51 protein-coding genes and 1 pseudogene (2 of these 52 only partly in view) are annotated in these 57,087 nt (G+C 60.3%); 22 read left to right on the top strand and 30 right to left on the bottom strand.

What is annotated here, in order from left to right:
• Positions 1 to 571, top strand: partial view of a bifunctional nicotinamidase/pyrazinamidase gene (gene pncA, locus ACF0H7_RS10320; protein ID WP_397452660.1) — the 3' portion only. 83 nt of this gene lie to the left of the window's left edge; only the last 571 of its 654 coding nucleotides appear in the window; the start codon falls outside the window, past its left edge; the stop codon is at positions 569 to 571.
• A 39-nt stretch (positions 572 to 610) separates the two neighbouring features.
• On the opposite strand, the gene ACF0H7_RS10315 is transcribed toward pncA, so the two are convergent.
• The 4 genes and pseudogenes from ACF0H7_RS10315 to ACF0H7_RS10300 all read right to left on the bottom strand — a co-directional run bounded on the left by ACF0H7_RS10315 (position 611) and on the right by ACF0H7_RS10300 (position 3,935).
• Positions 611 to 1,972 (bottom strand): ATP-binding protein, encoded by a 1,362-nt coding sequence (locus ACF0H7_RS10315; protein ID WP_397452659.1) that lies wholly within the window; start codon positions 1,970 to 1,972, stop codon positions 611 to 613.
• Positions 1,948 to 2,614 (bottom strand): annotated as a pseudogene (locus ACF0H7_RS10310) (response regulator transcription factor). Before ACF0H7_RS10310 ends, ACF0H7_RS10315 begins: the two are co-directional and overlap by 25 nt.
• An 83-nt stretch (positions 2,615 to 2,697) precedes the next feature.
• Positions 2,698 to 3,138 (bottom strand): hypothetical protein, encoded by a 441-nt coding sequence (locus ACF0H7_RS10305; protein ID WP_397452658.1) that lies wholly within the window; start codon positions 3,136 to 3,138, stop codon positions 2,698 to 2,700.
• A 29-nt stretch (positions 3,139 to 3,167) separates the two neighbouring features.
• A complete protein-coding gene (locus ACF0H7_RS10300; protein WP_397452657.1) occupies positions 3,168 to 3,935 on the bottom strand; it encodes a hypothetical protein in 768 nt (255 codons plus the stop codon).
• A 242-nt stretch (positions 3,936 to 4,177) separates the two neighbouring features.
• On the opposite strand from ACF0H7_RS10300, the gene ACF0H7_RS10295 reads away from it, so the two are divergent.
• The gene (locus ACF0H7_RS10295) at positions 4,178 to 4,402 is read left to right on the top strand and encodes a hypothetical protein (protein WP_397452656.1); all 225 of its coding nucleotides are present in this window, start codon (positions 4,178 to 4,180) and stop codon (positions 4,400 to 4,402) included.
• 201 nt (positions 4,403 to 4,603) lie between these two features.
• A complete protein-coding gene (locus ACF0H7_RS10290; RefSeq protein WP_397452655.1) occupies positions 4,604 to 5,959 on the top strand; it encodes an OprD family porin in 1,356 nt (451 codons plus the stop codon).
• A gap of 248 nt (positions 5,960 to 6,207) precedes the next feature.
• On the opposite strand, the gene ACF0H7_RS10285 is transcribed toward ACF0H7_RS10290, so the two are convergent.
• Entirely contained in the window at positions 6,208 to 6,693 is a 486-nt protein-coding gene (locus ACF0H7_RS10285; protein WP_397452654.1) for a GNAT family N-acetyltransferase, read from the bottom strand.
• A gap of 144 nt (positions 6,694 to 6,837) precedes the next feature.
• Here ACF0H7_RS10285 and ACF0H7_RS10280 point away from each other — a divergent pair, with 144 nt between their 5' ends.
• From ACF0H7_RS10280 to ACF0H7_RS10270, 3 genes are all read left to right on the top strand, one after another.
• On the top strand, positions 6,838 to 7,743 hold the full coding sequence (locus tag ACF0H7_RS10280; protein WP_397452653.1) for a formate/nitrite transporter family protein: 906 nt from the start codon (positions 6,838 to 6,840) through the stop codon (positions 7,741 to 7,743).
• Positions 7,744 to 7,833: 90 nt separating this feature from the next.
• Positions 7,834 to 8,517 carry a response regulator transcription factor gene (locus tag ACF0H7_RS10275; RefSeq protein WP_397452652.1) on the top strand — a complete coding sequence of 228 codons (684 nt, stop codon included), beginning with the start codon at positions 7,834 to 7,836 and terminating at the stop codon, positions 8,515 to 8,517.
• Positions 8,495 to 9,886 (top strand): sensor histidine kinase, encoded by a 1,392-nt coding sequence (locus ACF0H7_RS10270; RefSeq protein ID WP_397452651.1) that lies wholly within the window; start codon positions 8,495 to 8,497, stop codon positions 9,884 to 9,886. Before ACF0H7_RS10275 ends, ACF0H7_RS10270 begins: the two co-directional genes overlap by 23 nt.
• Positions 9,887 to 10,150: 264 nt before the next feature.
• Here ACF0H7_RS10270 and ACF0H7_RS10265 read toward each other — a convergent pair whose 3' ends face one another.
• Positions 10,151 to 10,564: a hypothetical protein gene (locus ACF0H7_RS10265; protein WP_397452650.1), complete on the bottom strand. Its 414-nt coding sequence runs from the start codon at positions 10,562 to 10,564 to the stop codon at positions 10,151 to 10,153.
• A gap of 208 nt (positions 10,565 to 10,772) precedes the next feature.
• Here ACF0H7_RS10265 and ACF0H7_RS10260 point away from each other — a divergent pair, with 208 nt between their 5' ends.
• The 7 genes from ACF0H7_RS10260 to ACF0H7_RS10230 all read left to right on the top strand — a co-directional run bounded on the left by ACF0H7_RS10260 (position 10,773) and on the right by ACF0H7_RS10230 (position 22,794).
• Positions 10,773 to 13,994, top strand: coding sequence for an efflux RND transporter permease subunit (locus tag ACF0H7_RS10260; RefSeq protein WP_397452649.1), 3,222 nt, complete (start codon positions 10,773 to 10,775; stop codon positions 13,992 to 13,994).
• Positions 13,984 to 15,150 (top strand): efflux RND transporter periplasmic adaptor subunit, encoded by a 1,167-nt coding sequence (locus ACF0H7_RS10255; protein WP_397452648.1) that lies wholly within the window; start codon positions 13,984 to 13,986, stop codon positions 15,148 to 15,150. The genes ACF0H7_RS10260 and ACF0H7_RS10255 overlap by 11 nt, the downstream gene beginning before the upstream one ends.
• On the top strand, positions 15,134 to 16,567 hold the full coding sequence (locus ACF0H7_RS10250; protein WP_397452647.1) for an efflux transporter outer membrane subunit: 1,434 nt from the start codon (positions 15,134 to 15,136) through the stop codon (positions 16,565 to 16,567). Before ACF0H7_RS10255 ends, ACF0H7_RS10250 begins: the two co-directional genes overlap by 17 nt.
• Positions 16,568 to 16,774: 207 nt before the next feature.
• Positions 16,775 to 17,092: a hypothetical protein gene (locus ACF0H7_RS10245; RefSeq protein ID WP_397452646.1), complete on the top strand. Its 318-nt coding sequence runs from the start codon at positions 16,775 to 16,777 to the stop codon at positions 17,090 to 17,092.
• Between the two features lie 106 nt (positions 17,093 to 17,198).
• Entirely contained in the window at positions 17,199 to 18,461 is a 1,263-nt protein-coding gene (locus ACF0H7_RS10240) for a TolC family protein (protein WP_397452645.1), read from the top strand.
• Positions 18,458 to 19,678 (top strand): efflux RND transporter periplasmic adaptor subunit, encoded by a 1,221-nt coding sequence (locus tag ACF0H7_RS10235; protein ID WP_397452644.1) that lies wholly within the window; start codon positions 18,458 to 18,460, stop codon positions 19,676 to 19,678. The genes ACF0H7_RS10240 and ACF0H7_RS10235 overlap by 4 nt, the downstream gene beginning before the upstream one ends.
• Positions 19,675 to 22,794, top strand: a complete 3,120-nt coding sequence (locus ACF0H7_RS10230) for an efflux RND transporter permease subunit (protein ID WP_397452643.1) — start codon at positions 19,675 to 19,677, stop codon at positions 22,792 to 22,794. Before ACF0H7_RS10235 ends, ACF0H7_RS10230 begins: the two co-directional genes overlap by 4 nt.
• A gap of 164 nt (positions 22,795 to 22,958) precedes the next feature.
• On the opposite strand, the gene ACF0H7_RS10225 is transcribed toward ACF0H7_RS10230, so the two are convergent.
• The gene (locus tag ACF0H7_RS10225) at positions 22,959 to 23,234 is read right to left on the bottom strand and encodes a metal/formaldehyde-sensitive transcriptional repressor (protein ID WP_397452642.1); all 276 of its coding nucleotides are present in this window, start codon (positions 23,232 to 23,234) and stop codon (positions 22,959 to 22,961) included.
• Positions 23,235 to 23,349: 115 nt separating this feature from the next.
• On the opposite strand from ACF0H7_RS10225, the gene ACF0H7_RS10220 reads away from it, so the two are divergent.
• A complete protein-coding gene (locus tag ACF0H7_RS10220; protein ID WP_397452641.1) occupies positions 23,350 to 24,240 on the top strand; it encodes a nickel/cobalt efflux transporter in 891 nt (296 codons plus the stop codon).
• Positions 24,241 to 24,250: 10 nt separating this feature from the next.
• On the opposite strand, the gene ACF0H7_RS10215 is transcribed toward ACF0H7_RS10220, so the two are convergent.
• The 10 genes from ACF0H7_RS10215 to ACF0H7_RS10170 all read right to left on the bottom strand — a co-directional run bounded on the left by ACF0H7_RS10215 (position 24,251) and on the right by ACF0H7_RS10170 (position 33,425).
• Positions 24,251 to 25,093: an amidohydrolase family protein gene (locus ACF0H7_RS10215; protein WP_397452640.1), complete on the bottom strand. Its 843-nt coding sequence runs from the start codon at positions 25,091 to 25,093 to the stop codon at positions 24,251 to 24,253.
• A gap of 56 nt (positions 25,094 to 25,149) precedes the next feature.
• Complete coding sequence (locus tag ACF0H7_RS10210; protein WP_397452639.1) at positions 25,150 to 26,436, bottom strand: MFS transporter; 1,287 nt, start codon at positions 26,434 to 26,436, stop codon at positions 25,150 to 25,152.
• A 49-nt stretch (positions 26,437 to 26,485) separates the two neighbouring features.
• On the bottom strand, positions 26,486 to 27,217 hold the full coding sequence (locus ACF0H7_RS10205; RefSeq protein ID WP_397452638.1) for a GntR family transcriptional regulator: 732 nt from the start codon (positions 27,215 to 27,217) through the stop codon (positions 26,486 to 26,488).
• 282 nt (positions 27,218 to 27,499) lie between these two features.
• Complete coding sequence (locus tag ACF0H7_RS10200) at positions 27,500 to 28,786, bottom strand: MSMEG_0569 family flavin-dependent oxidoreductase (RefSeq protein WP_397453869.1); 1,287 nt, start codon at positions 28,784 to 28,786, stop codon at positions 27,500 to 27,502.
• A gap of 41 nt (positions 28,787 to 28,827) precedes the next feature.
• On the bottom strand, positions 28,828 to 29,157 hold the full coding sequence (locus ACF0H7_RS10195) for an MSMEG_0570 family nitrogen starvation response protein (RefSeq protein WP_397452637.1): 330 nt from the start codon (positions 29,155 to 29,157) through the stop codon (positions 28,828 to 28,830).
• 1 nt (position 29,158) lies between these two features.
• Positions 29,159 to 30,193 (bottom strand): sll0787 family AIR synthase-like protein, encoded by a 1,035-nt coding sequence (locus tag ACF0H7_RS10190; protein ID WP_397452636.1) that lies wholly within the window; start codon positions 30,191 to 30,193, stop codon positions 29,159 to 29,161.
• Complete coding sequence (locus ACF0H7_RS10185; protein WP_397452635.1) at positions 30,186 to 30,746, bottom strand: MSMEG_0567/Sll0786 family nitrogen starvation N-acetyltransferase; 561 nt, start codon at positions 30,744 to 30,746, stop codon at positions 30,186 to 30,188. Before ACF0H7_RS10185 ends, ACF0H7_RS10190 begins: the two co-directional genes overlap by 8 nt.
• 27 nt (positions 30,747 to 30,773) lie before the next feature.
• Positions 30,774 to 31,856, bottom strand: coding sequence for an MSMEG_0568 family radical SAM protein (locus ACF0H7_RS10180; RefSeq protein WP_397452634.1), 1,083 nt, complete (start codon positions 31,854 to 31,856; stop codon positions 30,774 to 30,776).
• On the bottom strand, positions 31,843 to 32,823 hold the full coding sequence (locus ACF0H7_RS10175) for a Nit6803 family nitrilase (RefSeq protein ID WP_397452633.1): 981 nt from the start codon (positions 32,821 to 32,823) through the stop codon (positions 31,843 to 31,845). Before ACF0H7_RS10175 ends, ACF0H7_RS10180 begins: the two co-directional genes overlap by 14 nt.
• Before the next feature lie 119 nt (positions 32,824 to 32,942).
• Positions 32,943 to 33,425 (bottom strand): MSMEG_0572/Sll0783 family nitrogen starvation response protein, encoded by a 483-nt coding sequence (locus ACF0H7_RS10170; protein WP_397452632.1) that lies wholly within the window; start codon positions 33,423 to 33,425, stop codon positions 32,943 to 32,945.
• Positions 33,426 to 33,664: 239 nt separating this feature from the next.
• Here ACF0H7_RS10170 and ACF0H7_RS10165 point away from each other — a divergent pair, with 239 nt between their 5' ends.
• Together ACF0H7_RS10165 and mqo are read left to right on the top strand one after the other, a co-directional pair.
• Complete coding sequence (locus tag ACF0H7_RS10165) at positions 33,665 to 35,560, top strand: sigma 54-interacting transcriptional regulator (protein WP_397452631.1); 1,896 nt, start codon at positions 33,665 to 33,667, stop codon at positions 35,558 to 35,560.
• A gap of 186 nt (positions 35,561 to 35,746) precedes the next feature.
• Entirely contained in the window at positions 35,747 to 37,384 is a 1,638-nt protein-coding gene (gene mqo, locus ACF0H7_RS10160) for a malate dehydrogenase (quinone) (protein WP_397452630.1), read from the top strand.
• Between the two features lie 261 nt (positions 37,385 to 37,645).
• On the opposite strand, the gene ACF0H7_RS10155 is transcribed toward mqo, so the two are convergent.
• Genes ACF0H7_RS10155 through ACF0H7_RS10145 form a run of 3 tightly spaced genes read right to left on the bottom strand, consistent with a single transcriptional unit; the run spans position 37,646 to position 40,716 of the window.
• The gene (locus ACF0H7_RS10155; protein WP_397452629.1) at positions 37,646 to 38,749 is read right to left on the bottom strand and encodes an extracellular solute-binding protein; all 1,104 of its coding nucleotides are present in this window, start codon (positions 38,747 to 38,749) and stop codon (positions 37,646 to 37,648) included.
• 1 nt (position 38,750) lies between these two features.
• Complete coding sequence (gene aguB / locus ACF0H7_RS10150) at positions 38,751 to 39,659, bottom strand: N-carbamoylputrescine amidase (RefSeq protein WP_397452628.1); 909 nt, start codon at positions 39,657 to 39,659, stop codon at positions 38,751 to 38,753.
• Between the two features lie 4 nt (positions 39,660 to 39,663).
• Positions 39,664 to 40,716, bottom strand: coding sequence for an agmatine/peptidylarginine deiminase (locus ACF0H7_RS10145; RefSeq protein ID WP_397452627.1), 1,053 nt, complete (start codon positions 40,714 to 40,716; stop codon positions 39,664 to 39,666).
• Positions 40,717 to 40,852: 136 nt separating this feature from the next.
• Here ACF0H7_RS10145 and ACF0H7_RS10140 point away from each other — a divergent pair, with 136 nt between their 5' ends.
• The 3 genes from ACF0H7_RS10140 (at position 40,853) to ACF0H7_RS10130 (ending at position 42,611) form a co-directional block, all read left to right on the top strand.
• A complete protein-coding gene (locus ACF0H7_RS10140) occupies positions 40,853 to 41,710 on the top strand; it encodes a LysR substrate-binding domain-containing protein (protein WP_397452626.1) in 858 nt (285 codons plus the stop codon).
• A 169-nt stretch (positions 41,711 to 41,879) separates the two neighbouring features.
• Complete coding sequence (locus tag ACF0H7_RS10135; RefSeq protein WP_397452625.1) at positions 41,880 to 42,143, top strand: DUF2790 domain-containing protein; 264 nt, start codon at positions 41,880 to 41,882, stop codon at positions 42,141 to 42,143.
• Positions 42,144 to 42,296: 153 nt separating this feature from the next.
• Positions 42,297 to 42,611: a hypothetical protein gene (locus ACF0H7_RS10130; RefSeq protein WP_397452624.1), complete on the top strand. Its 315-nt coding sequence runs from the start codon at positions 42,297 to 42,299 to the stop codon at positions 42,609 to 42,611.
• Between the two features lie 190 nt (positions 42,612 to 42,801).
• Here ACF0H7_RS10130 and ACF0H7_RS10125 read toward each other — a convergent pair whose 3' ends face one another.
• From ACF0H7_RS10125 to ACF0H7_RS10095, 7 genes are all read right to left on the bottom strand, one after another.
• Positions 42,802 to 43,794: an oligopeptide/dipeptide ABC transporter ATP-binding protein gene (locus ACF0H7_RS10125; protein WP_397452623.1), complete on the bottom strand. Its 993-nt coding sequence runs from the start codon at positions 43,792 to 43,794 to the stop codon at positions 42,802 to 42,804.
• Entirely contained in the window at positions 43,791 to 44,816 is a 1,026-nt protein-coding gene (locus ACF0H7_RS10120; protein ID WP_397452622.1) for an ABC transporter ATP-binding protein, read from the bottom strand. Before ACF0H7_RS10120 ends, ACF0H7_RS10125 begins: the two co-directional genes overlap by 4 nt.
• A gap of 2 nt (positions 44,817 to 44,818) precedes the next feature.
• Positions 44,819 to 45,718 (bottom strand): D,D-dipeptide ABC transporter permease, encoded by a 900-nt coding sequence (ddpC, locus tag ACF0H7_RS10115; RefSeq protein WP_397452621.1) that lies wholly within the window; start codon positions 45,716 to 45,718, stop codon positions 44,819 to 44,821.
• A 1-nt stretch (position 45,719) separates the two neighbouring features.
• Positions 45,720 to 46,736: an ABC transporter permease gene (locus tag ACF0H7_RS10110; protein WP_397452620.1), complete on the bottom strand. Its 1,017-nt coding sequence runs from the start codon at positions 46,734 to 46,736 to the stop codon at positions 45,720 to 45,722.
• 105 nt (positions 46,737 to 46,841) lie between these two features.
• The gene (locus ACF0H7_RS10105) at positions 46,842 to 48,398 is read right to left on the bottom strand and encodes an ABC transporter substrate-binding protein (RefSeq protein ID WP_397452619.1); all 1,557 of its coding nucleotides are present in this window, start codon (positions 48,396 to 48,398) and stop codon (positions 46,842 to 46,844) included.
• A gap of 199 nt (positions 48,399 to 48,597) precedes the next feature.
• Positions 48,598 to 49,155, bottom strand: a complete 558-nt coding sequence (gene ddpX / locus ACF0H7_RS10100; protein WP_397452618.1) for a D-alanyl-D-alanine dipeptidase — start codon at positions 49,153 to 49,155, stop codon at positions 48,598 to 48,600.
• Between the two features lie 49 nt (positions 49,156 to 49,204).
• Positions 49,205 to 50,065, bottom strand: coding sequence for a MurR/RpiR family transcriptional regulator (locus tag ACF0H7_RS10095; RefSeq protein ID WP_397452617.1), 861 nt, complete (start codon positions 50,063 to 50,065; stop codon positions 49,205 to 49,207).
• A 339-nt stretch (positions 50,066 to 50,404) separates the two neighbouring features.
• Between ACF0H7_RS10095 and ACF0H7_RS10090 the strand changes: the two genes are divergently transcribed.
• The 3 genes from ACF0H7_RS10090 (at position 50,405) to ACF0H7_RS10080 (ending at position 53,210) form a co-directional block, all read left to right on the top strand.
• Entirely contained in the window at positions 50,405 to 51,235 is an 831-nt protein-coding gene (locus ACF0H7_RS10090; RefSeq protein ID WP_397452616.1) for an AraC family ligand binding domain-containing protein, read from the top strand.
• Positions 51,236 to 51,253: 18 nt separating this feature from the next.
• Positions 51,254 to 51,862 (top strand): LysE family translocator, encoded by a 609-nt coding sequence (locus ACF0H7_RS10085; RefSeq protein WP_397452615.1) that lies wholly within the window; start codon positions 51,254 to 51,256, stop codon positions 51,860 to 51,862.
• A 145-nt stretch (positions 51,863 to 52,007) separates the two neighbouring features.
• Positions 52,008 to 53,210, top strand: a complete 1,203-nt coding sequence (locus tag ACF0H7_RS10080; protein WP_397452614.1) for an MFS transporter — start codon at positions 52,008 to 52,010, stop codon at positions 53,208 to 53,210.
• Between the two features lie 234 nt (positions 53,211 to 53,444).
• Here the strand turns inward: ACF0H7_RS10080 and metC are convergent, their stop codons facing one another.
• The 3 genes from metC to ACF0H7_RS10065 all read right to left on the bottom strand — a co-directional run.
• Entirely contained in the window at positions 53,445 to 56,207 is a 2,763-nt protein-coding gene (gene metC / locus ACF0H7_RS10075) for a cystathionine beta-lyase (RefSeq protein WP_397452613.1), read from the bottom strand.
• A gap of 145 nt (positions 56,208 to 56,352) precedes the next feature.
• Positions 56,353 to 57,009 (bottom strand): glutathione S-transferase family protein, encoded by a 657-nt coding sequence (locus ACF0H7_RS10070; RefSeq protein ID WP_397452612.1) that lies wholly within the window; start codon positions 57,007 to 57,009, stop codon positions 56,353 to 56,355.
• On the bottom strand, positions 57,006 to 57,087 hold the end of the coding sequence (locus ACF0H7_RS10065) for a cysteine dioxygenase (protein ID WP_397452611.1). Its footprint extends 515 nt past the window's final position; the window shows 82 of its 597 coding nt (coding positions 516-597); its start codon lies beyond the right edge, outside the window — the gene reads right to left on this strand; the stop codon is at positions 57,006 to 57,008. The genes ACF0H7_RS10070 and ACF0H7_RS10065 overlap by 4 nt, the downstream gene beginning before the upstream one ends.

Genomic DNA, 57,087 nt, shown 5'->3' with positions numbered 1-57,087 from the left:
TGGAGCACTGGCGGTAGCCGACGGGCATACGCTGGTGCCCTTGATCAATCGCCTCGGCGCACGCTTTCGCAATGTAATCCTCACCCAGGACTGGCATCCCGCCGGCCACATTTCCTTCGCCTCCAGCCACGCCGAGCGGCAGCCGTTCGACAGCATTCACCTGCCCTACGGCGCACAAACCCTGTGGCCCGACCACTGTGTACAAGGCACGCTGGGCGCGCAACTGCACGAAGGCCTCGACGTGCCCAAGGCGCAATTGATCCTGCGCAAGGGCTGCAACATCGGCATCGACAGCTACTCGGCGTTTCTTGAAGCCGATCGCCATACTCAGACCGGGCTGACCGGATACCTGAAGGAACGCGGTATCGACACCCTGTTCGTGGTCGGTCTGGCACTGGATTTTTGCGTGGCCTGGACGGCACAGGATGCGCGTGCCGCCGGGTTCAACACCTTTGTCATTGAAGACGCCTGCCGCGCCATCGATATGAATGGCTCGTTGCGCCAGGCGTGGAATGACATGCTGGCGGTCGGTGTGCAGCGCATCGAATCCAGCGAAGTGTTTCACGACTGAAGCTCGAGTGTGCGGCATAAAAACTGGCCGACGACACCGTTACTCTCGTTGTTTTAGGGGCAACCACAGGGACACGCACAAGCCGCGCTGATGCTGTTCATCGGCCAAGCCCAACTGAACCTGCCCGCCGATGCGATCCACGATCGCCTTGACGATGGAAAGCCCCAGCCCCGATCCCTGCTCGTGGCTGCCCAGAGTGCGGTAAAACGGGTCGAATACCCGTTCGCGCTCGTCCAGGTTAATCCCGGGCCCTGAGTCCTTGATCTGTACAAGAGCCCGCCCCGCATCGATGACCACCGAGAGATCGACCCGCCCACCTTGCGGGGTATAACGAATGGCATTGTCCACCAGGTTTTTAACCAGCGTGATCAGCTCGATTTCGTTGATCATGACCTGCACGTCTCGCTCACCTTCCACGCCGATGTCGATCTGCTTCGCCTCCGCCAACGGATGCAGGTCTTCCAGCACGCGACGGTAGACCTGATGCACCGAGACCCGCGACGGCGCAACGCTGGCGCTCGACTGCGCTTTGGCCAGGGTCAGCAATTGATCGATCAGGTTTCTGCCGCGCTCGATGCCCCGGCGTAGCGGCAGCAGGCGCTCATGGGCCAGAGCCGACATATCGGCGGCGGCCAGGCGTTCGGCTTGCAATGACAAGGCGGTCAATGGCGAGCGAAGTTCATGGGCTGCGTCGGCCACGAAGCGACGCTGGGTTTCCATCGATTGCGAAACCCGCTCGAGCAACCGATTGATAGCCACGACAAAGGGCCGCACTTCGCTGGGCAGGTGCTGGTCTTCAATAGGGTGAAGCGCTTGCTCGGCGCGCTGGTCGATCTCCGACGAGAGCAGCACAATGGGGCGAAACATTTTGCGCAGCAGGTCCGCGACCACCAGCAACAGAACCGGAAACAAAATCAGGAACGGCAGCAGGCTGCGCAAGGCACTTTCCCGCGCATCCTTGTCACGCGCGCCCATCTCCTGAGACACCGCGATACGCTCGCCATGGGCGGTGGTCTTGACCAGCACACGGAAAGGCTCGTCGCCCACGTCCAGCGTCGACAGCCCGGTGGCGAGCGTCATGGGCAGTGGCAACGGTGTGCCCTCATCATCGCCTGCGGACGCCGTGGCACCGTCCCTCAGGTACTGGACAACGATGCGCGACTCCTCATCGTCGCCTGCAACACTCGCCCCCTGCTCGGGATAGGTCAGGGTCATGTGTTGCCGGTCAAACAGGATCGCCACCTGACGCAAGGTCTCGTCCTGCATCTCATGGGCTTCCTCGAATGCCGAGATGTAGGCAAAGGCCCCGGCGATCAGGGCGATGATCAGAATCGCCACTGACAGCGAGACCGACAACCGCAGCTGTACTGATTCCCTCAAGCGCTTTTTGAAACCATCCATCCCACACCCCTGACGTTCTTGATGATGTGGCTACCCAGTTTGCGCCGCAGCGCATGGATCAGGAACTCCACCGCATTGCTTTCGACCTCATTGCCCCAACCGTAGAGGCGGTCCTCGAGATCGCTGGCGAGAAAGAATCGCGCCGGGACGAATCAACAGTGCCTGGAGCAACGCAAACTCGCGGCTGGAGAGTTGAACGCCAGGGTATTCAAGGGTCGAGGCTTCTCGCGTGACCGGATCCAGCGACACCAGGCCATTGCTGAGAATGGGCTGCGCACTGCCGCCCTTGCGCCGCAGCACGGCACGCATCCGCGCCAGCAGTTCCGCCATGTCGAAAGGTTTGAGCAGGTAGTCGTCGGCGCCGCCATCCAGCCCGCGCAAGCGGTCGTCGAGGCTGTCGCGCGCGGTGATGATCAGCAACGGAATGGGATTGTTGGCGCTGCGCAGGGTATGCAGGACTTCTAACCCGTCCCGCCCTGGCAGGCCGAGGTCGAGCAGCATCAAGTCATAGTCCTGGGTATCGAGTGCGGCGAGGGCGGTCAGACCGTTGGTGACCCAATCGGCGGCGTAACTGGCATCCTTGAGTGCGCCATGAATCGCTTCGCCGATCATCGGATCGTCTTCGACCAGCAATATGCGCATGTCCCTCTCCGGCAAGAGAGCAGCCATCATTGGCTGCTCCGGGTTTTGTCTTGCCTTAGGCTACCGATTTCGCACTTGGCCTGTCACTTCTTCGCTTGCATCGAATCGAAGGTTTTTAGCAAGTCATCCATAGCCAGCTTGCATTCGACTTGTTTAGGGGTATTCGCGCGCAAGGCCTCCAGTGAGCGGTCGATGGCCTTGTCGAGCACATGCCAGTCAGCGGCAGCGCGAGGTTTCAGACCGGCCTCTGCCGAGTCCCACGTCAACTCCAGGTCCTTGATCCGGGATTTGGCGCCTGGCAGATCGTTCTTGTCGACGATAGTCGAGACATCGGCGGCGATGCCCCGAAATGCCGACAGATCACCGAGCTTTGAGCCTTGCGCATCGTTCTGGGTGGCTGCTGCGCTTGAAGTGGTGGAAGTTTTGGCTTGATCGGCAGGTTTTGAACAACCGGCCGCCAGGCTCAGCAAGACGATGGCCGAGACCACCGCAACCGGACGAATAACAGAGTGCAAATAACGCATGATAATTCCTTGAGTCGCTTTTGAAGGGATTAATGGGTGATCTGTTTACGGTTACCGACGCTGATCTGGGCGACGGCCACCAACAAAATGATGACGCTGAGGAAAATCGCGCTGGTCCAGGTGGCGCCCATCCCGAGGCCGCCGTAGGTCTTGGCCTGGGTCAGCAAATCACCGAGGGACGCGCCGAACGGCCGCGTGAGGATATAGCCGATCCAGAAGGTCAGGACCGGGTTGATGCGCAGGCGCCAGGCGACATAGGTCGCGGCGATCAATACGCCGAACACCAGCGCACCGAGGGTAAAGCCCAGCCCCAGAGCCTCGGTGGCCAGATCACCGGCCGCAGTGCCCAGGGCAAAGGTGCAGAGCACCGTGGCCCAATAGAACAACTCCCGGCGAGGGGTGACGATTTCCTGAATCGAAAGGTTGCGCTCAAGGCCGTACCAAACGGCGAAGTTGGCGGCCAGCAGCACGGCAAACACCCCGGTGCTGGCGTACAGGCTAACGCCCAACTTGTCGGTGAGCACGTCGGTGATTTGCGTGCCGACCACACTCACCAGCACCACAGTGAGCCAGTAAATCCAGGGGGTGTAGGCACGCGTTCGAAGCTGGCCGAACAGCGCGATGGCCAGCAATACGGCCATGCCGATACTGGTGACGCTTTGCCCCAGGCCGGCGTCGACCGCGAGATAGTCCGCGCCCGTCTCGCCCACCGTGGTGGACATGATTTTGATCACCCAAAACGACAGCGTCACCTCGGGGACTTTGTTGAGCCAAGCGGTCTTCGTCAGCGGTTTCATGTGGATTACGTCTCCAGTAAGGCGCTGCACATCGCGCCATGGAGAGACTACGCGGCGAAACTTAGCGCAGACTGAGGGCTGCTGATTTTGTCCGCTGTCGGGCGCTATACAGGACGCACTCAGTCACGCTTCCTAAACTTTCTAAACTTACCCTAAACTTATCTTCACTTGTCTCCCGCCCCCTGGATTCTTATAGTTTCTCCACCTAAACGAAACTTGCTGACGCAAGAAGGCTTATTCAAATGTCTCATTCCAAGGGTATTATCGGCGCACTTATATTGTCCTCCCTGCTATTGTCTCCATTGGCCATGGCCGAAGAATCACAATCCTTCGCGGCCTTGAACGAAGCCAGGCACGCGGCGTTCGAACAGCACGAAACCGAGCTCGCCATGCAGACCAAGGAGCACCTCAACACCCAGCAGGCATCCTCCGCGCAGCCGCAGAGCCAGTCCGCCAACCACAGTTAAATGTAAAACGCTTTGCCCTACTCTCATCGTTGCTTCGATGTTGTATGTCCAAGCAGTCGATTTTAAAGCCGCTGCCCTTAGCGGCTTTTTTTTAAGCGAAAAAAGACAAACCTGAAAAATAATTTATCTAATAAAAACGACCCAATCCCTCACAAAAACTGCCGCCGCTAAATAATAATTTACCAAGGGGTTTATACAACAGTGAATACACCGTATCGATTCAGTCCGCTGTTTCTTGCACTGGCTGCTACCGTGTCCAGCGGCGCTTATGCCGATGACAGCAGCACCGCCGCCAGCAGCAAAGATGGCTTCATCGAAGGTTCGAGCCTCAACCTCGACCTGAAAAACTACTACTTCAACCATGATCGTCACGACGGCAAGCAAGACAGCAAGGAATGGGGCCAGGGTTTCATCGGCATTTTCGAATCCGGCTTCACCCAGGGCACCGTCGGTTTCGGCATCGACGCCAACGCCATGCTCGGCCTGAAACTCGACGGCGGTGGCGGCAGCGGCGGCTCGAGCATCCTGCCGATCACTGCGCCGAACCCGAACAAAGACAACCTCTACGGCGACGCCCCGACCACCTTCTCATCCGCCGGCGGCGCGCTGAAAATACGCGCCTTCGACACGGTACTGAAGGTCGGCGACCTGTTCCTCAACAACCCGGTCATTGCTGGCGGTGCCACGCGTTTGCTGCCAATGACCTTCCAGGGCTTCAGCCTGACCAACACCAGCGTCGACCACCTGACCCTCGATGCCGGCCAGGTCAGCTTCGACAAACTGTTCAACCAAAGCGGCAACGGGCGCATCGCCACCTACTACGGCACCCTGCCGGACGGCGAACACAGCCAGCACATGGACTGGGCGGGCGCCACCTACACCGGCGTACCTGGCATGACCTCCAGCCTGTATACCTCGCAACTCAAGGACATCTGGAACCAGGTGTACTACGACCTGGACTACAACTGGGCGCTCAACGATCTGGTCAGCCTCAACCCCGGCTTCCACTACTACCGTACTCAAGACAGCGGCCAGGCGCTGCTCGGCAGCATCGACAACAACACCTTCAGCGTGCACATGGGCGTGACCGTGGGCCACCAGACCGTCACCACCTCGCTGCAGAAGGTCAACGGCAACACACCGTTCGACTACATCCAGGACGGCGACAGCATCTACCTCGACAACTCGCAGCAATACTCCGACTTCAACGCCCCCGGCGAGAAATCCTGGAAACTGCAATACGCCTACGACTTCGTCGGTTGGGGCCTGCCAGGCCTGACCTCATCAGCCTCCTACACCCGCGGCACCATGGACCTGACCAAAGCCACCACCGCTGCCGACTCCGGCTACAGCAACTACTTCAACGCCGACGGCAAAGACGCCAAGCACTGGGAACGTGATATTGACATGAAGTACGTGGTGCAACAGGGTCAGGCGAAGAACCTCAGCGTGCGCCTGCGTTGGGCGACTAACCGAGGTGGGGATGGGTATAAGACGGTGGATCATAATGCCGATGAGTATCGGGTGATTGTTGATTATCCGATTAATGTTTTCTAAAACGCGGTCATTGAAAAAGCCGTTTCCATGGACCTGATGCCCATCAGTCAGGAACGCGGTTCCCTGTAGGAGCTGCCGAAGGCTGCGATAAAGCCAGAATGCACACCGCGCTTTCGGGTTAATCGCAGCCTTCGGCAGCTCCTACATGGATCGCACTTCAATCCGGTTTTTGCTGAGGTGACTGGTTCTGTAATCGAAAGATGCGCTATGCAGGACGAGAGGTTAAATAAACCGGCTCGTGTGTCACATCAAACCCCACCCAACGCAAACTCTTTCAACCCATCCCCCGCCAACCGATACCGCACCCACTCCTCATGCGGCTCAGCCCCAATCGACTTATAGAAATCAATCGCCGGGGTATTCCAGTCCAACACGCTCCATTCAAAACGCCCGCAACCACTGTCATACGCCAGTTTCGCCAAGTGTCGCAGCAACTTCTTGCCCGCGCCAACGCCGCGGTGTTCCTGTGACACGTACAGGTCTTCCAGGTACAGGCCTTTGCGGCCTTGCCAGGTCGAGTAACTCAAGAAGTACACGGCGAAGCCTATCGGTTGGTCGTCGAGCAGGCAGATCAAGGCCCGTGCTGGCGAGGGTTCGTCGAACAGGCTGCGTTCGATGTCGGCGACGCTGGCCAGTACTTCGTGTTTGGCATTTTCGTAAATCGCCAGTTCGGTGATGAAGCCCAGAATCACCTCGGCATCGGCCCTGGTCGCTTCACGGATATGGATGCTCACGGTTTTTCTCCTGAATCAGAACTGCTGAATAAGTGGTGCTCTCGGCATAGGCGAACGCTCGACGGTAGATTGTGTCTTAACCAACAGTGCCGTGCAGCATTGGATGTCACGCGCGCCTTTCATCAATCTGATTCAAGGAGGCGTATGGACAGCGAAAAAGAGGGCAAGACCCCCGGTTTATCCGAGGAAGAGAAACGCGAGGTCGATAAAAACCAGCCGCCACGTGCGGCTGTGTTGCATGAAAGTATCCGCCTGCAAGGCGATCAGGAACTGGAGCGCAGTGTCGCCGCGCTGTTCTGGTCGGCACTCGCCGCCGGTTTGACCATGGGCCTGTCGTTGATGGCGATGGGCTTGCTCAACGCCCGCCTGCCCGATGGCGACACCTTTAAGGTCATCGCCAGCTTCGGTTATTGCGCCGGATTTCTTGCGGTGATTCTGGCGCGCCAGCAGCTGTTCACCGAAAACACCCTGACCGCCGTGCTGCCGGTGATGACCAAGCCGACCCTGGCCAATTTCGGCCGTCTGTTACGTTTATGGGGTGTGGTGTTGGTCGGTAACCTGATGGGCACGCTGCTGGTGGCGTATGTCATGCTCAATCTGCCGATCTTCGATACAAAAACCGATGCCGCGTTTCTCGAGATCGGGCGCAAGGTCATGGAGAACGACGTTGGCCAGATGTTTTCCAAAGGCATCGTTTCCGGCTGGATGATCGCCACCATGGTCTGGATGATCCCGTCGCTGGAAAGCGCGAAAATCGCGATTATTGTGCTCATCACCTACTTGATGGCGCTGGGCGACTTCACCCACATCGTGGTGGGTTCGGCTGAGGTTTCGTATCTGGTATTCGCCGGCAAGCTGCCGTGGAGCGAGTTCTGGCTGACTTTCGCCGGGCCGACCCTGGCCGGCAATATCATCGGTGGCAGCTTTATTTTTGCCCTGATCAGCCATGCGCAAATCCGCAGTGAAGGTCCGGTGTCGGAGAAAAACGCCAGCGATCAACAGGCGACCAATACCACGAAAACCGCCACGCTCGATCGACCAAAAACCTAGCCCGCAGCAACCTAAACTATTATTTAAAAAGTAACCGCGTATTTAGAGGCAAAATACCGGCCTTAGCCGGCAACTTTCAGGTAACGCGCGATGACCCGAATTCTGACCATCGAGGACGATGCCGTCACGGCCAAGGAAATTGTCGCCGAATTGAGCAGTCACGGACTTGAAGTCGACTGGGTGGATAACGGCCGCGAAGGCCTGGTGCGGGCGGTCAGTGGCGGTTACGACCTGATCACCCTCGACCGCATGCTCCCCGAAGTCAACGGCTTGGCCATTGTCACCACCTTGCGTGCCTTGGGCATTTCCACGCCGATCCTGATGATCAGCGCCCTGTCGGACGTCGATGAACGCGTGCGCGGCCTGCGCGCCGGGGGGGATGATTACCTGTCGAAACCCTTTGCGTCCGACGAAATGGCTGCCCGGGTCGAGGTCCTGTTGCGCCGCAGCAACCCGGTCAGCGCCGCAGAAACCGTGTTGCGCCTGGCCGACCTCGAGCTGAACCTGATCAACCGCGAAGCCAGCCGTGCGGAGCAGCCGCTGAACCTGTTGCCAACCGAATACAAATTGCTGGAATTCCTGATGCGCAATCACGGACAAATCATCACCCGCATGATGATTTTCGAAGAAGTCTGGGGCTACCACTTCGACCCGGGCACCAACCTGATCGACGTCCACATCGGGCGCCTGCGCAAAAAAATCGATGCCCCGGGTCTGACGCCGCTGATTCGGACCGTGCGAGGCTCGGGGTATGTCATTGCTGAACCCGTCTAAAGGCTGGCGCTCCTCCAGCAGTCGCCTGCTGGCGCTCTACAGTTTTTTGTTCGTCGCCTGGAGCGGCATCCTGATGGGCGTGCTGTATTGGGAAGTCACCGATTACCTGAGCACCCTCGCCCGCCACTCGCTGATGCAACGCCAGCACCTGTTTTCGCGTTTCCAGGGCGACCAACTGGTGGACGCACTGAAGGCCAGCACGACCTTCGACATGCGTTCGGTGGACGCCTTTGGCCTGTTCGACAGCCAAAAACAACCGCTGATGGGGCCGATCAACAGCATCCCGCCGAACTTGCTCATGGACGGCCAGATTCATCAGCTCAGCACGTGCATCGACTCCGACGACCCCTCCCTGCCCCACAACAGCTGCGACGCAGTGGCGATGCAAACCCACGACGGACGCTGGTTGCTGCTGGTGCGCGACAACGGCTCATTGTTCGCCGTCACCACGATTATCTGGCACGCATTACTGTGGGCGATTTCCCTGACCATCCTTCCCGGTGCCGCCGGCTGGCATTTGTTACGACGACGACCGTTACGGCGGATTCGCCGGATTCAGACCAGCGTCGAGGCGATCGTTGCCGGCGACATGGCGCGGCGCCTGCCCGTGTCGAACCGGCGTGATGAACTGGACATGCTGGCGGTGATCGTCAACGCCATGCTGGAACGGATCGAGAAACTGATGAATGAGGTCAAGGGCGTCTGCGACAACATCGCCCACGACCTGCGCACCCCGTTGACCCGCCTGCGTGCGCAGCTGTATCGCATTCAGCAGCAATCCCCGGAAGAATCCGTGCAAGCCGAACAGATGGGTCAGGTCATCGCTGAAGCCGACGCCTTGATGGCGCGCTTTCGTGGGCTGTTGCGCATTTCAGAGCTGGAAGACCGCCAGCGGCGCTCGGCTTTTGTCGAACTCGACCCCCGGCATTTGCTCAAAGAGCTGTACGATTTTTACCTGCCCATGGCTGAAGAAAATCAGCTGACCCTCGAGTTGCAGCGCGCGCCCCAATTGCCGTGGCTGACGGGAGATCGGGCGCTGCTGTTCGAAGCCCTGGCCAACCTGCTGAGCAATGCGCTCAAATTCACCCCCGTCGGCGGCACCGTGACCCTAATTGCGCGAACAGACGGCACCAGCACCTTCATCGAGATCCAGGACAGCGGACCCGGTATCCCGGAGATCGAGCGCGAGAAAGTGTTCCAGCGTTTCTACCGCTGCGCAGACGGCAGCTCGCAAACCGGCTTCGGCCTGGGCCTGTCCATCGTCGCGGCCATCGTCAACCTGCACGGTTTCAAACTGCAGATCGGCACCAGTCCTTCGGGGGGCGCGAGTTTGGTGCTGGAGTGTCGGCAAGTGACTGAACTGGTGTGATGAGGTTGGCCTGATACACCGCGTCAAGCCCTTCGCCAACACATTGGCTCTCATACGGCTTGTGCCAGACACCTATTTTCTGTAGGAGCTGCCGAAGGCTGCGATAAGACCGGCACGGTCTTCGCGATGTCAATTGATCGCAGCCTTCGGCAGCTCCTACACAATATCTACCCACCGAAAGTTCTGCGAAAAAAAACCACCCACAAAAAAGCCCATGGCAGCAACCATGGGCTAACGAAGACCGTTGAAGGGGAGCTCTTGTGCTCAACTGGCCTGGCAGTCGAAATCTTTGGTCTGGCCTAACTGATGACCGTGGGAATCAACCAGTTCGGCCCGGTGTTCTTCGCCCAGGCTGGACTCCACTAGCTGGTAGTGCTCGCCCGCCTTAAAGCCATCGAACTTGATCCCTAGCTGACACTCTTCCTGATTGTTGTCACCCGGGCCGCCGTCAATGAACAGCGCCACATCCAGCTTATGACTACCCGGAGTGACTTCGAAGTAGCGACCGTCGTTGAGGCGCTTGCCGTCGACGTCTTCCGCCAGCAGCGAGCCCTGCGCATCGCTGCTGAAGCCGATCCACGCCTCGCTCGGATCGGCCTTGGGCATTGGCCCGGCGCAGGCAGAAAGCAGTGCGACCAGACTCAACATCGGAATCAGTAACAGCGATTTGGATGACATGGACCTTTACCTCGAGATTGAAAAAACCATCACCTGAAACATCAGGGCTTTCGATGGCTACAAGCTTCACGCCCCATCGGCTCGAGGACAAATGAAACCCCGTGAAAGCTCCTTAAACGCCCACCTAACTATTTGTTCATCTGGCTGCAAGCTTAGATTTAAGTTCGCCCGGCAAAACTGCCAGCATTCCAAACTGGAGGTTCCTGGCATGCTCGGGCTGGTAAAGACCGCACTGCTCAAGCCCTACACGTTCATCGTGTTGGCGATCGTCATCTGCATCATTGGCCCCATGGCGGCCTTGCGCACACCCACCGACGTGTTTCCCGACATCGGCATTCCGGTGGTGGCCGTGGTTTGGCAATACACCGGGCTATCCCCCAACGACATGGCCGGACGGGTGATCTACACCTACGAACGCTCGTTGAGCACCACGGTCAACGACATCGAACACATCGAGTCGCAATCGTTGCCGGGCATGGGCATCGTCAAGATCTTCTTCCAGCCCGGCGTCGACATCCGCACCGCCAACGCCCAGGTCACGGCCGTGTCGCAAACCGTGCTCAAGCAAATGCCCGCTGGCATCACCCCGCCGTTGATCCTCAACTACAGCGCCTCGACGGTGCCGATTCTGCAAATGGCATTTTCCAGCCCGACGCTGTCCGAAGCGCGAATTCGCGATCTGGTACAGAACAGCATTCGCCTGCCGCTGACCTCGGTGCCCGGCATCGCATTGCCCACCCCTATGGGCGGCAAGCAACGACAGATCACCCTCGACCTCGACCCGCAGGCGCTGGCCGCCAAGGGTCTGTCTGCACAGGACGTGGGCAATGCACTGGCCGCGCAAAACCAGATCATCCCAGTGGGCACGGCGAAAATGGGCGGCACCGAATACACGGTGTTGCTGAACAACAGCCCGCAAGCCATCGACGCCCTCAACGACCTGCCGATCAAGACCGTCGACGGTGCGTTGATCACCATCGGCCAGGTGGCTCACGTACGCGATGGCTCGCCACCGCAGACCAACGTCGTCCGCGTCGATGGCCGACGTGCAGTGCTGATGCCGGCACTGAAGAACGGCAGCATTTCCACCCTGTCGATCGTCGATGGCATTCGCAACATGCTGCCGCTGATCAACGAAACCTTGCCGCCGGAGCTGAAAACCTCGTTGCTGGGCGATGCCTCGGTGTTCGTCAAGCAATCGGTCAGCAGTGTTGCTCGCGAAGGGATCATCGCCGCGTTGCTGACCAGCGTGATGATCCTGCTGTTCCTCGGCAGTTGGCGTTCGACACTGATCATCGCCGCGTCGATTCCACTGGCGGTACTGTCGGCTATCGCCCTGCTGGCGGTGACCGGGCAAACCCTCAACGTCATGACCCTCGGCGGCCTGGCGCTGGCGGTGGGGATTCTGGTGGACGACGCCACGGTGACCATCGAGAACATCAACTGGCACCTGGAACAGGGCAAGGCGGTGAAGAAAGCGATCCTCGACGGCGCCAAACAAATCGTTGGCCCGGCGTTCGTCTCGCTGCTGTGCATCTGCATCGTGTTCGTGCCGATGTTCATGTTGCAGGGCATCGCCGGTTTCCTGTTCCGGCCGATGGCGCTGGCGGTGATCTTCGCCATGGCCAGTTCGTTCCTGCTGTCGCGGACCCTGGTCCCGACCCTGGCGATGTTCCTGCTCAAGCCCCACGTTCTGGAGCAAGGTGCGGGTCACCACCCGGAAGACGGCTTTATCAACCACCACGAAGGCGATCAACACCGGCGCCAGCGCAACGTGTTGCTGCGCGGCGCGCTGCGTTTCCAACAGGGTTTTGAGCACGGGTTTTCGGCGATCCGCGACACCTATCACGGCTTGTTGGTGCTGGCGCTGGACAAGCGCAACGCGTTCTTGCTCGGTTTCCTCGGCTGCGTGCTCGCCAGCTTTGTACTGTTGCCTAGCCTGGGTGAGGACTTCTTCCCCGCCACCGACGCCGGCGCGCTGTCGCTGCACGTGCGCCTGCCACTGGGTACACGGATCGAGGAAAGTGCCGCCGCCTTCGACCGTATCGAATCGCGGATCCGCGAGATTATTCCACCGGCGCAACTGGACACTGTGATCGACAACATCGGCATCCCGCTGAGCGGCATCGATATGGCCTACAGCAGCAGCGGCACCACCGGCCCGCAAGACGGCGATATTCAGGTGTCGTTGAAACCCGGCCACGCGCCGACTGCCAACTACGTCAAACGCCTGCGCGAAGTCTTGCCCGAGAGTTTTCCCGGCAGCGAATTCGCCTTCATGCCCGCCGATATCAGCAGCCAGATCCTCAACTTCGGTGCCCCGGCGCCCTTGGACGTGAAGATCTCCGGCCCCGATGATGTCGCCAACCGCGCCTTCGCCCTTGAGCTGCAACGGCGCATCGCCCACGTGCCCGGCATCGCCGACCTGCGCATTGAGCAATCCACCGGTTACCCGTCGCTGCAAGTCGACGTCGACCGTCTGCGCGCCAAACAACTGGGGATCACCGAACGCGACGTGACCACCAGCCTCGGCGCCTCGCTGGCCGGCACCTCGCAAGTGGCGCCGACCTACTGGCTGAACCCGAAAAACGGCGTGTCGTATTCAGTGGTCGCCGCGACCCCGCAATACCGCCTCGACAGCCTGCCGACCCTGGAAGCCTTGCCGATCACCGGCAGCAACGGCCAGTCAGCGATTCTTGGCGGGCTGGCGACGATCAAGCGGGTGGAGAGCGCGGCGGTGATCACTCACTACAACATTCAGCCGACCCTGGACCTTTACGCCAACGTGCAAGGCCGCGACCTGGGCGGCGTCGCCAGCGATATCCAGAAAGTCCTCGATGGCGCGGCGAATATCCGCCCCAAAGGCGCGACCTACAGCTTGCATGGCCAGATCGATGCCCTGCATGAAGCGTTCAGTGGTTTGAGCCTCGGCCTGCTCGGCGCGGTGGTGCTGATCTACCTGCTGATCGTGGTCAACTTCCAGTCGTGGGTCGACCCGTTCGTGATCATCACCGCCCTGCCCGCCGCGCTGGCCGGCATCGTGTGGATGCTGTTTCTCAGCGGCACCTCACTCTCGGTGCCAGCGCTGACCGGGGCGATTCTGTGCATGGGCGTGGCCACGGCCAACTCGATCCTCGTGGTCAGTTTCTGTCGCGAACGCCTGGCGGTGCACGGCGATGCGTTCAAGGCGGCGCTGGAAGCCGGCTACACCCGTTTCCGCCCGGTGTGCATGACCGCCCTGGCGATGATCATCGGCATGTTGCCGCTAGCACTCTCCGCAGAACAGAACGCCCCGCTCGGTCGCGCGGTGATCGGCGGCCTGATCCTCGCCACCACCGCCACCCTGCTGTTCGTCCCGGTGGTGTTCAGCCTGGTGCACCGTCATTCCATTCCTCGCGCTGTCGCTGGAGAAACATCTCATGTCGTCTGAACACGTCCCTAACCGCAAACGCTTGATGCTCATCGGTATCGGTGGGCTGAGCCTGGCGGCGCTATTGGTCGCCAGCGGCCTGGCCGCGCGCACCCGCGAGGAAACCGCGGTGGTCGGCTGGACCGAAAAGCAGGCCATGCCGGTGGTCACCAGTTTCCAGCCTGCGCAAAACGCCAAAGGCGATACCCTGCACCTGCCGGCGCATCTGGAAGCCTGGAGCAAGGCGCCGATCAATGCGCGAGTCAGCGGCTACCTGAAAGACTGGAAAACCGACATCGGCAGCCAGGTTCAGGCCGGCCAGGTGCTCGCGGAAATCGACAGCCCGGAACTCGACCAGCAACTGGCACAGACTCACGCTCATCTGCTGCAACAACAGGCCACTGCGCGCCTGGCGCACACCACCGCCGAGCGCTGGCTAAACCTGCTGGCCACCCATTCGGTGTCGCGTCAGGAGGTCGATGAAAAAATCTCCAACGCCGCCGCAGCCCAGGCTGACATGCAGGCGGCAGCTGCCGACTATGCGCGACTGTCAGACCTGGAAGCCTACAAAACCATTCGCGCGCCGTTCTCTGGCACCATCACCGCGCGCAACACCGACATCGGCCAGTTGATCAAGGCGGACACCGACGGCGCCGTGGCCCTGTTCAACATCGCCGACACCCGCCGCCTGCGCCTGTACGTGCCGGTGCCGCAGAACTACGCCAGCATCATCCAGCCCGGCATGCAGGTCGAACTGACCGTACCGGAACACCCCGGCGAGCATTTCACAGCGCGCTTGATCGGTGACTCCACGGCGGTCGACCCGCGTTCCGGCACGTTGTTGGCGCAATTCGTTGCCGACAACCCCAACGGCGCGCTGTTGCCCGGCGACTACGCCGAAGCCACGATCAAGGTCGCGGCCGATGCCCATGGCGTGAGCATTCCCTCCAGCGCCTTGATCTTCCGCGCCCAAGGCACGCAGGTGGCGCTGTTGGACGACACACATCATGTGCACCTGCGTAGCGTGCATATCGGTCTCGATCTGGGCGATCGGCTGGTCATCGACCAAGGGCTGTCGGCCACCGATCACGTAGTGGATAACCCGCCGGACGCCCTGCGAGAAAACGATCCGGTGCAGTTGGCCGAAACAGGAGCGACCCATGCGCCCAAGGCTTGATCGCACGTTGCGCCTGTCGACGCTGGCAGTGGTGATAGGCATGCTGCTGCAAGGCTGCTCTTTGGCGCCGACCTATAAGGTTCCACCGATGACCCTGCCCGATCACTACCGCGAGCAGACCAGCGATGGCCCGTGGCACAGCGCGCAACCGGCGGACCAAGTGCCCGCCCAGTGGTGGACGCTGTATCACGACCAGCCACTCAACCACTTGCAACAACAGTTGCTTCAAGCCAACCCGGACCTGGCGGCGGCCCTCGCCCACTTCGATGGCGCGCAGGCCTTCGCCAGTCAGTTGCATGCCGGACTGCTGCCGCAAATCGACGCCACTGCGCAACCGCTGCGCCAGCGTCAATCGGACAACCGCCCGCTGCGTGGCGACACCCAGCCTTCGGTGTACAACAGCAACACCGCAGGCCTGAGTTTCGATTTCGACCCCGACCTGTGGGGCCGGATTCGTAATCAGGTGGCAGCCGGCGACGCCCAGGCCGTGGCCTCGGCCGATGATCTGGCGGTGGCTCGCCTCAGCCTGCAACGGCAACTGGCGACGCTCTACGTGCAACTGCGCGGGCTGGACGCGCAGAACGACATCCTCAGCCACTCATTGGATGATTATCGTCAGGCCGTGCAACTGACCCGCGACCGTTATCAGGGCCAAATCGCCTCGGAACTCGACCTGACCCGCGCGCAAAGCCAACTGGCCGAAGCCCAGGCGCAACTGGACGACGTCCGCGCCCAGCGCAACCTCAGCGAACACGCGATTGCCGAGTTGGTCGGCGTGCTGCCGAGTGATTTCCGCCTGGCCAACAACCCACAGCCGCTGGCTTTTCCGACCACGCCGGAGGCATTACCCAGCACCCTGCTGCAACGTCGTCCTGACGTCGCTGCGGCCGAACGCCGGGTGTTCGCCGCCAACGCCAATATCGGCGTGGCTCGCGCCGCGTGGTACCCGGACTTCAGTCTGACCGGCCTGCTCGGTGGCCAGACCCAGGGCAGCGGCAGTCTGTTGTCGGCGGCCAATCGCTATTGGGCGCTGGGGCCGTTGATCAACCTGCCGATCTTCGACGGCGGCCGCCGCAGCGGCGCAGAACACCAGGCCAACGCCGAGTTCGAAGAAGCCGCCGCCCACTACCGCAGCCAAGTGCTGCACGCCGTCCGTGAAGTCGAAGACAACCTGGGCCAATTGCGCGACTTGCAGCTGGAAGCCAACGACGAGCAAGCCGCGGTCAATGCCGCACAAAGCGCCGAACACATCGCCACTGACAGCTACCAGGCGGGTTCGGTGAGCTATCTCAATGTGGTCACGGCCCAGACCATGGCCTTGCAGGCCCAGCGCGAATTGCAGAGGCTGGATACGCGCCGCCTGCAGGCCAGCGTTGGGTTAATGGCGGCATTGGGGGGTGGCTGGAAAGTGGAATAAGACGCCCGGCCGCCTTCGCAGCGATCCGACAAGCCTGTTCACACAGGATTCGGTGCGCGACACATTCCCTACAGGGAATTTGCACCTGGAGCACGACACACCACCATTAACGATGCCTTAATCCTGAACGGGGCATTATTGTGCTACCGTCCCGTTCACTCACAACGCTTGGCGACCTCAATGCCCAGGGCTTTTATCTGGATTCTCATGCTCAGTCTCTTGCTGCCGTCTTTCGGCAGCATGGCTGCGGGCGTGGCCGTCACAGAACCCTGCCCGATGATGTCGATGTCGCGTCACAGCGTCGAGATGATGCAAGCCCCGTGCTGCCAGGACATGGACCACGCCTCCGGCCTGGCGTCCAAGTCGCCGTGTAAACCCGGACAAGAATGCAAGACCGGCGGAATGTTGTTGACCCTGGTGGTCAAAACCTTTGCACCGATCCATCCGATTCCCTCCGTGCTCCAGACGCCTCCCGTCATTGAACGCGAACCTGCGAACCTCTGGCGCCCTCCGCGTTACCTCTGATGCCCTGATCTGAAACCTCACGCACTCAAACAAAGAAAGCTGCGTGGTATTCGCTTGCGCCTGATTCCCGGGTGCGGCGTGGATCTTTTGCATTGGAGACGAAAGCATGTTGGCTTTCCTTCCCTTACGCCGCGTGCTTCCCGGTGTAATCGTTTTTGTTTTCGCAGCAAACCCCTTGCACGAACTGCGTGCTGAATCGCTCAGTTACCAGCGTGCGCAACATCTCGCTGAACAAACAGCACCTGAAAACCTTGCGGGTATTGCCCAGGTTCAATCCGCGCAATCATCGGTCGGACCTGCCGATGCACTGCCCGACCCCAAGCTGATTCTTGGCATCGAAAACCTGCCGATCAGTGGCCGGGAACGTTACTCGCTGAATGACGACGATATGACCATGCGCCAGGTCGGCGTCATGCAAGAGGTGCCCAACAGCGACAAACGCCTGGCGCGCAAAAACCTGGCCCTGGCGACCCTCGACCGCGCCGACGCAGAACGTCGCGTGGCCTTGCTGGAAGTCCGCCGGCAAACCGCGCTGGGTTGGCTGGCGGTGTATTACGCCGAGCGCAGCGTGCAACTGTTCGACCAACTGGATCGTCAGGTCGCGCTGCTGAAAAGCTCGACACCCTCGCGTATTGCTGGCGGCAATGCCCGCTCCGCAGACCTGTTGATGGCCGACCAACAAGCGCTGACCCTGCAAGATCGGCGTGATGAGCTGGTGCGCAACGTCGCCATGGCCAGGGCCAAACTGCGACGCTGGATTGGTCCTGACGCCGATCAACCGCTGTCCGGCGAGCCTCCGCCACTCAACCTGGGCTTTTCGCACCTACAGCATGGCCTGGATCGCCACCCTGACCTGCAAGCGGCCTCGGCCAGGGTCAGTGAGGCCAACGCCGATCTGGCCGAAGCCATTTCGCAGAAAAAGCCCGACTGGAGTGTCGAGCTGATCTACAGCAACCGCGACAAGCAATTCGGTGACATGGCGTCCCTGCAGTTCACCTTCGATCTGCCCATTTTCGGCAGCTCGCGGCAAGGTCCTCGGATTAACGCCAAACAGCACAACGTCGAACAAATGGAAGCGGAACAGGAAGCCATGCTGCGCGAGCATCGAGCCGAGTTGGAAAGCGGGCTGGCCGAAGTCGAGCAATTGAGCAAGGCGCTGGAGCGCACCGAACATTCGCTGATTCCACTGACCACGCAACGCAGCGAACTGGAGCTGGCTGCCTACAAGGCCGGAAAGAGTCCGCTGACCTCAGTCATCTCCGCCAGCAGCGACCTGATCGAAGCCCAACTGCGCCGAATCGAACAGCAAAGCAAACTCAACCAGGTCTCGGCCAGCCTGTATTACGCCTATGTGGAGGGCCTGAAATGAAAGCCTCATCGTTCGGTTACTCGCTATTAGCCGTCGCCCTGCTCGCGGTCGGTTCGGCCAGTGGATACTGGTTGGGCCAGGCAAAACCCGTTATGAGTACCGAAAAAACCGCCCAGAACCCTGAACGCCCGGCGCTGTACTGGTTCGACCCCATGTACCCAACCCAGCACTTCGATGCACCGGGCAAATCGCCGTTCATGGACATGGCCCTGGTGCCGAAGTACTCGAATTCGACACAAGACAGCTCGTCCATCAGCGTCCCGGCACAAACCAGCCAAAACCTAGGGATGCGCACCCGCCCGGTGGTTCTCGAACGCCTGGCTGCCGGGCTCGACGCCGTGGGTTCGCTGGCTTACAACCAGCGAGAAATCGCCACCCTGCAAGCCCGCGCTGGCGGTTTCGTGGAGCGGGTTTACGCACGCGCACCCGGCGACGTTTTGCCGGCCGGCAGTCCACTGGCGGACGTGTTGATTCCTGAATGGTCGGCGGCGCAACTGGAGTTCATTGCCGTGCTCAACAGCGGCGACTCACGCCTGATCGACGCGTCACGTGAACGCTTGCGGCTGTTGGGCATGCCCGCCGAGGTGATCTCGCACGTCGCGAAAACCCGCAAAGCCCGCGCCGTGCAAACCATCGTCACGCCGATTGCCGGCGAACTTCAAACACTGGACGTGCGTGCCGGAATGGCGGTTTCAGCCGGGCAGAACCTGGCGAGTATCAACGGCTTGTCTAGTGTCTGGCTTGACTCGTCGATACCCGAGGCGCAGGCCTCATCGGTTGAAATCGGTGCCACCGTCAGCGCCACGCTGGCGGCCTATCCGGGACAGGTATTACAAGGTCATGTGATTGCCTTGCTGCCCAGTACCGACGCGCAAACCCGAACGCTGACGGTGCGCAGCCAGTTGCCCAACCCCTCTGGCAAACTCCGCCCCGGAATGTTTGCCTCGGTGCACCTCAGCAGTCCCGAGCAAACACCAGCGTTGCTGATCCCCAGCGAGGCGGTCATCCGCACCGGTAAGCGCACGCTGGTGATGCTCGCAGGCAGCGAAGGCCGTTATCAGCCACAAGAAATCCACACCGGCCGCGAAGTCGACGGTAAAACCGAAGTACTCAGCGGCTTGCGCGAAGGCCAGCAGGTGGTGACCTCGGGGCAATTCCTGCTCGACTCGGAGGCCAGCTTGCAGGGCATCCTCGGTGACTCAGGAGCGGCGCAATGATCAAGCGTCTGATTCACTGGTCCATCGGCAACCGTTTTCTGGTGCTGTTGGCGATGCTGTTTATCACCGCGTGGGGCATCTGGTCGGTGCGCAACACCCCGCTGGATGCACTGCCCGATCTGTCCGATACCCAGGTGATTATCCGCACCAGCTTTGCCGGGCAAGCACCACAGATCGTCGAGAACCAGGTGACCTACCCACTGGCCAGCACCATGCTCTCGGTGCCAGGCGCCAAGACCGTGCGCGGCTATTCGTTCTTTGGCGATTCGTTTGTCTATGTGCTGTTCGAGGACGGCACCGACCTGTACTGGGCCCGCTCACGGGTGCTGGAGTATCTGAATCAGGCACAGGAACGTTTGCCCAAGGGCGTCACCACTACCCTCGGGCCAGATGCCACCGGGGTCGGCTGGATTTACCAATACGCCCTGGTGGATCGCAGCGGTCAGCACGATGTCTCGCAACTGCGCGCACTGCAGGACTGGTTCCTCAAATACGAACTGAAAAGCGTGCCCAATGTGGCCGAAGTCGCCACCATCGGCGGCATGGTCAAGCAGTATCAGGTGGTCCTCGATCCGCAGAAAATGGTCGCCTATGGCATCACCCAGCAGCAGGTGGTGGAGGCCCTGAAGAGCGCCAATCAGGAAGCCGGTGGCTCGGTGCTGGAGCTGGCTGAGCGCGAATACATGGTCCGCGCGTCGGGCTATCTGAAGACCCTCGATGATTTTCGCAATATTCCACTGAAGACGTCGGTACAAGGGGTGCCGACCCTGCTCGGCCAAGTCGCGACGATCCAGATCGGACCCGAAATGCGCCGGGGCATCGCCGAGCTGGATGGCGAAGGTGAGGTGGTCGGCGGCGTGGTGATTCTGCGTTCAGGGAAAAACGCACGCGAGACGATTCAGGCAGTCAAGGATCGCCTCGACACGTTGCGCTCCAGCCTGCCCGCCGGGGTTGAACTGGTCACCACCTATGACCGCTCACAGCTGATTGACCGGGCGGTCCACAACCTGAGCTTCAAGCTGCTGGAAGAGTTCGGTGTGGTGGCGCTGGTGTGCCTGATTTTCCTCTGGCATTTACGTTCGTCGCTGGTGGCGATCATTACCCTGCCGTTGGGCGTGTTGATGGCCTTTATCGTGATGCGCATCGAAGGCGTCAACGCCAACATCATGTCCCTTGGCGGGATCGCGATTGCCATTGGCGCGATGGTCGATGCGGCAGTGGTGATGATCGAGAACGCGCACAAGCACATCGAGGCCTGGCAGCAACGGCATCCCGGTCAACGCCTGCACGGCGAGGCTCATTGGCGGGTGATCGGCGAGGCCGCAGCGGAAGTGGGACCCGCGCTGTTTTTCAGCTTGCTGATCATCACCCTGTCGTTTCTGCCAGTATTTACCCTCGAAGCCCAGGAAGGACGGCTGTTTGGTCCGCTGGCGTTCACCAAGTCCTATGCCATGGCCGCCGCTGCCGGGTTATCGGTGACCCTGGTGCCGGTGCTGATGGGCTACTGGATTCGCGGGCATATCCCCAGTGAGCAACAGAACCCACTGAACCGCTGGTTGATTGCCGCCTACAAACCGGTGCTGGAAGCCGTGCTCAGTTGGCCAAAATTGACCCTGGTATTGGCGTCGCTGATCTTCCTCTCCAGCCTGTGGCCCCTCAGCCAATTGGGCGGTGAGTTCATGCCGGCAATGGACGAAGGCGACCTGTTGTACATGCCGTCTGCCCTGCCCGGCTTGCCCGCCAGCAAAGCCTCGCAACTGCTGCAGCAGACCAACCGGATGATTCGCAGCGTGCCGGAAGTCGAGCATGTGTTCGGCAAAGCCGGACGCGCAGAAAGCGCGACGGATCCGGCCCCGCTGGAAATGTTCGAGACCACGATCCAGTTCAAGCCCAGGGATCAATGGCGAGCGGGCATGACGCCGCAGAAACTCATCGATGAACTGGATCGCGCGGTCAAGGTGCCCGGTTTGTCGAACCTGTGGGTGCCACCCATTCGCAACCGCATCGACATGCTCGCCACCGGGATCAAAAGCCCGATCGGGGTCAAGGTTGCGGGAACATCGTTAGCGGACATCGACAGCATCGCCCACGACATCGAGGGCGTGGCCAAGCTCGTGCCCGGCGTCAGTTCGGCATTGGCCGAGCGTTTGACGGGCGGCAGCTATGTCGATATCCAGATCAACCGACTGGCTGCGGCACGCTATGGACTGAGCATCGCCGACGTTCAAGCCGTGGTATCGACGGCCGTTGGCGGCAGTAATGTCGGTGAGACGGTCGAAGGTGTTGCCCGCTTCCCGATCAACCTGCGCTATCCACGAGAATGGCGCGACAACCCGCAAGCGCTGAAGCAGTTGCCCATCTTGACCGCCTCGGGACAGCAATTGACCCTGGGCACAGTGGCCGATATTGGCTTGAGCGAAGGGCCGCCGATGCTGCGCAGCGAAAACGGCCGGCTGTCCGGCTGGGTGTACGTCGATGTACGAGGTCGCGACCTGGCCTCCACCGCCAAAGACCTGCAGCAGCAAGTGGCATTGAAGGTAAAACTCAAACCGGGGATGACCGTGTCCTACTCGGGCCAGTATGAGTTTCTGGAACGGGCCAACGCCCGCCTGACGTGGGTGGTGCCGGCCACGTTGCTGATCATCTTCGTGCTGCTGTACCTGACGTTCAGTCGCTTCAGCGAAGCATTGCTGATCATGGTCACCCTGCCCTTCGCGCTGTCCGGCGGGGTGTGGTTGCTTTATATCCTTGGCTTCAACCTGTCGGTCGCCACCGGGGTAGGGTTCATCGCCCTGGCCGGGGTGTCGGCCGAGTTCGGGGTGATCATGCTGCTGTACTTGAAGAACGCCTGGACAGCGCGTCTGGAGGCCGGCAGGGAGGATAACCAGAGTCTGCTGGAATCAATCCGCGAAGGCGCCGTGCTGCGGGTCAGGCCCAAGGTGATGACCGTCGCGGTGATCATCGCCGGCTTGTTGCCGATTCTCTGGGGGGATGGCGCGGGCTCGGAAGTCATGAAGCGCATTGCCGCGCCCATGGTCGGCGGCATGATCACTGCGCCGCTGTTGTCGATGCTGGTATTGCCTGCGGCGTATTGGTTGATGAAGCGCAGAAAATAGCAGCACAGCCCCGTGTAGGAGCGAGCTTGCTCGCGATCTGCCGCGTAGCGGCAGTAAATCCAGTCAACGTCGGGTGTCAGGCACAACCGATGTTCCGGACTTACGATTGCTACGCAGTCGATCGCGAGCAAGCTCGCTCCTACAGTGGATATGTGTCGTTAGCTTTACTTAAGATAAGACCGCAACGCGGCCACCACCTGCTCCACATCCTCCTGCCGATCTTCCGGGGAAACGCCCTCGGCACCCAGGTGCTCGCGGATGTGGCCTTCCAGCACCTGAGTCATCAAACCGTTGACCGCGCCTCTGATCGCCGCAACCTGCTGCAGCACCGCCACGCAGTCGGCTTCCTTATCTAGCGCTTTTTCCAGGGCGTCGGCCTGGCCTTTGATGCGCCGGACGCGCGCAATCAGCTTTTTTTTGTCCTGGATGGTATGACCCATGAGGTTCTCTCGATTCTATGAAAATATACTGGGGTGGGGTATATTTCGAGCCCGTACAGGGACGGTAGCAAATGTCGTCGCCCGCATCCACCCACAACAGCTCCAAGGACTCTCCATGTCGTCTTTCGCAGACATCCTGCAACAAGGACCGGCTCACGCCTGGTTGTATTTTCCCAGCGCGATTTTATTGGGCGCGTTGCATGGCCTGGAGCCTGGGCACTCGAAAACCATGATGGCAGCGTTCATCATTGCGGTGCGCGGCTCGGTCAAACAGGCCATTTTGCTGGGGCTGGCAGCCACCCTTTCGCACACGCTGGTGGTGTGGCTGGTGGCGATGGGTGGGATGTACCTGGGACAGAATCTGGACGCAACAACCACCGAGCCGTACTTCCAGCTGGCGTCGGCGGTGATCATTGTCGGCATTGCGCTGTGGATGCTGTGGCGTACCTGGCGCGAAGAACACGCCCACCCTGCAGAAAACCACCAACACGATCATCACCATGATCACGATCACGATCACGATCACGATCACGATCACGATCACGATCACGATCACCACCATGAGCCTCATGATCACAGCCATGCCCCTGCACCGATGAACGGCCTGGAGCTGTCCATCGAAGGGTATCAGGACGCCCATGAACGTGCTCATGCCGAGGATATCCGCAAGCGTTTCAGCAACCGTGAGGTCAGCACCGGTCAGATCATTTTGTTCGGCCTGACGGGTGGCTTGATCCCCTGCCCGGCCGCAATCACCGTGTTATTGCTGTGTCTGCAAGTCAAGGCCGTCGGGCTAGGCGCGGTTCTGGTGCTGTGCTTCAGTCTCGGTCTGGCACTGACGCTGGTTGCCGTCGGCGTGGCCGCAGCCGTAGGTGCGCGCCAAGCCTCCAATCGTTGGCCATGGCTGGGGACGTTCGCCCGCCGTGCACCCTATTTCTCAAGCGTGTTGATCATCGGTGTCGGGCTTTATACCGGGGTACAGGGCTGGACAGGATTGATGGGGTAAAGGCCGTCAGTCACTCTCCGACGAAACCGAACAACGCCTGCGGTGCATTGATCAACAGTGCCCGCTCAACCTGCGCCGAACACCCCAACTGCCGCAACTGCTCGACCGTCGCCCCGTAGTTGATCGGCCCTTCAAACTGGGTGTGGGGCCAATCACTGCCCCACACCAGCCGCTTCAAGCCAAATGCCTGAGCCAGCAGCGGCATGGCCTCGCGAGCGAAGTCGATGTTCTGCTGCGGATTGCCGCCGAGGCGATAGATACCCGATACCTTCAACCAGATCCGCCCGCTCAACCCTAGCTCCAATAACTGCGCGAACGCCGGTTGCTCGACACCCAGCAAGGCATTCGGGCGGCCAAAGTGGTCGACCACGATCTTGCAGTCATAGGGCATCAGCGCGCTGATCAAGGCGGGCAGCGCTTCCACCTCACGGTGCAATTCGACATGCCACCCCAGCGCCGAGATGTTCGCGAAAAACCGCTTCCACCTGACGTCGGCGAAATCCGGCAACGCCTGCCCCATCAGGTTCAGACGAATCCCGACCACACCCTGTGCCGCCATCTGTTCCAATTGCTGGCGACTGATCTCGGGGTCGACCACCGCCACCCCACGCAACAGCCCGGGTGCCTGCTGCAACGCCGACAGCAAGTACGAATTGTCAGTCCCGAGAAAACTCGGCTGAACCAACACGCCATGGCTCAAACCGTGTTCGCGCAGGTGCGACAAATACAGCTCGAGGGTGGCGTCATAGTCCGGCGCGTAACGTCGGACCGAGGTCAGTTTCAGATCGCGACTGAACACATGAGCGTGTGAATCGACACCGAGAATCGGCGAGGGAGAAGGCATGACGGACATGGAACTCATCTACGAAAAGAGCGCGACGAAAACCGCCGCGCCGTAAAAATTTCAGATCAAGCCTGTGCGGTTTGACCCTTCTTGGTGTTGCCTTGAGTGACCGGCGTCGCGTCCAGCGACCGACCACGGGTTTCCGGTAACGCCATCGCCGCGATCATCGCCACGCCGTAAGCAATCCCGGCGTCGATCCCGATCGCCGACCCCAGCGACATGGATTCGCTCATATGGCCGACCATGAACGGGAACACCGACGACACCACACGACCGAAGTTGTAGCAAAAGCCCACGCCCGCGCCGCGCACATCGGCCGGGTACAGCTCATTGAACAGCGCGCCGAGGCTGGCCGGGATACCGGCGGCAAAGAAGCCCAGCGGGAAACCGAGGACCAGCATTTGGTTGTTGGTCAGCGGCAGGAACAGGTAGCACTGCACCGTCACCACGCAGCACAACGCAAAAAGAATGATGTTCTTGCGCCGACCAATGCGGTCGATCAACAGACCGCTGGCCACGCAACCGCACCAGAACGCGACGATGATCACCGCCAGGTAGCCGCCCGAACTGAGCACCGACAGGTTGCGTTCGGTTTTGAGGAAGGTCGGCAACCAGGTCATGACCGCGTGGTAGCCACCGTGGGCACCCAGGCCGAGCAAGCCGCCGAGCAAGGTCACGCGCAGCAGTTCCGGACGGAAGATCCCGGCCATGGATTGGAAGAAGCTTTGTGGTTTGGTCTGTTCTTTTTGCAGACGCTGAAAGCTGTCCGGCTCTTCGACGTTGCGGCGCACCCAGATAATCAGCAGTGCTGGCAGCAGGCCGACGAGGAACATCACGCGCCAGGCCATGGCTTCCGGGACGAAGGTGTAAATCAGCGCAAACACCCCGACCGCCACGCCCCAACCCACCGCCCAGGCACTTTGAATCGTACCCATGACCTTGCCGCGAAACTTCGGCTGGATGGTTTCCGCCATCAACACCGCGCCGGCCGCCCACTCGCCGCCGATGCCGAAGCCTTGCAGCGCCTTGACCACCAACAACTGATTGAAACCGGTGACGAACGCGGAAAGACAGGTGAATATCGAGAACCAGAGAATCATCCACTGCAGGGTGCGTACTCGGCCGTAGCGGTCGGACAGCGTGCCGCCGAGCCAGCCACCCAGCGCCGAGGTGATCAGGGTCACGCCACTGATCAGACCGGCATCGCCTTTACTCAGGGCGAACGCGGCGATCAATGCCGGAATCGCCAGGCCAAACATCTGTACTTCCAGGGCATCCAGCGACCAGCCGCCGAAGCAGGCCCAGAAGGTTTTGCGCTCGCGCGCGGTGATTTCGCGATACCACTTGAACATGATTCTTGTCCTTATAGGTGTACGGGGATGGCCACGGCGGCCAGTGGCGTCAGCGAATTTCGACGCTGTAACGGAAGTGGCTGGCATGCCCACGCGAGCGGCGCCACTCCAGCGGTTGCCCGGCGTAATTGCGCGCCAGACGCTCGATCACCACCACCGGACTGCCCGGCGCTATTTGCAGCAGCCGGGCATGCGCGTCGTCGACGGAGTCTGCGGTCAGGGTCTCCTCGGCATAGGCGACTACCTGCCCACAGAACTCTTCATAAATCGGATAGAGCAACGGCCCTTGCTGGCTGAGGTCGATGTCCAGCAATGCGTGGAACTGAATGCGCGGCAGCCAGATTTCTTCGGCCAATACTGGCTGTTCGTCGAGCAAACGCAGGCGCAGCAGGCGAATGACCGGCGCAGCGGCTGGCAACCCGAGCATTTCGGCAACCGACGACGGCGCGCTCAGGGGTTCGATGGAGAGGATGCGGCTTTCCGGGATCTGCCGTTCGCCAGCGGCGGTCTGGAAACGGAAGAAGCGGAACAGCGACGACTGGAACTGCGGCCGGCGAATGAAGGTGCCACGGCCCTGCTGGCGTTCGAGGATGTTGTCGTTGACCAGCATGTCGATGGCTTTGCGCACGGTGCCGGTGGACAGGCAGTACTCGGCGGACAGTGCGGCTTCGGTGGGGATCGCTTCACCCGGCCGCCAGCGGTTGTTGCCAATCTGCTCGGCGAGTTGGTCGCGCAAGCGATGGTAAAGCGGCAGGCGGGTATCACTGGATAATGTATTCATTGTTGTAGTTATCTAGTCATATAGATGAATATTGGAGCCAGTATTCTCCTGATACAAAATCTCGTCAAGGGGGCATCTGATAGGTGGCCGCTCTGGGCGTTTGCAGAATCTGTAGGAGCTGCCGAAGGCTGCGATCGACCGGGAACCGGTCGCCGCGATTTGTGGCCAATCATCCGGATGCGGCCCAAACCTTCGGCAGCTCCAGGGGATTGCTGTAATGCCTGAAAGACCGCATCAAGCACGCCATCATCGCGGGCAAGCCCGCTCCTACAGGATTGGCGCTTAGGCTTGTTTGCGTCGTTTGGACTGAGCCACGTCAACAATGTGCTCCACCACGTACTCCGCATCCCGTGCCACGCCGGAGAAGCGCCCCGAACCCCAGGTGTACAACCATGGCAAGCCGAGGAAATACAAACCCGCCTGCGCCGTCACCCCACGGGTATGCCCCGGATGACCACGCCCGTTGAACACCGGTGCCTCGACCCAGGTAAAGTCCGGAGTGAAGCCGATGCACCAGATGATGCTGGTGATGCCATGGGCAATCAGGTCCAGTTCGCTGCGTTCTGTTTCCGGGACCCACAGTGGCTCGTAGCGCTTGCCGGCCGGGGCGTCGATGGCGTGTTGTTCAATGTATTTGTCGATGGAGCTGTTGATCCGGTTGTACACCGCATCGGCGCTGTCGAGGCTCTCGCCAAGGTTGTTGGCAAACTGCAGCCGGCTGCCTTTCAGGCCTTCCATGCGGCCGAACAATTCCATGCCTTCGTGGGCGAATTTGCGCAGGTCGATATCACGTCCGCCATCGCGCCCGGTGACGTAGTGGTTGGTGTTGTCGCGCACGCCTTCGCGCAGCGGATGGGTATCGACGCCAATGTCGTAGTAGCCCATTTCCGCGAGCCAATCGACCACATCTTTGCCACGATAGAAGCGCGCACACCGCGGCGCATCACCCACCGCCAGGTACACATTGCGCCCGGCCAGGTGCAGGTCTTCAGCGATCTGCGCCCCCGATTGGCCCGAACCCACCACCAAGACATTGCCCGCCGGCAGGGCTTGTGGATTGCGGTATTGCTCAGAATGCATCTGCACAATCCCGGCAGGCAAACGCTCGGCCAGGCGCGGGATGATCGGCGTGTGATAACCGCCCGAGGCGACGATCACTTGATCGGCGGTGAACTCGCCCTTGGAGGTGTGCACTTCATACCCGCCGATGGCGCGAGGCACCACCCGCTGCACGGTCACGCCCTCTACGGCCGGAGCGTTGACCGAGGCGACGAAGCCGGCAAGGTAGGCGTTGATTTCTGCCTTCTTCATAAAACCATGGGGATCGCCGCCGTTGAACTCTTCGCTGTAGCTATACCCCGGCAGCGCGCACTGCCAGTTCGGCGTGACCAGGCTGAAAGCGTCCCATCGCTGGTTGCGCCAGGTGTGGGTCAGGCTGTGTTTTTCCAGCACCAGGTGATCGATGCCCTGCTGTTGTAGATAGTAGCTGGCAGACAGCCCGGCCTGCCCGCCGCCGACGACGATCACGCTGTGATGAGGGGGTTTGACTGAAGTGAGATGGACCATGATCGTGCTCCGCTGCGGGGTAACAAAAAAGTGAAAGGGATAAATCAGAACGAGCTCCAGCCCGCGCCGGTGACTCGACCACCGCCTTCGGTGCGCATGCTCAGCACCTCCACCGAACCGGCTTGCTGCGCATCGAGGTAACTGGCCTGACCTTTGAGCGAACTCAGGGTGTCCATCGCCGAACTGCAATAGAACCCCTTGACCTGCTTGACCCGCTCCGAGGCATTGTTCAGCGCGCTCTCCACCCGTTCGAGAAACTCCGACAGCGGGTAACTGGCGCCTTCCTGCAGGTGGTCGTAGATCACGGTGGAAGGCGAATAACCCACCGCTTCCTTGCCATTGGGCCAACGAATAGTGAAATTGACGGCGGGCATGTCAGTGCTCCTGCTGAGTTGATTTAGGGGAATGACCTAACGGGCTGAGGTCGTAATCGGGGTAGCTGAATCCGGTAAAGGGCTGTTCACGCAGGTCCCAGAACGGCAGGCATTGCTCGGCGCTTTGCACCTTCAGCGCGCCGCTGGCATCGACCTGGCCGATGCGCTCGCAGCGCAAACCTTCGAAGGCGAAGGCGGCCTGGACGTTGCTCCAGTCGCCCTCGTCGAGGGTCATCAAGAAGCCGTAACTGGGAAAGACTTGCAGCCAACGCGCGAGGTCGGCACCGGTCGGGCAAGGCAGTGCGTGCAAATTTATCGTGGCGCCGCAGCCGGTGGTTTCCAGCAGCATCAACAGGCTGCCGAGGACCCCGGCGTTGCTGATGTCTTTGGCGGCATGCAGCAACCCGCCTTCGGCCAGGCGCGGCAAGACATCGAGCTTGCTGCGCAGGCGCTCTGCCGGTACGCCTTCGAAGGCTTTCCAGTAGGTGCTGTCGGCGTGCCAATCACCTTCCAGGTCCACCGCCATGGCGATGACCTGACCGGGCGCGACGTGCAGGCTCGACAACAATTTATGCGCGATGCCGGTGATCGCCACGGCCAGTGCGGTGGGGTTGCCGGCGGCGAGGCTGGTGTGACCACCGACCAGCAACAGTCCATAAGCCTCACAGGCCGCGCGAATGCCGGCGAGTATCTGCTCGGCGGCGACTTGATCGTGGTGCCAATACGCATTGACCACCGCTGTCGCGCGGCCGCCCATGGCGGTGATGTCGCTGACGTTGGCCATCACCGCCGACCAGCCGGCAAACCACGGCGCGTTGTGCACGAAGCCGGGCAACATGCCTTCGATGGCCAGCAGTTGAAAGTGATCGCCACAGGCAATAGCCGCCGTGTCATCGCCGGGCAAGGCGTAAAGTTGTTCGCGGGTCAGGGTGTTGCTGGCGTTTCCAATCACCGCAGCGGGCTGTTGAATGGCTTGCTTCGAGCGCATTGCCGGCGTCGTGCGCAGGGTGTCGAGTAGCGCGGCGAGATTAGTCATGACGCGCCACCTTCAGTGCGCGCAATGACACCTGACGCGGCATCAACGGGTAACTGGCCAGGTCGGCTTGCATCAGGCAATGGGGTTGGCCGAGCAGCTCCAGTTGATCGAGGGTGTGCCAATGCAAGCCGTGGAAATACACTTCGTTCTGCGCTTGCACCGTGGCGCGAAACACTTCGCAGCCCAGCTCTTTGGCGCGGGACACCGCCTCGTTGACCAGCGCCTTGCCAATCATGCTGTGCCGCCGATAGGCCTGGGCCACGCACAAACGGCCGCCAAACCACAGGCCGGGCTCGGGTTGATAAATGCGCACCGCGCCGATCACCTGATCCGACATCCCGCAATTACCCGCCAGCGCGACAATCGCAATCGCCTGAAAGTCATGGCCGTCCTTGTCCTGCGCCAGCAGTTGTTGCTCATCGGAAAACACCGAACGCCGCAGGGCAAAGTACGCCTGTTTCTCCCAGTGTTCCGTCGCCGGCTTGACCACCAACTGCCCGGCACGAAAGGGTTCGAAGGTGCTGTCGACCAAGGCAAATGCTAGCGTGTGCATGGCGGTTCTCCTCGTTTCCGGGACGGCTTATTCGTAGCTTTTCAGCGCCGAGCACGCGCCGCATTTGGCGCAGCCGGCGTTGATCTGATCAGAGTGCAAACCATGGCGGCGCAGGCTGGCGCCAATCTGTGGATATAAACGAGCCATCATCGCGCTGTCGGGCTTCGGGTGATTGGCCAGCGGCGTGCCGTCGATGGGGACGAATGGCACCACGAACGGATACACGCCCAACTCACAGAGGCGCTCGCTCATCTCGCTGATCGCCGCTTCGCTGTCGCCCAGGCCAGCCAAAATGTAAGTGCTGACCTGACCGCGACCGAAGACTTCGACCGCCGCACTGAATGCGTCGAAATAACGGCTCAACGGCACTTCGGCCTTGCCCGGCATGATCCGGTTGCGCACTTCGTCGGTGACCGCTTCCAGGTGCATGCCCAGCGACACCACGCCACTGTCGGCCAGGCGCTGGAACCAGCGGTCGTCATCTGGCGGCTCGCATTGAGCTTGAATCGGCAGCGCCACGGCAGCGGTCACCGCGGCGGCGGATTCACACAAAATCGCTGCGCCACGGTCTGGGGTTTGCGGGGTGCCGGTGGTCATCACCATGTGCTTGACCCCGTCCAGCTCGACGGCGGCTTTCGCGACTTCGGCCAGCTGCTGCGGGCGTTTGCGGGCGATGGTTTTGCCGGCAGCCAGCGATTGGCCGATGGCGCAGAACTGGCAGGAGGTGCCACGATCATTGAAGCGAATGCAGTGCTGTAACACCGTGGTGGCGAGTACATCGCTACTGTGCAGGGTGGCGATTTTCCAATACGGAATGCCATCGGCGGTGCTCAAGCCATAGAACTTCGGTACGCCGGGCATCTGCACCTGGCCGACCTGAATCCCTTGGCGAAAGATCAGCGCCTGGCTGCCATCAGCCGTCGGTTGCGCCTGATACGGTGAGTCCTGCGAGGCCTGATTGAGGATCGGCACCATCATGGTTCGGCTGCCGAAACTCAGCGCCTTGTGGTCCGATGGCCCTGCCCCGCCTTGGCGTGACAAGCCGTTTTGCGCCGCTGGCCAGCGCACGCCGTGGCATTGCAGTTCGGCCAGCAATTCATTGGTTTGCATGATCGAACTCCTCGCCGGAAACGACGGCCATCGGGTGGGCGCTGCGTTCGTGAACATGGGCAGTCGCCGTGCGGTCGATCAACAGGCTGAGCAGTTCCGGGCGACTGTAGTGACCGACCGAATCCATCATTCGTTTGCGTTTGTTGATCAGCGCCAGATCGAGGTCGGCGATGACCACGCCTTCACCCGAACGCAGCGGTTCGCCGAGCAACTTGCCTTCCGGGGAGACGATGGCGGTGAAGCAGCCACCGGAAATCGGGCCGAGGCCGCAACCGGTGTCTTGCATGATTTGGCCTTGTTGATCGGCGTCCAGCCAGGCGGTGGCATTGACCACGAAGCAGCCAGACTCAAGGGCGTGATGGCGGATGGTGACTTCGATTTGTTCAGCAAAAATGTCGCCCACCAACGAGCCGGGGAACATCGCGACGTGGATCTGCTCGTGGTCGGCCATCAAGGCGTAACGCGCCAGCGGGTTGTAGTGTTCCCAGCAGGCCAGCGAACCGATGCGGCCGACAGCGCTGTCGACGGCGCGCAGGCCCGAGCCATCGCCTTGGCCCCAGACCATGCGCTCGTGGTAGGTCGGGGTGATCTTGCGCCGGTGTTGAATCAGGCTGCCGTCGGCATCGAACAGCAATTGAGCGTTGTAGATCGTGCCGCCCTCGCGCTCATTGACGCCGATGGACACCACCATGCCTGCTTGTTTGCAGGCCTCGCCGATGGCCAGGGTTGAGCCCGAGGGCACGGTCACCGACTCTTCGAGCAAGCGCAGGTGTTCCTTGCCCATCGCGAACGGCGGCTGGACGAAGGAGAAATAGGGGTAGTACGGCACCACGGTTTCCGGAAAGACCGCGAATTGCACGCCTTGACGACCGAGGCTGATGATCTGCTGGCAGACTTTGTCCACGGTGCCTTCGCGGCTGTAAAGCACCGGGCTGATCTGTACGGCGGCTGCGCGAATGGTCGGCATGATGGATCCTGATGTAAAGGGTGTTCGAAATAACTTGTAGGAGCGGGCTTGCCCGCGATGGCGGTGTATCTGACACACCGCGTCAAGCGGATCGCGGGCAAGCCCGCTCCTACAGCGTCTTATGCAGTCCAGGTATCGATGATCATGGCGCCTTCACGGCGCATCAGCAGGCGCAGGTCCATCACATCCAGTGGGTTGATCGGACGGATGCCTTCGATCAGCGCTTTTTCGGTTTGGCCGTACAAGGCCTGCAAGGCAAAACGGCAGGCGTAGACTTCACCGCCCTCTTCCATGAACTGGATGATTTGCTTGTTCACCGCCAGGTGACCGGGGAACGCTTCAGCGCCCAGGGTCGGGAAGCCGCGCTGCACGCCCAATTGCACGCCGGGTCCGTAGAGCAGGATTTTGGTTTCAAAGCCTTTGCGCAGCAGGCGCTTGGCCTGAAGCATGTTGACCAGGCCGATGGAGCCTTCGAACGCGATGGTGTGGAAGGTGATCAGGACTTTTTCGCCCGGTTCGGCTTTGACGTCTTCGAAGACTTTCTCTTCGTAATTGACCAGGAAGTCGCCGTCTTTGTAATGGGGAATATCCACGGTTGGCATATCGTCGCTCTCCAGTTGCTTCGTGCTTTGACGGCGGCCTGAGTTGGCTACCGGGTTGCAAGACATAGAGCGAACGGCGTGCCAGAAAATAAAAAAACTTTCTGCCCCTACCCAACCCTCTGAAAACGTTAGAGATCGCCATCTGATATGGTTTTTTATCGCTTATCTGATGCTATCGGTGGATCACGCATTCCCGTAGAAATACGAATATTCGTAGCGGCAAATCACGAGATTTCGTAATGGAAGAGACAGACTCCCTCAGCGGCTGGGCCGACTTGGCCTATTCGTCACGTCACATGGTGTTCGAGCATTGCGCCGAAGCCATCGCGCTACTCAACCCTTACGCCGACCGCCTCGTCGATTTGAATATCGCTGCCTGCAAATTGCTCGGCTATCCGCGTCAGGAATTGCTGAACTTGCCGGTGAGCAAGCTGTTCGGTCACCAACTGGCCGACCTGATCGTGTTCACCCAAGCGGTGATGGACAAAGGCAAGGGCTGGAGCGACGAACTGAGCTGCAACTGCAAGACCGGCGAACGCATCGAACTGGAAGTCTCCGCCACCACCTTGCAGGTCAAAGGCGAGCAGCAACTGATCCTGGTGCTTCGCGAACTCAGCCAGGAGAAGTACCAACGCGATCAATCCCACACCGAACGCACCATGCGCGGCGGGCTGATCGAGTGGCGCAATATCCTCAACCTTTTCCAGGAATCCGAACGCGACAACCAGTTGCTGCTCAGCTCAGTGGGCGACGGCATTTACAGCATCAACAGCGATGGCCTGGCCACCTTCGTCAACCCGGCCGGCGCGCGCATGCTCGGCTGGGAGCCCGAGGACATGATTGGCAAGAACATTCACCGCATCCATCACCACACCCATGCTGACGGCAGCCACTACCCGGTCGAGGACTGCCCGATCTACAAAGCGGTGCGCGATGGCGTGGTGCATGAAGGTCGTCAGGAAGTGTTCTGGCGCCGCGACGGCAGTGGGTTTCCGGTGGAATTCACCAGCACCCCGGTGATCTCGGACGGGCGCATCGCCGGCGCGGTGGTGGTGTTCCGCGACATCACCGAACGGCGCAACACCGAAAACCAGCTGCAAAGCGCGCTGGAAGAATTGAAAGTGCTCAAGGAGCGTCTGGAAGAACAGAACGCCTACTTGCAGGAAGAAATCCACATCGAGCACAACTTCCGCGAGATCGTCGGCCAGAGCGAGCCGATCCTAAAGATCATCAAGCAAATCGACGTGGTCGCCCCTACCGACGCCAGCGTGTTGATCAATGGCGAGTCAGGCACCGGCAAAGAACTGATCGCCCGCGCCATCCACCAGGCCAGCCGCCGCAGCGCGCACCCGCTGATTCGGGTCAACTGCGCGGCGATTCCCACTGAGCTTTTTGAGAGTGAGTTCTTCGGCCACATTCGCGGCGCGTTTACGGGCGCGGTGCGCGATCGGGTCGGGCGATTCGAACTGGCGGACGGCGGCACGCTGTTCCTCGACGAAATCGGCGAAATCCCACTGGAGTTGCAAAGCAAGCTGCTGCGCGTGTTGCAGGAAGGCCAGTTCGAGCGGGTCGGTGAAGAACGCACGCGCAAGGTTGACGTGCGTATCATCGCCGCCACCAACCGCGACCTGCGCCAGGAAGTCAGCGCCAAGCACTTCCGTGAAGACCTGTACTTTCGGCTCAACGTGTTCCCGATCCACTCCCCGGCCCTGCGCGAACGGCCGATGGACATTCCATTACTGGCCGCGCACTTCCTCAAGCAAACCGGCCAACGCCTGAACATGCCCGGCCGGCGACTGCGCAACAGCGACATCGAACGCCTGCAACGCTACTCGTGGCCGGGCAATATCCGCGAACTGCAAAACGTCATCGAGCGCGCAATCATCACCTCCCACGGCGCCGACCTGAACATGGATTTGCCGGACGAACCGAAGACCACCGTCGCCCTGCCCGCGCCGTCGGCTGGCGTCATGACCGATGCGCAATTGCGCGAGCTGGAACGCGGCAACATGCTCGCCGCGCTCAAGGCCAGTGGCGGTAAATTGTTCGGTAAAGGCGGCGCGGCGGAGTTGCTGGGGTTGAAGCCGACAACCCTGGCCTCGCGCCTGAAGCGGTTGGATATTGAAGTGGAATGACAACGCCTCTCAACCAGCGCTGATCGCCCGGGCAAAATTCGTTATAATCGCTGAATCGTTACAGCAAGCCTTCTGGCAGCAGACCAGCAGTGCGACTGTGACGGATGCTACTCACGCTGCTGAATCCAATAATCGAATAAAAAGCCAGCACCCGAGGGACTAACTTTCTAGCGAATGGATTACCAAATGTTTAAGAAGACCAGCGGCGCCATCCTGGGCCTCGCGATATCGGCAACAGTCCTCCACGTGCAGGCAGCCGAGACCAAGAAGGTCGATGTATTGTTGATCGGCGGCGGCATCATGAGTGCAACCCTGGGCGTCTGGCTCAACGAGCTCGAACCGGGCTGGTCGATGGAGATGGTCGAGCGCCTGGACGGCGTCGCCGAAGAAAGCTCCAACGGCTGGAACAACGCCGGCACCGGCCACTCGGCCCTCGCAGAGTTGAACTACACCCCCGAAGACAAAGACGGCAAGGTCAACATTTCCAAGGCCATCGAGATCAACGAAGCGTTCCAGATCTCCCGCCAGTTCTGGTCGTGGCAGGTCCAGAATGGCGTCCTGAAAAACCCGCATTCGTTCATCAACTCCACCCCGCACATGAGCTTTTTGTGGGGCGATGACAACATCAAGTTTCTGAAGAAACGCTACGACGCGCTGCAGGCCAGCCCCTTGTTCCGTGGCATGCAGTACTCGGAAGACCCGGCGCAGATCAAGCAGTGGGTTCCGCTGATGATGGAAGGACGTGACCCGAACCAGAAGGTCGCGGCCACCTGGACGCCGATCGGTACCGACGTCAATTTCGGCGAAATCACTCGCCAGTTTGTTGGCCATTTACAGACCAACTCGAACTTCGACCTGAAGCTCTCCAGCGAAGTGCAAGACATCAGCCGCAATGCCGATGGCAGCTGGCACGTCGCGTACAAAAACCTGAAAGACGGTTCGGTGAGCGACACCGATGCCAAATTCGTGTTCATCGGCGCCGGTGGCGGCGCCTTGAAGCTGCTGCAAAAATCCGGCATTCCTGAAGCGCGGGAATACGCGGGCTTCCCGGTCGGCGGTTCGTTCCTGGTCACCGAAAACCCAAGCATCGCCGAGCAGCACATGGCCAAGGCCTATGGCATCGCCTCGGTTGGCGCCCCGCCGATGTCGGTTCCGCACCTCGACACCCGCGTGCTGGATGGCAAGCGGGTGATCCTGTTTGGCCCGTTCGCCACCTTCTCCACCAAGTTCCTGAAGCAGGGCTCCTACCTCGACCTGTTCTCCAGCGTCACCACCCACAACGTCTGGCCGATGACCAAAGTCGGCGTCGAACAGTACCCACTGGTGGAGTACCTGGCCGGGCAATTGATGCTGTCCGATGACGATCGCTTCAAGGCCCTGCAAGCGTACTTCCCCAACGCGAAGAAAGAAGACTGGCGCCTGTGGCAAGCCGGTCAGCGGGTGCAGATCATCAAGCGTGACGAAGAAAAAGGTGGCGTGCTCAAGCTGGGGACTGAAGTCGTCAGCTCCGCAGATGGCAGCATTGCCGGTTTGTTGGGTGCCTCGCCAGGCGCCTCGACCGCTGCACCGATCATGCTCAACGTGATGGAGAAGGTGTTCAAGGACAAAGTTGCCACCCCGGAATGGCAGGCCAGGATCCGTCAAATCGTTCCGAGCTACGGCACCAAGCTCAATGACTCGGCGGCACGCGTCCAGCAAGAGTGGAACTACACCGCACAGGTGCTGCAGTTGAACACGCCGCCGGTGATCGATCAGAGCGTGGCGCCTCAGTCAACAGCTACCACCCCGACCGAGAGCAAGCCAGCGGCTGATATGGCGCTGTAAAAGGTTTGCTTCACGCACCTCTGCGTTGAATTCTTCGCAGCGGTGCGGCGATCCGACAAGCCTGCCCCCACGATGGATCTGTGCCAGACCAAAAATGTGTGTCTGGCACAAAATCCTGCAGGAGCTGCCGAAGGCTGCGATCGATTTGGGCCGCACCCGGACACAGCGTTCGCATTGTGAGGATCGCTGAAGGTTCTTCGAACCTTATCGCAGCCTTCGGCAGCTCCTACAGAGATGTGTCACACACGTGTCATGCGCGAATTACTTCACCGAAGCCGTCTTGAACTTGGTCCAGGCCCGCATCCGTGCGCGCATGTCGGCTTGCGGAATATCCTTGCCCGGAATCAACCGCTCGAAGGTGGCCTCGTCCAGGTAGATATCCGGATTGTTGCGCATCTTCTCATCGACACTCGGCCGCGCCTTGGCATTGGCGGTTGGGTAGCCAGTGAAGTTGGTGATCGCGGCCATGTTCTCCGGGCGCAGGATGAAGTTGATGAACGCGTAGGCGTACTCCGGATGCTTGGCGTCAGCCGGGATCGCCATGTTGTCCATCCACACCGTGGTCCCTTCGCGGGGGATGCGGTACTCGAACGTGGCCTGCTTGCCGGCAGCATCGGCGGCGCGCTGGGCCTGGGTCATGTCGCCGCTGTAACCGAGTGACAGGCACAAGTTGCCATTCACCAGGTCGGTCACCGGCTGCGACTGGAACTTGCGGATGTACGGCCGCACCTTCATCAACACCTCGGTGGCCGCCGCCAAATCCTCAGGCTTGGCGCTGCGTGGCTCACGCCCCAGGTAGTGCAACACCACCGCCAGCACTTCATCCGGTGAGTCGATCATCGAGATCCCGCAGTCGGCGAACTTGGCGGCGAACTCCGGTTTGAACAACAAATCCAGACTGTTGACCGGCGCATTTGGCAGTCGCTGTTTGATTTGTTCGTCGTTGTAGGTAATACCGATGGTGCCCCAGGTGTAGGGCACAGTGGCCTTGCCCGCGTTGGGATAGTAGGTGCGCAGTTTCTGCAGCCCCGGCTCGACGTCCTTCAGGCCGGTGATCTTTGAGGTGTCCAGTGCTTGCAGGCTGCCGGCGCGCATCAAGCGCTCGGCGACGGTATCTCCCGGAAAGATCAGGTCGTAACCACTGCCGCCGGTCATCAGCTTGGCTTCCAGCACTTCGCTACCGTCCATGACGTCGTAGATCACATGGATCCCGGTCTCGGCCGTGAATTTGGTCAGGGTGTCCTCGGCGAAATAATCGGCCCAGTTGTACAGGCGTAACGTTTTTTCTTCGGCCTGCACCGAGGCCAGGGCCGCGCTCAACGCCAATCCCAAAGAGCAAAGCAACAGCGTTTTCGATGTGTTCATGTCAAACCCCTTGAGTGTTCCAGCGTGTGTTGATGTGACGACCGTCGAGCCCCAGCAGCGCGCCGTACATTTCCGGACGGCGGTCGCGATAGATGCCCCAGGTCAGACGCTCTTCGCGCATCACCGCCAAATCCAGGCTGTGTACCAGTACGCCAGTGGTGTCGCGGTCGGCCTCGGCCAACAACTTGCCCTTGTGGTTGCAGATGAAGGAGGAGCCGTAGAAACTCATTTGCAGGGTCGGATCGGTGGTCGCCACTTCCCGGCCAATGCGATTGGCCGCCACCACGGGCAGGATGTTGGCGGCGGCATGGCCGCGCATGGTCATCTGCCAGTGATCGCGTGAGTCCAGCGCCGCAGCGCCCGGTTCCGAACCGATGGCGGTCGGGAACAACAGTACTTCGGCACCCATCAACGCCAGGCAACGCGCCGTTTCGGGAAACCACTGATCCCAGCAGATACCCAGACCGATACGCCCGAAGGCCGTGTCCCAGACCCGAAAACCGGTGTCGCCGGGGCTGAAATATTCCTTCTCCTGATAACCGACCGCGTTGGGGATGTGGGTCTTGCGGTACACCCCCAGCAAACGCCCATCGGCATCGGCCACGCTCAACGAGTTGAAATAGGCGTTGCCGGCCTTCTCGAACCAGCTCAGCGGCAGCACCACGCCCAACTCCTTGGCCAGCGCGGCGAAGCGTTTGAGCACCTGGCTGTCGCAGTACTCCTCGGCCAGCGCCAGGTGTTTGTGCTGCTGTTCGATGCAAAAATACGGGGTGGCAAACAGCTCCTGCAACAGGATCACCTGAGCGCCCTGCGCCGCCGCCTCACGCACCCAGCGCTCGGCCTGATCAAGGTTATGTTGCAAGTCCCAGCTGCACGCCATCTGGATCGTAGCGACCGTCAGAATCGTCATCACATCACCCCTTCACAGGCCAGGCCGGTTGCTGCTGGGTGATGCAATGCACCCCGCCGCCGCCATGCGCCAGATGGTTGATCCGCACCGGCACCACTTCCCGCTCCGGGAAAGCCTTGGCCAACACCTCGGCAGCCGCCTTGTCGGCTGAGATGCCATAGGCCGGCATGATGATCGCGCCGTTGGCGATGTAGAAATTGGTGTACGAGGCGCAGAACACCTCGGCTTCGGGGTCCACCGCTTCGCTGGCTTCAAACAGTTCGATCAACTCGAAGCGGCGACCATGGGCATCGGTGGCCAGTTCCAGCGCGCGACGGTTTTCCCGCGCCACTTCGGCATACACCGAGCTTTTGTCGTGGGTAGCGTCCACCAGCAACACGCCGGGACGGGCGAACGCGCAGACGCCATCGACATGGCCGTCGGTCATGTCGCCGGTCACATACTTTGGATCGCCCGGCAGCCAGATGGTCTTCTTCACTCCCAACAGGCGCGCGAAGATTTCTTCCATCTCGGCCTTATTCATCCCCGGATTTCGGTTCGGGTTGAGCAGCACCGATTCCGTGGTGATCAGCGTGCCTTCGCCGTCGACATGGATTGCGCCGCCTTCGTTGCTCAGTGGTGTGCCGAAGCATTCCAGGCCCAGATGATTGAGCACTCGACGGCCCAAACCTTCGTCCAGATCATGCACCGACTTGCCGCCCCAGGCGTTGAAACGCCAACTCACGCCCGCCTGCCCACGTTGCGGGTGACAGACGAACGTCGGCCCGGAATCGCGGCACCAACTGTCATTCACGGCAATTTCGATCAGCTCGATATTCGGCCCGCACAGCGCTTTGGCAGAGGCCACGGCCGACGGATCAACCACCATTTTGACGGGCTCAAAGCGGGCGATGGCGTTGGCGACTCGGGCGAAATCCTCTTGCACCTGAGGCAGGGTTACGCGCCAGCCAGACTCCCACAGCGCCTGATTGTGCGGCCAGACCATCCAGGTCGCCGCGTGAGTAACCCACTCCGCGGGCATCGACCAACCACCGTTGCGACTCTCGTTGTGCTGCATGCTTTCCCACCCTTCAGTTAAGAAATTGTTATCACTGAAAAACCGCTTATGCGGAATGGAATCCATGCTAGGACTTTAGAATTAACCCAACAAACGATAGATTTAGCGGACATCTGATCAGCTGAGCTTACCAATCATGCTAAAGCACTGGCCTCCCCTTAACGCGCTGCGTGGCTTTGAAGCCGCTGCCCGGCTGGGCAGTTTTCACAAAGCCGCCGAAGAACTGCACCTTACCCAGTCGGCCATCAGCCAACAGATTCGCAGCCTGGAAACCTTCCTCGAACAACCGCTGTTTTTCAGAAATGGCCGCAGCGTCAGCCTGACCGACGCCGGCCATGACCTGCGCAGCACCACGCAATCGATGCTGCAACAACTGGCCGTCGGCATTCGCCGCCTGGAGCAATACCGCAAGCCCAACCAACTGGTGGTCAACACCACCCCGGCCTTCGCCCGCCACTGGTTGCTGCCGCGCCTGGGTGAGTTTCACCGCCTGCACCCCGAGGTCGACCTCTGGCTGTTTACCAGCTTCGATCCGCCGGACATGGCCACCCAGACCATCGACCTGACCCTGCGCGACGACCTCAGCCCCCAAGCCGAATGCAGCTACCTGGAACTCTACAGCGACCGCCTCTACCCGGCCTGCCACCCCGATCTGCTGAGCGTGCCCAACGACCAGCGCACCACCCTGCATGGCGAGCGCGAAATGGACTGGAGTCACTGGCTGGTGGAAGGCGGCAGCGACGTTGGCCAACGCAGCAACGGGCTGAACTTTTCCGATCCGGGATTGCTGTTGGATGCAGCGTGTGCCGGGCACGGGATTGCCTTGGTCAGCCAACTGCTGGCAGAACAGGCGCGCGCGAAGGGTCTATTGCAGCCGTTGTGCGAACAGAGCGTGCGCGGGGCGAACTGGGCGTGGTTGATTCATCGGGACAGTGAGAGCAGCCCTTTGACTCGGAGTTTTTGCGAGTGGTTGCAGGGGGAATTGCGGGGGTAGCCGGTACAGCCGAATGTATCACAGCGTATCCCGCCACCCTTTAGACACTGTGCAATTCAACACAGGCCGTTCTCGACACATGCGAGATACCTCGCGGGCATTAAATAGGTTCCATCGAGACAACACAGACCGCCTCGATCGAACCTACTTAAACCCTGAGGAAATGACCATGAACTCGAAAGCCATCTACGCCGCCTGCCTGTTTGCCGCCTTGAACATCTGCACCCTGTCTGCGCGTGCCGAGTCCACAGTAAAGACCGAGGCCTACAGCCACGGCAGCCAGCTGGACACCCGTCATGTGGTCTCCGAAGTCGACAGCGCCAGCAGCTCCTGCGGTGTGGTGAATGCACACCTGACGTACCAGAACTCTCAGGGCCAAACCAAAGGCCTGGACTACCTGACCTTCGCTGAAGTGTGCAATCAGGGCGGCTGATCGCGGCTCATCGAACTGAATTGCTTAGACTTTTCGCACTATCAATTTCAACGATATTCGCTACCAACCCGATTGACTTCTTAATAATCGGGCGCGGCGTAGAATCCAACCCATACCTACTTACAACGACTAAAACACTTCGGAGCAACTAACATGAAAACTTCCAAACTGATCTTCGGCCTGGCTTTCTCGGTACTGGCTAGCGCAACTTTCGCAGTTCCAGCGTTCGCAGAAAACGGTTCGGCTCATCTTCACTCCACTCACGTAGCCGCCGATGGTGCTGATCACGTTGGTGCAAACCGCCTAGCCGCCGATGGTGCCGATCACGTCGGTGCAAACCGTGTAGCCGCCGATGGTGCTGATCACGTTGGTGCAAACCGCGTAGCCGCCGATGGTGCTGATCACGTTGGTGCAAACCGCGTAGCCGCTGATGGTGCTGACCACGTTGGTGCAAACCGCATCAGCTAAGACGTTCCCTGATTCAAACCCAGCCCGGTCTTTGCCGGGCTTAATTTTGCGCGATGGAAAAGTGATTGGGTTTCAAAGCGGGCCAGCCCCCACAGAAATTGTGGAGTGACCTGGATCGTGTTTCAGGCGCAAATCCCCTACGGGGGTTGTGTTTAAGGCGGCCTACCTGTGTTACCCCGCATCAACAGGGTCACCCCGCAATCGACGCCAAATGACAGCGCACCTTGCTCTCCACCTCCACGTTCTTCACTGGCAACAGCGCCTGGGCCCGATCACAGCCCACCGTGGCTTTCGGGCATCGATCGCGAAAGAAACACCCGGTCGGCAAGTTTCGATTGCCCGGCAATTCAGTCGGTGCAGCAATCTGCGTAGCGTCCACCGGCACACCGAGGCGCGGCACGGCTTCCAGCAGTAATTGTGTGTAGGGATGGCGTGGTCGCTCCAGCACCTCGGCCGCACTGCCCAGTTCGACAATCTGCCCGAGGTACATCACTGCCACCCGATCCGCCATGTGCCGGACCACCGACACGTTGTGCGAGATCAGGATGTAGGTCAGGTCCCGGCTGCGTTGCAGTTCCGCCAGCAGGTTGAGGATCTGCGCCTGCACCGAGATGTCCAGCGCCGAGGTCGGTTCGTCGAGGACGATGATGTCCGGATTCGACGACAACGCCCGAGCAATGGCGATGCGTTGCCGCTGCCCACCGGAAAACTGATGGGGAAAACGCTCCATATATTCGGTGCGAATCCCCACTTGCGAGGCAACGTTGGCCGCAATGTCGCGCATCTCCCGCCGTGGCGCAGAACGCTGCACGAACAACGGTTCGGTGATCACCTTCCAGATCGGCAATCGCGGATCGAGGGACGACTGCGGGTCCTGAAACACAATCTGCACGTTGCTGCTGCGCTCGCGAGCGTTGTTGTAGATCCAGTTCAACGCGCCAGAGGTGGGCTTGATCAACCCCATCAACAACTGGGCCAGGGTGCTCTTGCCGCAACCGGACTCGCCCACCACACCCAGGGTTTCACCCGCACGCACTTCCAGATCGATGCCATTCAGCGCATGGGCCACCGCTTTCGGCCGCCCCAGCCAGTCACTGCCGACCGGAAAGTGCATACGCACATCGTTCAAACCGAGAATCACCGGATTTTCGCCGGGCAATGCCTTGATGGCTGTGCTGCTCATGACAACCTCTCCTGCGCCGGCGAATAGGACGGTGCGCTGAGCCAACAGGCGCTTTTGTGGTCAGTAGCGGCATCGACAGTCTGCATCGGCGGACGCTGCAGGCATTGCGGCATGGCGAAGCTGCAACGCTCACGGAAGGTACAGCCGGACGGCAACGCCGACAGGTTCGGCACCTGTCCGGGAATGGTCATCAACGCCTCGCCGGGCTTGACCTGCTCCGGCAACCCGCTGAGCAAACCCTGGGTGTAAGGATGGCGTGGATCGGCCATGACCTGCGCGGTCACGCCCTGCTCCACCACGGCCCCGGTGTACATCACGTAAACCCGGTCGCAGAACTGCGAGACCAAGGCCATGTCGTGGGTGATCAACATAATCGCCGTACCACGCTCCCGCGCCTTTTCTCGAAGCAGCAACAACACCTGACGCTGCACGGTGACGTCGAGGGCGGTGGTGGGCTCATCGGAGATCAGTAATTGCGGGTCGCAGGAAAACGCCAGCGCAATCATCACCCGTTGACGCATGCCGCCAGACAGCTCGAAGGGATAGCTTTCCATCACCTGTTCAGGGTCGGCAATGTGCATGTCGCGCAGCAGCGCGATGGCTTTGCTCCGCGCCTCGGCCTTGCTCAACTGTTGATGATGGATGATCACATCCAGCATCTGCCGACCGATGCGTCGGGTCGGATTAAGCGCGGTCATGGGCTCCTGAAAGATCATCGCCGCATCGCGACCTCGAACCTTGAGCAAATCCTTTTCCTTGGCCGCCAGCATGTCGCGCCCAAGGATACTCAGGCTGCCACTTTTCACCTGATAGGCGCGCTCGGGTAGCAGGCGCAGGCTGAGCATTGCGGTCACCGACTTGCCTGACCCGGACTCGCCGATCACACCGACGATCTCCCCCGGATTAACGTGCAGCGAGACGCCGTTCAAGGCTTTGACTGTGCTGCGATAGGCCGGAAACTCGATGCTCAGGTTGTCGATCAGCAGCACCGGCGCCGGCTTGTTTTCGTTATGGCTGAGCATGTTCATTTCCCCTGTTGGCGCGGGTCGAGCAGGTCGCGTACGCCGTCGCCCAAAAGGTTGAAGCCAGTGGCCGTGATCAGAATCGCCAAACCGGGAAAGGTCGAGTACCACCACTGATCGAGGATGTAGTTGCGACCGGTGGCGACCATCGCCCCCCACTCCGCCGTCGGTTGTTGCGCGCCGAGGCCGATGAAGCCCAAGGCCGACGCCATCAGAATCGCGCCACCGATGTCCAGGCTCAGTTGCACCAGCAACGGCGGCATTGCATTGCGCGCCACATGCCACATCACCATGTGCCAGCGCCCGGCACCGAACGTCTCGGCCGCTTTGACGTAGCCCATCTGGCGGATACTCAATGCCTGACCACGGGACAGCCGCACATAGAACGGAATCCGTACCAAAGTAATCGCCAGCATCGCATTGAACAGGCTCGGGCCCAGTGCGGCGGCCAGGGCCATGATCAGCACCAGTGACGGCACCGACAGCATGATGTCCATCAGGCGCATGATCAGTCCGTCGAAACGCCCGCCGATGATCCCCGACATGCAGCCCAGCAACCCGCCCACCAGGCACGAAGCAAAGGCCACAAACAGACCGACCCCCACCGATTGCCGACTGCCATGCAGCACACGGCTGAACAGATCACGGCCGACTTCGTCCGTGCCGAACCAGTGCGCAGCGGACGGTTCGGCCAGACGCTGACTGAGGTTCAACGCGTTGGGATCCTGGGACGCCAACCACGGCGCGAAGATCATGCACAGCAGCACGATCAAAGTGATCAACAGGCCGGCCATGGTCAGTGGACTGCGGCGGATCTGATGGGCAAGGTAAGCCAGCTTTTCCCGCACGCCAGAGGCTTTGGGCATAGGCGCAACCACAGGCGCCGTTATAGGAGTCGTCATGTCAGTTGACCTCGCCGATGCGTGGATCGATCAAGCGGTACAGCAAATCGATGGCCATGTTGAGCAGCACGTAAATGAATGACATCAGTACCGCGAAACCCATCACCGCCGGGAAATCCAGCGACTGGATCGACTTGACCACATAGGCACCCATGCCGGGCCAGGCGAACACGGTTTCGGTGAGCACCGCGCCGTACAGCAGGTCGCCGAGGGTCAGGCCCAGTACCGTTACTGAAGGGATCAACGCATTGGGTAATGCATGGCGCAGGATCACCGCCCATTTCGACAGGCCATAGGCGCGTGCCGTGCGAATGTAGTCTTCGCTCAATTGCTCGAGCATCGCCGAACGAATCTGCCGTGCGACGACACCCAGGTTGACGAACCCCAAGGTGATCGCCGGCAGAATCAGGTGCTGCACGGCGTTAAAAAACAGATCGGTGTCACCGGCCAGCAACGAGTCGACCAGGTAAAGACCGGTGACCGGACGCGGCGCATCCAATCCCTCATCAATCCGCCCGCCGCCGGGCAGCCAGCCAAGATGGCCGTAGAACAACACGATCAGTCCCAGTCCCAGCCAAAACGCGGGAGTGGAAATTCCGGTCACCGCCAGGGTGCGCGCCACTTGATCGATGAAGCGGTTGTGATACACCGCCGACAGCACGCCCAGCGGAACGCCGACCAGCAGCGACAGGGCCAACGCCGCCAGCGCCAATTCCAGGGTCGCGGGGAAGAACGCCTGCAAGTCCTCCAGTACCGGTCGATGGGTACGAATTGAAGTGCCCAGATCGCCGTGAAACAGGTCCAGCATGTAGCGCCCGTATTGCTGATACAGCGGCAGATCCAGGCCCAACTGATGACGGATGTTGGCGACGATGGCGTCAGTCGCGCGGTCGCCGGCAATCAATCGCGCAGGGTCACCCGGGATCAGGTGGGAAATGGCAAAGGTGATCAGAGAAACGCCGAACACGACCAGCAGTAGCCCCAACAGGCGTTTACGAAGAATATTCAGGAAGGCCATCAGGCACCTCGGTCACGCATTCAATCGGCAGCACGAAGCTGTCGCGGGGCACAGCGTTGCAACGACCCCGCTTGCGCTGCGGGGTCGTAAGGCGCAGACAGTGAGTTACTTGGTGATCGTGCCGATGTTGAACACTTGTTCCAGCATCGGGTTGAACACGTAACCTTTGACTTTGTTGCTCATCGGCAAGGTATAGGCCTTCTGGTACAGGTAGCCGTAGACGCTGTCGCTGAGCACGATCTTCTGCGCTTGCTGATACAACTCGGTGCGTTTGGCACTGTCGTAGTTGGTGGCCGATTCGCGGATCAGCTTGTCCACTGCCGGGTTGTCATAGAACGAACGGTTGCCCGCCAGCCCCTTCAGTTTGGAGTCGAAGAAGAAGTTCATGAACATGTAGGGGTCGGCAAAGTCCGGACTCCAGGAACCGATGGCGACGTCAAAGTCACCGGTACCGAGGCGTTCACGCATGCTGGCGTTGGCCAGTTTTTCCATCTTCAGATTGATGCCCAGCGGTTGCAGACCCGCTTGCAGGGTCAGGCCGATCGGTTCCCAGTTTGGGTCCTTGTCGGAGTACATGAAGGTCAGGTCGCTGATCTTCGGCGAGACTTTGGCCAGATCGGCCTTGGCCTTGGCGACGTCCTGCTTCATCGGCGGCAGCTTGTCATCGTAAGCCCACATGCCCTGCGGGATCGGCCCGTTCAGCGGTTTGGCCTTGCCTTTGAGAATGCCGTTGATGATGCCGTCATAGTCCAGTGACTCGACAATGGCCCGACGCGCGTCCGGGTTGTTCATCGGCGCTTTTTGCGTGTTCAGGTACAACAAGGTCACGCGCAGCGATGGGTAGTCGCCCACCACCACGCCAGACTTCTTGCTCAAGGCTTCGAGCTGGTCTTCCGGCATGTCTTCAATGATGTCGAGATCACCGTGCTCCAGTTGCAGACGGCGCACCGAGGCCTCGCCAATGATCTTGACCACGACCTTTTTCAACGTCGGTTTCGGGCCGGCGTAGTTGCTGTTCTGCTCCATGGTCAAGGTCTGGCCTTTCTGCCAACTGGTCAGCTTGAACGCACCGGAGCCGGCGGTGTGATTCGACAGGTAAGCCTCGGCACCTTCGGCCTGCTTGACCACGTCCGGGTTCACGATCGCCGCGCCGTTGTGCGCCAGGGTCGACAGGAACGGCGCGTACGGGGCCTTCAGGGTAAAACGCACGGTCATCGGATCGACCACCGAGACCGACATATCATCCGGGAACGCGCCGGACGGCCCTTGCTTGAGTTTCATCACCCGGTCGAAGGAAAACTTCACCGCATTGGCGTCGACTGCAGCGCCGTCATCGAACTTGTTGCCTGGCTTGAGTTTGAATTCCCAGACCAGATTATCGGCCGAGGTCGTCCAGCTGCTGGCCAACTCGCCCTGCACTTCGGTGCTGCCCTTGCCGTTCTCGACCTTGTAGGTCACCAGCCGCTGGTACGACGGGTAGGTCACGGTCCAGTCGTTGTTATCGATAGTCACGGCCGGGTCGAGGGTTTGCGGATCGGAGGGTTTGCCGATCATCAGGGTGTCTTGCGGCACGGCTGCGCTGGCCGTTTGCCAGGCACCAAGGCCCATGGCGGTGCACAGTACAGCCATCGCCAACTTGCGTGGGGTAACGATTGATTTCATGCCGGTTCCTTGATCATTCGATGTATGGAATTTCGTCAGGTTTATTGTTGAAGCTATACCGGGCAGTTAAAGCTCAGACGCCGGTGGACGTCCGAAATGACCCGCCCTGCTCTTGCGAGATCAGCGCGGCGTCAGATTCATGCCGGGATTCATGCGCGTCCCGGTCAGGTTTCATCAGGTTCTACGGTGTACGTGTTTCTCAGCTCGCGGGGCGAAACGATTGATCGTCGATCAGCGGGTAGTCGTCCGCGTTGGGCAATTGGTAATGCCACCACTCGCTGGCGATGTGCTTGAAACCCGCTGCCAACATGATCCCCAGCAACAGCAGACGGTTGCGCTGCACCTCGGCCGGCAGGTCCGGGTAAAACTGATGCGACGGCTCACGCATTTCATCGAACCCGGTGCCCATGTCCAGCGCGTTGCCCTGAGCATCAACCAAGGTCAAGTCCACGGCCACACCTCGGCTGTGATGGGAGCCGAGGGCCGGATCGTTGACGTATTCCGGATTGGGCAAGGCTTCCCACAACAGGTATTGGGCGTAAGGCGGACGATAAGCATCAAGGACCCGCAGGGTTAACCCGGCCTGCCGCGCCAGACGGCTGGCCAGGCGCAGGCAGACCTCGGCATCGCGATGCAGCAGACAATGGGGTTCCAGGTAGATCTGTTTGCCGGCCAGGTTGTCGGCACCGGCGTAAATCAGGTCGATTTCGAGCTGCAGCGCGACGGCATCGACTTCAACGAGGGGGCTGTTGTTCACTCAAAACACTCCAAATCATCTAACACATCATCACGCGGCCGCTCGCACATCACTCGAACTGGCCAAACAATTGTTGCAACTCGCGGTTCTTCGCCAGACGTTGATCCAGGCGCTCGCCGTACTTCTCGGCAACTGCCGACACCATCAGGTTGAACAAACAGGTCAACGGTGCCAGCGAATCCCAGAATTGACCGACATCGGACTTCAGTTGCAGCAGATCCATCGGATAATCACGGGCCCAGGGGCAGTGAAAATCAGTGACGAACGCCAACGGCAGGCTCTGTCGATGCGCGACCTCGCAGAACGTGCGGGTCACGCTGGAGTAGGTCCGGAAGTCCGCAATCAGCGCATAGGGATTTTCAAACTGCGAGTTCAGTGATTCGGCGTAAGTACCCGACAGCCCGTCGACGTAGTAGACCTTGGGCCGGATGTATTCCAGATGGCTGAAGAACGCATTGAGAATCCCGCGAGTGGTCTGCAGGCCCACGATGAACACCGCATCGGCGTTGCACAGCTGCTCGACAATCCTGGCGAAGGTCTCACCACGCGCCAGGCCGTACACCCGTTGAATGGCCTCGACTTCACGGTTCATCGAGCGCTCCAGCGCGTCACCCTGGGTGCTCTCTTCGCGAAACGCGCCCAGGCGATCGGTAATCACCCACGGGCTGCTGGCATCGCCGCGCAGGCTCTGTTTGACGTCATCGATATTGCGATAACCCAGCGAGCGCAGAAAGCGCCCGACTGAAATGCCGGTGGTGCCGGTTTGCTGAGCGATGCTGTCAGCGGTCTCGAAGGGCAGCTTCTCGGCATTGGCCTGCAGGTACCCGGCGATGCGTTTGCCGGTGGGTGTCAGGCTGCTGAAGCGCTCATCAAGCAGGCTGAGAAAGTCGTTTTTTTCAGTGCCGTTCATGGGTGGCTCGGCTTGAAAGGGCAAAAAAATTCACGGATGCACTGACCACAAAAATGTTATTAGAAGATCATCTGCACTAACAGTGTTACCAACATAACACTGCCATTTCGAGTGAGACAACGCTTTTTTTCAAGCAATTTTCAACCCGGGAAAATCATGCATCGGGGCGGTGCACGACGGGCGCGACGCGCTTGTTACTGGGGCGTTTTACCGGTCGGTGGCAGCAGAAAAGCGCTGGGCCAATAATCAAAAAAAACTGCACGATGCGCAATTTCGTCCTATATCCGCACCCACCCCAGCGCTACGATAACCACCCATGACGTAACCCCAGTGCCGGCGATGAACCGTAAAAACACCTTCCACTACTACCGCAGCGAGGCTTTGCCGGAGCTGACGTTGCTGGACGCGTCGATCACCGACTTCTACTACAAGAAGCACGTGCATCAGGAATATGCGTTTGGGGTGATCCTCGGTGGCGAGATCAAGTTCGACTGTCGTGACGGGGTGTTCCAGATTCCACGGGGTGGGTTGTTGCAGCTCAACCCCGACGATCCTCACGAAGGCTGGGCTAATCTGCCCGCCGGTTATCAGCACTGGATGCTGTACATCCCGCAGGAAAAAATCAGCCGGATCTTGCGCGAATACAGCCAGATTTCGAACTGGGAAAATTTTCGCTTCGAAAACAATGTGGGCAACGATCCACGCTTGCGCCGCCAATTCGTGCAGTTCGTGCAGGCGCTCAAGCATGACAACAGTCACCCGCTGGACACCGAAGCGAACTTCCTCGGGCTGGTGGACGAAATGTCCCGACTGCATTCCGGGCAAGGGCTGGCTGACGATACGAGCCGACCGGACACCCTGGTGCTGCGGGTCAAGGATTTCATCCAGGACCATCTGCACACCGAGTTCACCCTCGATCAGCTCAGCGCGGTGGTGAATATGTCCAAGTATCACTTCCTGCGCCTGTTCAAACAGCAGGTGGGGATTACGCCGTATCAATACACGCTGAACTGCCGGATCAATGCGGTGCGACGCTCACTGGAAGGCGGCCTCGACCTGCACAGTGCGTCGGCGCCGTATCACTTCTACGACTCAAGCCACCTCAATCGACGCTTCAAAGAAGTGTACGGCACCACCCCGATGGGCTTTCAGCGCACCTTGATCCCCTGAACCACAGAAGTTAATCCCATGCTCGAACTGTTCCTGTATGCCGTCGGTATCATGTATACCCCCGGCCCGGTCACGCTGTTGGCGTTTAATGCCGGGCTGGATGCAGACACCCGCGCGCCTTTTGGCTTCTTTTTTGGCGTCGGCGCGGCCATGCTGGTGTTGCTGTTGTTGTTTGGCTATAGCGGCCAACGCTTGATTGGCGAGCAGTTGTTGCCGTACATCAGCGTGATTGGCAGCGCCTATATTCTCTATCTGGCGCAGAAGATCATTCGCTCCCGACCCGAACTCCGTGCAGAGCAGCCTGCAGGCAAACCGCTGTCGTTCAATAACGGTTTCATCCTGCATATCGTCAACCCGAAAGCCTGGCTGGCGACGCTGCCGCTGGTGACGCTGTACTACCCGGCCAACCACATCAGCGGCAGCGGCATTCTGTCGGTGTCGTTGATCATCGCCCTGCTCTGCGTGGGTTCACCGGCGTTTTACACGTGGCTGGGCCATCACTTCGCGCGACTGGTCAGCAATCCGCTCTGGCAACGCGGCTTCAATTTTTTGATGGGAGTGATGTTGATCTACAGCGCCGGCTCGATTCTGCATGAGCACGTTTATCCGCTGTTGCAGGCGAGCTAGACAGCTGCGCTATTGTTTTGAGGAATATTACCTATCACTCTGACGTCCCTTCTTTATTCCCCTTCGACGCATTAGCCTTCACGCTATCCAAGGTCAGTCGGCTGTTCGCACAGCCGCTGACCGCAGCGTCTGACCGGGAATATTGATGAGTACTTCGACCCACACCCCTACGATGACTCGTGGCATGGTGCTGCTGTTCGCATTTTGTTGTGGTGCCATCGTCGGCAATATTTATTACGCACAGCCCATCATTGGCCTGATCGCGCCTGATATTGGCCTGACCAGCACCATGGCCAGTGTCATCGTGTCGCTGACCCAGATTGGTTACGCGCTGGGTTTGTTCTTCCTGGTGCCGTTGGGTGACCTGCTGGAGAACCGCAAGCTGATGATCATCACCTCGCTGGTGGCGATCCTCAGCTTGCTGGGCGCTGCGTTCAGTCAGCAGCCCAGCGTGTTTTTGGTGGCCTCCCTGTTGATCGGCTTCAGCTCGGTCTCCGTGCAAATCCTGATTCCGCTGGCGGCACATTTGGCGCCGGAAGAATCCCGTGGACGGGTGGTCGGCGGGATCATGAGTGGTTTACTGTTGGGTATTTTACTGGCGCGACCGCTGTCCAGCGTGATCGCCGACCACTTCGGCTGGCGTGTGGTGTTTGATACGGCCGCAGCGCTGATGATTGTGATCAGCGTGGTACTGGCGACCATGGTGCCGAAACGCCAACCCAGCCACAGCGCGTCTTACGGGCAACTGATCGGTTCGCTGTGGACGCTGTTGCGCAGGCATTCGGTGCTGCGTCAGCGAGCGTTTTATCAAGGTTTGATGTTTGCCACGTTCAGCCTGTTCTGGACTGCCGTGCCGCTGGAGCTGGCGCGTAACCATGGCCTGTCGCAGACGCAGATTGCGCTTTTCGCGTTGGTCGGTGCCATCGGCGCGATTGCCGCGCCTATCAGCGGTCGCTTGGCAGACGCCGGGCACACGCGGGTGGCCAGTCTGCTGGCGTTGGTTTTCGCGGCGTTGAGTTTTCTGCCCGCGCTGATTCACCCGGCCTACAGCGTGATCGGCCTGGCGGTTACCGGTGTCGTGCTGGATTTCTGTGTACAGATGAACATGGTGCTGGGCCAGCGCGCTGTTTATGCGCTGGATGCGAACAGCCGTGGCCGTTTGAATGCGTTGTATACCACCAGTATTTTCATCGGTGGCGCAGTGGGTTCAGCGATTGCCAGCGTACTGTTCGACCACGGTGGCTGGTCGTGGATTGTGATGGCGGGTAGTGCGTTTCCGTTGGTTGCGCTGATTGCGTTTTTGATTCATCAGGCGGGTGAGCGGCGGGTGGTTTCCGGAGTGGCTTGATGAGTGGGTATGAGGATTGGTGAAATTGGGCGTTGCCCAAATCCTGTAGGAGCTGCCGAAGGCTGCGATCGATCTGGGCCGCATTCGGAGGCACCGGTCGCCGCGATTGAATGTCAATCGCAGCCTTCGGCAGCTCCTACAGAGGATCCGTTAATGCCTGAAGGACCGCATCAAGCGGCTCGCCAACACGTTGGCTACAAAGAATTCTGCGACAGCAAAATCTTTAGCCAACAGTCACACCTGACTCACCAAAAAACCCCGCCGCAAATCCTCGATCAACGCCCCGACATCTTCCAGCCCAATGTGCAGTCGCAATACCGGGTTGCTGATCTCGCCCATGCTTTGATGCAGACGAACATCCGCCACCGTCACCAGGCTTTCAAAACCGCCCCACGACACACCCAGCCCAAACAACTCCAGCGCGCCTATAAAACGCTCGACCTGACCCGCATCAGCCTGCGCAAATTCGAACGACAGCAACCCGTTACTTCCACTGAAATCACGTTTCCACAGCGCATGCCCCGGATGCTCCGGCAACGCCGGATGGAATACTCGTTTCACCTGCGGATGCGTCTGCAACCAATGCGCGACCTGCAGCGCCTGACGCTCGTGCACATCCAGCCGCGCCGCCAGGGTGCGCGCCCCCCGCAGCACCAGATACGCATCGTCCGGGCTGACGGTGTTGCCGAAGCTGTCACTCATCCGCGACAACGCCGGCCACGCCGCTTCGTTGGTGCACACGCTGCCCATCACCACATCGCTGTGGCCACAAAGGTATTTGGTCAGGGCCATGATCGAGATGTCCGCGCCCAACGCCAGCGGTCGATACAGGTAACCCGAGCCATAGGTGTTGTCCGCCGCCACCAGAATCCCGCGTGGTTTGCACAGCGCGACAATGGCCGGCAGGTCGCTCAGTTCATACAGATGCGAGCCCGGCACTTCGCAATAGACCATGCGCGTGTTGGCTTGCAGTTGCGCTTCAAGGTCCGAACCGTCACCGGCAAAAAAGCTCACCTGGATCCCGAACGGCAGAAGAAAATCCTCCACCAGACGTCGCACCGGCCAGTACACCGCATCCGCAATCAGTACATGGTCGCCGGGTCGCAAGTAAGCCAGAAAGGCTTGCGCTACAGCGGCCATACCGGTAGGAAACAACCGTGTGCGATGACCGCCTTCCAGTTCGGTGACCAGATTTTCCAGGGCAAACGCGGTCGGATTACCCCGCGCTCCGTAACTCAATATCTGTTCGTGATCACGGCGAGCGCGGGTGTCGCGCATTTGCTGCAGATTGTCGAATAGCACGGTGCTCAACCGCGTGACCGGCACGTTGACGCTGTGCCCACCGTTGCCTTTCGCCGGACGTGCGGCGTGCACCAGACGGGTCCGCACCTGGGCATTTTCTGCTGCACGCTGTACCTGCTTGCCCGGCAGCGGTTTGAGGCTGTTGATTTCGCTTTCGGTCATTTGCCCGAGCAAACCGATTTCCCAGGCCAGGTACTGACGCGCTGCATCCTTGTTGCCCAAATGGCGGTCGTGGGTGAAGAACAGGAAATCGATGCACTGTTCGTTCGGCGGATTGGCTGGCGCTTCGAGCAGTGGCAGACCCGCGTGTTGCCAGGCCTGAATCCCGCCCTCCAGCACCCGTAGTTGATCACGCTGAGCCTCGTGCAACTCCGAAGCCGCCAGTTGTGCCACGCCAAGGTCATCGACCAGCAGCACTACCGGCCGGGTTTCGTTGGCCAGTGCCTGAGCCAACAATGGGCGAATCGACCAGCGCGAACCTTCAATATGTGCCTTGCGACAGACCATGCTCGGACGCAGATCGATCAACGCCACGGTGTCGTCTTTCAAGGCATCGGCCAGGGCCGGCGCATCGATACGGGCCAATGACGGACGCTCGACAGAAACAGGCGGTGGCAAGGTCAGACCGCTGTGAACACCGTCCGTCAGCACATAAGCCTCATGCCCCAGTTGCTTCAGCCAACTGGCGACGATCGGCGCGCGAATGCCATCCGCGTCGATCAACACCAGCCGCGCCTGACGCACGCCGACGTACAGGTCGGTGGACTGGATCAACTGCCCGCCCGGCGTGTGTTGTGCACCCGCCAGACTGCCCACGGCGAACTCCTCGGCGGTGCGGACATCGCACAGAAACAGGCTGCGCTGCGCGTCCTGCGACCAGGCCTCGACCTGCGCCGCTGACACGCTTTCCACCCCGGAGCGCTCGGCCAACTGTGTGGCGGCCAGACGCTGTTCGGGGAGCGTCGCGGCGTCCACTGCGTCCGGATAACGCCGAGTGCTGCCGTGTTCGAGTGGCAAGTCAGCCAGGAACCAGCCCTGAGTGCCGTTTTCCAACGCGTAGACCGGGTTTTTCACCCCGAGGTTGATCAGGGTTTGCGCACCGATAATGCTGCGCGTGCGCCCGGCGCAGTTGACGACGATGGGCGTGTGTTCGTCCGTTACCAGCTCGCCGAGGCGATACCCCAGCTCACCGTTCGGGCAGCAGATGGAGCCGGGAATGGTCATCTTGCGGTATTCGTCGAACGGCCGGCCGTCGAGCAGCACCAATGGTTCGCCGCGGGCCTGCCAGTCGGCCAGTTCCTGTGCGCTGATGTGTGGGGTGGCGCTGGCCTCTTCGACCAATTCGCCAAAGGCTTTCGACGGGACGTGCACGCCGGCGAACAGTTGCAGCCCGGCGGACTGCCAACCGTCGGCGCCGCCTTCAAGCACATGCACGGCGCCATAGCCCAACCCCTGCAAACGGCGGGCGGCACGGTCCGCAAGGTCGCCGCCGTTCTGGTCATAGATCACCAGACGCACAGCGGGGTTCGGTGCCAGGCGAGGGATTTCCAGTTCCAACCGGCTATAGGGCAGGTTCACCCCATGGAACAGGTGCGCTTCGCCGTATTGGCCGTGCTCACGCACATCGAACAGGGCAATTTCCTGCCCGTCGAATAGCCATTGCTGCAGTTGCCTTGGGGTGACGATTTGGCTCATGGGGATTCCGTTTGTATAGGTTGAAAACGCCTTCACTGTAGGAGCTGCCGCAGGCTGTGATAAGGCCGAAAGGCCTTCACATCAGCGACTGCTGCGTCCGAGTGCGGCCCAAATCGATCGCAGCCTGTGGCAGCTCCCACAGGTTTTATTGCAGGGACAGAGAGCGTTCGTTAGCCGCCACTTCCCTGCCCTTCGCATAAGCCCGCTGCACCGCAGGGCGCGCTTTGATTCGTTCGCGCCAGGCGGCGATGTGCGGGTACTGCGCCAAATCCTGGCCCTGTCGCAACGGCTGTATCCACGGAAAGATCGCCATGTCGGCAATCGAATATTCCCCGGCCACAAACGCCACTTCACTCAAGCGCCGCTCGAGCACGCCATACAAGCGCGTCGCTTCGCCGTGCAGCAGGTCAAGGGCAAATGGAATCGGTTCCGGAGCCTTTTCCTTGAACACCTGCAACTGGCTCAGGTACGGCGTCACATGCCCGACCTGCCAGAACAGCCACTCCTGCACCCGCTGGCGCTCGACCGTCGAGGCCGGCGGCAGGAAGCGCCCGGCCTTGTCGGCCAGATAGGTCAGGATAGCGCCTGATTCGAACAGGCTCAGCGGCGTGTCAGACAACGCCGAACCATGATCGACAATCGCCGGAATCCGCCCATTGGCACTGAGACGCCGGAAGGCTTCAGTCTTCTGTTCGCCCTGACGAATGTTGACCGGCAGCAGGCGATAATCCTGCTCCAGCTCTTCCAGGAGGATGCCGACTTTCAGGCCATTGCCGGTCGGCCAGTAATACAGATCGATCATGAGTAAGCCCGAATCGAAGGCACCATCTGTGAGGCGTTGTAGTTCAGCACCTTGCCCTGTTCATTGACGCCGTAACGG

The organism is Pseudomonas sp. NA-150, from assembly GCF_044336365.1.
Taxonomy (GTDB): Bacteria; Pseudomonadota; Gammaproteobacteria; order Pseudomonadales; family Pseudomonadaceae; genus Aquipseudomonas.
The sequence above is the reverse complement of the archived record's forward strand: the minus strand, read 5'-3'. Positions and strand labels throughout refer to the sequence as shown.

Excerpts from the sequence above, each read along its gene's own strand:
- ACF0H7_RS10130 (WP_397452624.1), top strand. The coding sequence starts at position 42,297 with ATGAAAACTTCCAAACTGATCTTCGGCCTGGCTTTCTCGGTACTGGCT.
- ACF0H7_RS10230 (WP_397452643.1), top strand. The coding sequence starts at position 19,675 with ATGATCAAGCGTCTGATTCACTGGTCCATCGGCAACCGTTTTCTGGTG.
- ACF0H7_RS10180 (WP_397452634.1), bottom strand. The coding sequence starts at position 31,856 with ATGCAAACCAATGAATTGCTGGCCGAACTGCAATGCCACGGCGTGCGC.
- ACF0H7_RS10120 (WP_397452622.1), bottom strand. The coding sequence starts at position 44,816 with ATGCTCAGCCATAACGAAAACAAGCCGGCGCCGGTGCTGCTGATCGAC.
- ACF0H7_RS10170 (WP_397452632.1), bottom strand. The coding sequence starts at position 33,425 with ATGCCAACCGTGGATATTCCCCATTACAAAGACGGCGACTTCCTGGTC.
- ACF0H7_RS10265 (WP_397452650.1), bottom strand. The coding sequence starts at position 10,564 with ATGTCATCCAAATCGCTGTTACTGATTCCGATGTTGAGTCTGGTCGCA.
- mqo (WP_397452630.1), top strand. The coding sequence starts at position 35,747 with ATGTTTAAGAAGACCAGCGGCGCCATCCTGGGCCTCGCGATATCGGCA.
- ACF0H7_RS10195 (WP_397452637.1), bottom strand. The coding sequence starts at position 29,157 with ATGCCCGCCGTCAATTTCACTATTCGTTGGCCCAATGGCAAGGAAGCG.
- ACF0H7_RS10315 (WP_397452659.1), bottom strand. The coding sequence starts at position 1,972 with ATGGATGGTTTCAAAAAGCGCTTGAGGGAATCAGTACAGCTGCGGTTG.
- ACF0H7_RS10140 (WP_397452626.1), top strand. The coding sequence starts at position 40,853 with ATGCTAAAGCACTGGCCTCCCCTTAACGCGCTGCGTGGCTTTGAAGCC.
- ACF0H7_RS10270 (WP_397452651.1), top strand. The coding sequence starts at position 8,495 with ATGTCATTGCTGAACCCGTCTAAAGGCTGGCGCTCCTCCAGCAGTCGC.
- ddpC (WP_397452621.1), bottom strand. The coding sequence starts at position 45,718 with ATGACGACTCCTATAACGGCGCCTGTGGTTGCGCCTATGCCCAAAGCC.
- metC (WP_397452613.1), bottom strand. The coding sequence starts at position 56,207 with ATGAGCCAAATCGTCACCCCAAGGCAACTGCAGCAATGGCTATTCGAC.
- ACF0H7_RS10235 (WP_397452644.1), top strand. The coding sequence starts at position 18,458 with ATGAAAGCCTCATCGTTCGGTTACTCGCTATTAGCCGTCGCCCTGCTC.
- ACF0H7_RS10125 (WP_397452623.1), bottom strand. The coding sequence starts at position 43,794 with ATGAGCAGCACAGCCATCAAGGCATTGCCCGGCGAAAATCCGGTGATT.
- ACF0H7_RS10225 (WP_397452642.1), bottom strand. The coding sequence starts at position 23,234 with ATGGGTCATACCATCCAGGACAAAAAAAAGCTGATTGCGCGCGTCCGG.
- ACF0H7_RS10145 (WP_397452627.1), bottom strand. The coding sequence starts at position 40,716 with ATGCAGCACAACGAGAGTCGCAACGGTGGTTGGTCGATGCCCGCGGAG.
- ACF0H7_RS10300 (WP_397452657.1), bottom strand. The coding sequence starts at position 3,935 with ATGAAACCGCTGACGAAGACCGCTTGGCTCAACAAAGTCCCCGAGGTG.
- ACF0H7_RS10275 (WP_397452652.1), top strand. The coding sequence starts at position 7,834 with ATGACCCGAATTCTGACCATCGAGGACGATGCCGTCACGGCCAAGGAA.
- ACF0H7_RS10090 (WP_397452616.1), top strand. The coding sequence starts at position 50,405 with ATGAACCGTAAAAACACCTTCCACTACTACCGCAGCGAGGCTTTGCCG.
- ACF0H7_RS10305 (WP_397452658.1), bottom strand. The coding sequence starts at position 3,138 with ATGCGTTATTTGCACTCTGTTATTCGTCCGGTTGCGGTGGTCTCGGCC.
- ACF0H7_RS10245 (WP_397452646.1), top strand. The coding sequence starts at position 16,775 with ATGCTCAGTCTCTTGCTGCCGTCTTTCGGCAGCATGGCTGCGGGCGTG.
- ACF0H7_RS10155 (WP_397452629.1), bottom strand. The coding sequence starts at position 38,749 with ATGAACACATCGAAAACGCTGTTGCTTTGCTCTTTGGGATTGGCGTTG.
- ACF0H7_RS10095 (WP_397452617.1), bottom strand. The coding sequence starts at position 50,065 with ATGAACGGCACTGAAAAAAACGACTTTCTCAGCCTGCTTGATGAGCGC.
- ACF0H7_RS10250 (WP_397452647.1), top strand. The coding sequence starts at position 15,134 with ATGCGCCCAAGGCTTGATCGCACGTTGCGCCTGTCGACGCTGGCAGTG.
- ACF0H7_RS10215 (WP_397452640.1), bottom strand. The coding sequence starts at position 25,093 with ATGTCCGTCATGCCTTCTCCCTCGCCGATTCTCGGTGTCGATTCACAC.
- ACF0H7_RS10255 (WP_397452648.1), top strand. The coding sequence starts at position 13,984 with ATGTCGTCTGAACACGTCCCTAACCGCAAACGCTTGATGCTCATCGGT.
- ACF0H7_RS10205 (WP_397452638.1), bottom strand. The coding sequence starts at position 27,217 with ATGAATACATTATCCAGTGATACCCGCCTGCCGCTTTACCATCGCTTG.
- ACF0H7_RS10190 (WP_397452636.1), bottom strand. The coding sequence starts at position 30,193 with ATGACTAATCTCGCCGCGCTACTCGACACCCTGCGCACGACGCCGGCA.
- ACF0H7_RS10105 (WP_397452619.1), bottom strand. The coding sequence starts at position 48,398 with ATGAAATCAATCGTTACCCCACGCAAGTTGGCGATGGCTGTACTGTGC.
- aguB (WP_397452628.1), bottom strand. The coding sequence starts at position 39,659 with ATGACGATTCTGACGGTCGCTACGATCCAGATGGCGTGCAGCTGGGAC.
- ACF0H7_RS10110 (WP_397452620.1), bottom strand. The coding sequence starts at position 46,736 with ATGGCCTTCCTGAATATTCTTCGTAAACGCCTGTTGGGGCTACTGCTG.
- ACF0H7_RS10165 (WP_397452631.1), top strand. The coding sequence starts at position 33,665 with ATGGAAGAGACAGACTCCCTCAGCGGCTGGGCCGACTTGGCCTATTCG.
- ACF0H7_RS10295 (WP_397452656.1), top strand. The coding sequence starts at position 4,178 with ATGTCTCATTCCAAGGGTATTATCGGCGCACTTATATTGTCCTCCCTG.
- ACF0H7_RS10220 (WP_397452641.1), top strand. The coding sequence starts at position 23,350 with ATGTCGTCTTTCGCAGACATCCTGCAACAAGGACCGGCTCACGCCTGG.
- ACF0H7_RS10240 (WP_397452645.1), top strand. The coding sequence starts at position 17,199 with ATGTTGGCTTTCCTTCCCTTACGCCGCGTGCTTCCCGGTGTAATCGTT.
- ACF0H7_RS10070 (WP_397452612.1), bottom strand. The coding sequence starts at position 57,009 with ATGATCGATCTGTATTACTGGCCGACCGGCAATGGCCTGAAAGTCGGC.
- ACF0H7_RS10080 (WP_397452614.1), top strand. The coding sequence starts at position 52,008 with ATGAGTACTTCGACCCACACCCCTACGATGACTCGTGGCATGGTGCTG.
- ACF0H7_RS10135 (WP_397452625.1), top strand. The coding sequence starts at position 41,880 with ATGAACTCGAAAGCCATCTACGCCGCCTGCCTGTTTGCCGCCTTGAAC.
- ACF0H7_RS10185 (WP_397452635.1), bottom strand. The coding sequence starts at position 30,746 with ATGCACACGCTAGCATTTGCCTTGGTCGACAGCACCTTCGAACCCTTT.
- ACF0H7_RS10280 (WP_397452653.1), top strand. The coding sequence starts at position 6,838 with ATGGACAGCGAAAAAGAGGGCAAGACCCCCGGTTTATCCGAGGAAGAG.
- ACF0H7_RS10210 (WP_397452639.1), bottom strand. The coding sequence starts at position 26,436 with ATGTTCAAGTGGTATCGCGAAATCACCGCGCGCGAGCGCAAAACCTTC.
- ACF0H7_RS10175 (WP_397452633.1), bottom strand. The coding sequence starts at position 32,823 with ATGCCGACCATTCGCGCAGCCGCCGTACAGATCAGCCCGGTGCTTTAC.
- ACF0H7_RS10260 (WP_397452649.1), top strand. The coding sequence starts at position 10,773 with ATGCTCGGGCTGGTAAAGACCGCACTGCTCAAGCCCTACACGTTCATC.
- ACF0H7_RS10085 (WP_397452615.1), top strand. The coding sequence starts at position 51,254 with ATGCTCGAACTGTTCCTGTATGCCGTCGGTATCATGTATACCCCCGGC.